Here is a 57,671-nt window from a genome sequence, read left to right as displayed (position 1 = left end):
TGGTGCTAGTATGTTGTTTTTATTCGCACTAAATATCGGTGGTATGATCGGTGCAATTGGTGGCGGTGTGCTGGCTGACAAATTCCATCTCAAACCAGTATTGACTGTGATGTTTGCTGCAGGAGCAATATCATTAATACTACTTGGCTACAACAGCCCCCAAATGGTGCTGTACACGCTTATCGGTGTAGCAGGCGCAACGACTATTGGCTCACAAATCCTACTCTACACTTTTGTTGCTCAATATTATCCTACTATCGTCCGTACTACTGCAATGGGTTGGGCATCTGGTATTGGCCGTATCGGTGCTATTGTAGGACCTATTCTAACGGGTGCTCTGCTCACACTTGAATTAAACCATCAGACTAACTTTCTATTTATTGCCATACCAGGTGTTATCGCAGCCATTGCTATTTTCCTGGTAAACCTCAACGCTGCGGTAGATAGCAAACAAGCTGAAACTAAACCTATTACTTTAGATGTCCCTGCATCAGCTTAAAGATTACTTAAAAGTCTTCTAGCATAGAACCGTGTTTCATTCAAAAATATAATTGAGTACTCAATTAGTTTTGGACACAAATATCGAAATAGGCTCAATAGTAATGTAATCAAAATATCAATGAAGGACCTAAATAACTTTTAAGGAATAATTATGTCAATATTAAAGAAGGACGTGTGGAATCGAAAGCTTTTTAATGGTACGTGGAAACCAACTGAATCTAGCTATCCTGTTATTGAAGTGGCAACAGGTCAGCCACTGGGTGAAATTGGCTATGCATCTACTAAGAACGTTGTGATTGCAGCTCAAGAAGCGAAAGCTGCACAGAAAAAATGGTGGGCTTTGAGTTATCAAGAGCGCCAAGCTGTATTTGAAAAAGCGGCTTTACTGTTAACTGAAAACCAAGCAGAAGTGATTGAGTGGTTAGTAAAAGAAAGCGGTTCTTTACCACTCAAAGCAGGTTTTGAAGTTAGCATTACGCTTCAAGTACTTAAGAGCTGTATTGGGTTACCGGCGGCCGATCAAGGAAACTTATTACCTACTCAGACGAATAAGTTGAGTATTGCTAGGCGTATACCTTTGGGTGTAGTGGGTGTTATTTCACCATTTAACTTTCCTTTGTATTTAGCACTACGTGCCGTCGCACCCGCATTAGCGCTTGGTAATGCTGTCGTTCTTAAACCTGATGAAAGAACAGCTGTATGCAGTGGCTATGTCATTGCACGTCTCTTTGAGTTGGCTGGTTTGCCTGAAGGTCTTTTACATGTACTACCAGGTGGATCAGAAGTTGGTGAGGCGCTAACTTTAGATAAAAATATTTCTAGCATTCAGTTCACAGGATCAACAGATGTTGGTCGTATCGTTGGAGCAAATGCAGCTAAAACATTAAAAAAAGTTTCATTGGAGCTCGGTGGTAAAAACTCACTAATAATCTTAGATGATGCTGACATCGAGTTAGCGGCAGAAAATATTGCATGGGGTGCATTTTTACATTCGGGACAAATTTGTATGACCTCAGGAAAAATACTGATTCATGAAAGTATTTATGACAAAGTCAAACAAAGAGTTATCGAAAAAGTCGAAAAATTCGTAGTTGGTAACCCTTGTGAAAGTAACGTGACGATTGGTCCTCTTATCGATACTAAGCAAGCTCAAAGAGTAGAAAGTTTAGTTGATAATGCGATTAAGCACGGTGCTAAGCTTGAGATTGGTGGCCAAGCCAATGGAGTGTTCTTTGAGCCGACTGTGCTCTCAGACATCACTGTTGATAACCCTATTTTTAGTCAAGAAATTTTTGGTCCAGTTGCTGTTCTAATTCCTTTTAGCAGTGATGATCAGGCTGTTGAGTTAGCTAACAACGGAAACTATGGATTATCTGCAGGCATTATTACCTCAAACGTTGGCCGAGGGATGCATATTGGACAACAATTAGATGTTGGTTTACTGCACATCAATGATCAAACCGTCAATGATGACACCGTGAATCCATTTGGTGGATTCGGGACTTCAGGAAATGGAACACGCATTGGTGGTCCTGCAAATGCAGATGAATTTACGCAATGGCAATGGATGACGGTTCAAGCACAAGCACCGCATTATCCTTTTTAATTAAACTTAATTACTAATTATAGGAAATAACATTATGAATGATATGAAAGATATCACAGCAGCGATAACTGCCTGTAAAGGTGCTGATTTCGAGTTACAACCATTAAAAATACGCTTACCTCAGGGTGATGAGGTATTGGTAAAAGTGGTTGCAACGGGAATGTGTCATACCGATTTAATTGTACGTGATCAATATTATCCAGTACCACTTCCAGCCGTACTCGGGCATGAAGGGTCAGGAATTATTGAGGCAGTAGGGCCAAATGTCACTGACTTACAAGTTGGAGATCATGTGGTTCTTACCTATGGTTATTGTGGGAAATGTGCACAATGTAATACTGGAAACCCTGCTTATTGTTCAGAGTTTTTTGGAAGAAATTTCAGTGGGGCAGATTTAGAAGGCAACAATGCAATTTGCACACATGACGGCCAATCTGTTCATGATCACTTTTTTGCTCAATCCTCTTTTGCAACTTATTCTCTAAGTCGTGAGAATAATACAGTTAAAGTCAGTAAAGATGTTGCGCTCGAATTATTAGGACCTTTGGGTTGTGGCATCCAAACAGGAGCTGGCGCGTGCATAAATGCTTTGAAAGTAACACCAGCGAGTAGCTTTGTAACATGGGGTGCCGGTGCAGTTGGTTTGAGTGCTCTACTTGCGGCAAAATTATGTGGAGCATCCATTATTATTGCAGTTGATATTGTTGAGTCCCGTTTAGAGCTTGCTAAACAATTGGGAGCGACCCATATCATTAACAGCAAAACACAAGACCCTGTAGCTACAATCAAAGAGATTACAGGCGGTGGTGCTAATTTTGCTTTGGAATCGACAGGACGCCCTGAAATTTTAAAAATGGGTGTGGATGCACTTGGTATCTTAGGTAAAATAGCCGTGGTTGGCGCACCTCAGTTAGGAACAAATGCCGAATTTGATGTCAACGACTTGCTACTAGGAGGCAAAACCATTATCGGGGTTGTCGAAGGAAGTAGCTCGCCGAAGAAGTTTATTCCTGAATTAGTCACACTATATCAGCAAGGTAAGTTTCCTTTTGATAAGTTAGTTAAGTTCTACGATTTTAAAGACATTAACCAAGCAGCGATAGACAGTCATAAAGGTATCACGTTAAAACCCATTATTAAAATCTCTGAAGGTGTATCAGAAAGCATACTAACAGATTAGAGGGGAAGGGGCAGTTAAATCAAAATACTGAAGAAAAACTGATATCAGCTGCCCTGACTATTACAGCTCTAGTTCAAAGAAAAGTATCACATAAGTCTTGGAAAGCAAAACTCCTAATATCTTTTTGAACGCTACTAGGGCGTGTTATCAAGGGTTGATCTTAGTTTACTAAATATAGAATTAGTATAGTGCCGACAGCAGCAATAACGTCAATATTTCTCTTCCTATTGATATAACGAATTCTCAGTTATTGAAGACCTATATCAATATTGTGAATCTCAAATCTGACTTATTCTTGTCAGCTATATAAAATATTAAAAACAATTTTAGTATACCTAAGAAGTATGAAAGATCAATAAATTAGGTCTTAGACAAGTCCGTTCATAATATATATTTAAAAAAAAGCATATATTATTTTTTGCTAAAAGATTTGTTAATAACCTCTCCTATATATTAGTTAAAGGTATAAAACACTTACAAGCTAATAATATTGTCAGGCTCTATGCACAATGAAGTACCGCCCCTAGGCGTTTTAAATGAAATTTTGAAGTTGCCATTTTATATAAATATTAACAAGGATGTTCTATGAAAGCCACTCAAGGTAAAATCATTTTAACGGCTATGGCTATTTCCTTACCATTAGCTGTTCACGCTTCTGACTCTCATTACGTTCCAGGTGTTGAAGGAATTAAAGGAAGCGTGGCACCGCCACCTGGGATTTATTACAAAGGCTATGTGATCAACTATAGTGCTGATAAAAACGAATCTTTACCATCTGATAGCGAAGTCAATGTTGCTGCACTAGCGAATAGAGTTGTCTGGGTAACCCAACAAAAAATACTGGGTGGCGATTTAATATTGGAAGGTATTATACCTTTAGTCAATACAGACCTCAAAATTGGTGGTCAAGATATTGATAGGCGCACAGGCCTAGGTGATTTATATGTAGGAAGTGTATTAGGCTGGCATGATAGTAGATGGGATGCAGTGGCAGGAATAGGATATTGGGCTGATACGGGTGATTTTGATAAAAGTCGACTTTCCAGTCCTGGTAAAGGTTATGATTCGGTCATGCTCACACTCGGCGGTAATGTCAAACTTACTAAACAAGGTGATATTAATTTCAGCGCATTAAGCCGTTATGAGATGCCTAACGGTAATAATCTTAACGATGAGCTAATCACTGAGTGGGGTCTGAGTAAAAGTTATGGATTACTCGATATTGGACTCGTGGGTTATAATACTTTTGAGACTAGTAATAGTGATGAGGAAAGAAACGCTTTAGGTTTATCTATAGGATACTTTTCACCGCCTAACTTACTAGGTGGAGATATAGCTTTATATAAAGAGTATTCAAATAAAGAAACCTTTGAGGGAGAAGTGATAAGAGCTTCGTTAACTAAAGCATTTTAAAGGATTCAAGCGTTTATATTCTATCGCCCACTACTCTAAACAGCGGTGGGTTGCATGCTTCACTTATACTAAAGTAATTAATATCTGAGCTTACCCTTCCTTTATCATTAATGCATTTGCCCGCGCTATCGTAGGTTGAGTTGGTTCAATAAGATATGGGCCATATGGTAAGCCTGAGCATATCAATTGGTCAGCGGTTATCATTGATGCAACCGAAGGCCACATTGAACGTCCAAAAAAACCAAAAACAGTACTATAGTAGAAAAAAGGAACAACACACCTTAAAAGCTCAGATCATAGTATATTGGCAAACAGGACTGATACTTGATGTGCAAACCTGTAGGGGCTGTGTACATGACTTTAGTCTTTATAAACAAACCTGCCCTTATTGGCTACCTAAGAATACCAGCTATCTAGTAGACAGTGGTTACCAGGGCATAGCCAAGCTACATAAGCTAGTATTTATCCCTTTTAAGAAACTAAAGGGTAGTGAGTTATTAGAACTCTGCAAACAGGCCAATCATTATCTATCAGAGTTGCGCATTCTAGTTGAGTATAAAATAGGTCTAATCAAACTGTGTAAAATCCTGGCTGTACGCTACCGTAATTGTCATCAACGTTATGACTTAAGAATAAAGCTGTTCGCAGGTGTATTAAATTTCGAGCTTAGCCTATGACTTTTGCAAAAGGTCTATTGTCGAGATAGTTCAATATGTATTACTTTAAATACTGGCTTATATACTTAGTAAATTTTTCAGGTTGTTCAATATTTGAGATATGCGAGGCATCAATAGTGGCGAGCTTAGCGTTAGGTGTATGATCGACCATATATTGGCCATCAGCAACGGTCGTCACCGGGTCTTCAACGCCTGCCAACACTGTAATTGGTACACGAATATCTTTTAACTGCTTGCGAGTATCAGCGATAGATAACGCCTCGCAGCAGCTTGCGTAGCCCTCTGCACTGCCAGCCGTAAGAGCGCTAGACAATGCCGCGACTACATCTGGGTAATGATCGATAAAATCTGCTGTAAACCAACGCGGAGCAGCTGTAGCTGCGATAGGCGCTAGACCTTTCTCACGTACCAACCTTGCACGCTCCGTCCATGCTGTTTCGTTACCAATTTTCGCGGCGGTATTACATAACATCAAGTGGTGGAAGCGATCGGGATGATTGATAGCTAACCATTGACCTGTTATGCCGCCCATAGAAATGCCACAAAAAAATGCCTTATCAAGATGCAGGTGATCTAACAAATCAATCACATCTTGCCCCAGCTGGTTTAAATTATAAGGGCCTCTGGGTGCTGATGATTTACCATGACCACGAGTGTCATAGCAGATAATAAAATAATCATCTTGCAAGGTATCGATTTGTGGTTGCCACATACGATAGCTAGTACCTAAAGAGTTGGAAAATATTAGGGCGGGGTTGCTGCTATCACCAAAGGTGGCATAATTTAGCGTTACGTCTTTATTTTCAAATACAGGCATGATGAATGTCCTTATTTTGACTATCGTGTGATTGAAGTATTACTTTTGACCTATTGAGGTGGGTATTTATTTTATTTTGAACGATTAATCAGCCTTCAACGCGCTCAATAATCATTGCGATGCCTTGTCCAACACCGATACACATTGAGCAGATTGCATAACGCTTACTCGTTTTTTCAAGTTGATTGAGGGCAGTTAAGATCAAACGGGCACCTGAGGCGCCGAGTGGATGACCAAGGGCAATCGCACCGCCATTAGGGTTGACGCGCTCGCTATCATCAGCTAACTCCAAGTCACGCGTACAAGCTAGAGCTTGCGCGGCAAAAGCTTCGTTTAATTCAATGACATCCATCTCATCAAGCGTTAGTCCCGTATGCTCAAGCAATTTTTTCATCGCTGGTGCTGGGGCGAAACCCATAATACGCGGTTCAACGCCTACCGTAGTTGAGGCCACAATACGTGCACGCGGCTTTAGATTAAATTCTCTAACCGCTTGCTCTGACGCTACTAGGAAGGCTGCTGCACCATCATTAATTCCAGAGGCATTACCAGCAGTCACCGTACCATCTGCGGTGACGATAGGACGCAATTTAGTCAACTTCTCAAGGGTGGTGTCAGCACGAGGATGCTCATCAGTATCGACGGTGACAGGCTCGCCTTTACGCTGCGGGATGACGACAGGGGTCATCTCGTCTTTAAAGAATCCTGACGCTTGCGCCGCTGCGGTACGTTGTTGGCTACGTAGCGCAAATGCATCTTGGTCGGCACGGTTGATATTGAATTGCTCTGCGACATTTTCGGCGGTTTGCGGCATGGTCTCTGTGCCATATAGCTCATCAAGCTTTGGATTGATAAAGCGCCAACCCATAGTGGTATCTTCCAGCTTTTGACTACGACCAAACGCCTGATCCGATTTGCCCATCACAAATGGCGCACGGCTCATGCTCTCAACACCACCTGCGATAATTAAATTGGCTTCACCAGCTTTAATCGCACGAGCAGCTATCGCTAACGCATCCATTGACGAGCCGCACAAGCGATTAACAGTGGTTGCAGGCACTTGATAAGGTAGGCCAGCTAGCAATGATGACATGCGACCGACGTTGCGATTGTCTTCGCCGCTTTGGTTGGCACAGCCGTAGATGACGTCATCTACTTTTACCCAATCGACATTAGCATTACGTTCCATTAACGCCTTGATAGGGATAGCACCTAAGTCGTCTGCACGTACTGGTGCTAGACTGCCGCCGTAGCGACCAAAAGGAGTGCGAATGGCATCAATAATATAAGCGTTATTTAAACGAGTGATTGAATCAGTCATGGCGATTATCCTGAGTTTTGATTATCTTAAATTCTGATTAAGAGGGTTTTTTATTTAGTAGCGTCAATTAACGTTGCGCCAGTCAATGCTTGCAAGTCCGCAAAGCTCATGCCATCGACCATTTCAGTGACGGCTAAGCCTTTATCAGTGACATCGATGACACATAGATCAGTATAAATTCGATCAATGCAGTTTTTGCCAGTCACAGGGTAGGTAAGCTCGCTGACGATTTTAGGGTCGCCAGTCTTAGTCGTGTGATTGGTCATCACAAAGACTTTTTTGGCACCAACGGCTAAGTCCATAGCACCTCCAACAGCGGGTATCGCATCCTCTGCACCAGTACTCCAATTGGCCAAATCACCATTAGCAGCTACTTGAAACGCACCCAACACGCAAATGTCGATATGGCCACCGCGCATCATGGCAAAAGAGTCACCATGATGAAAGTAGCTACCGCCATCGAGCATAGTAACGTATTCCTTTCCAGCATTAATCAGTTCGGGATCTTCTTCACCTTTGGCAGGTGATGGACCAAAAGCTAATAAGCCGTTTTCTGAATGCAAAAATACGTCTTTATCATTAGATAAGTATTGTGCGATTTTGGTCGGTAGTCCAATGCCTAAGTTGACATAGGCTCCATCTGGAATGTCTTGTGCAGCGCGTTCGGCTATTTGGTCACGGGTCGAAACGGTGTAAGAGGTATGGCTCATAATGACGCTCCTTATAATTGGCAGTATTTAGCGGTGGCTATGCTGCAGTGTCAGAAAGTTCAGTACTAGTGCTGGCAGATTGGACTTGCACCACATGCTGCACAAAAATGCCTGGTGTAATAACGTGCTCAGGATCAAGCTCACCAAGATCAACTGTTTGAGAGACTTGAGCGATAGTCACGTCAGCTGCCATTGCCATAATTGGACCAAAGTTACGTGCAGATTTTCGGTAAACTAAGTTACCCCAACGATCACCCTTGTTTGCTTTTATTAAGGCGAAATCAGCTTTAATTGGATATTCCAAGACATAGTCTTTGCCATCGATATGACGAGTTTCTTTGCCTTCTGCGAGTAGAGTACCGAACCCTGTTGGTGTATATACGGCTCCAAGCCCCATGCCTGCCGCTTGAATACGGCAAGCCAAATTACCTTGTGGTACTAATTCCAGATCAATTTTTCCTGCATGATAAAGCTCATCGAATACCCATGAGTCTGATTGACGAGGAAAAGAACAAATGATTTTACGTACCGCGCCCGTTTTTAATAATCTGGCAAGACCATGATCACCGTTTCCAGCATTATTATTAATAATGACAAGGTCTTTAACACCTAAATTGATAAGGCCATCAATGAGTTCAGCTGGTTGCCCTGCAGTTCCAAAACCACCAATCATAATAGTGGCGCCATCTTTAATTTGGCTAAGTACATCCGTGATATTTTTTTCAGCTTTATTAATCATGTTTATGTCCTATACAAAAGTAATATTAGGTATTGCGAGACTTAAGTTTGATGCATCTTCGAGACTGTCTTGTTGTTTTGGCTGTTCTATTAATAAAAATGACGTATATTTTTGCTTATGAAAACAAAGGTAATAAGCGTTTTTTGCTTAAAATATAGTAGGCAACCATGCCGATAAGAATGCCCCAAAAAACAGAGCTTAGTCCTAGAAAACTCATACCAGATGCTGTTGCTAAAAAAGTGATTAGCGCTGCATCTCTTTGAGAGTCATCTTTCATTGCTATAGTAATGTTGGTAGAAATAGCACCGATAAGTGCAAGACCGGCTAATGCTGCAACTAGCTCTTTGGGCAACAAGCTAAATACCATCACGATGCTACCGGCAAGTAGTCCCCCTAATAGATAAAAAATACCGTTTGCCACACCTGCTATGTAGCGTTTCTCTTTTAATTCATGGGCATCCTTACCAGTACAAAGTGCTGCGGTGATTGCTGCTAGGACAATCGTAATACCCCCTACACAGGCGACTACTAACGAAGCTAGGCTTGTAATACTGACGATAGGCTTGGCTGGTGTGTCATAACCACTAAGATTAAGAATCGCCATACCAGGTAAAAACTGTCCAGTTAAGCTCACAAGAATGAGTGGAATCGCAAGGTTGAATACGGCATTCCACGTCCACTCAGGCCATATTACAGTAGGTATGGTAATGGCTAAATCTATATTGACAGGGTTCATTTTTCCTAATAGAACACTTAAAATGACACCGCATAGCAGTACCCAAATCATGGTATAACGTGGTGAAAATCGCTTGGCTACTAAGTAACAGCCAAGCATGCTAAATACGATAAATGGCATCGTATTGGTTGCTACAAATAACTCTAAACCAAATTGAAACAGGATACCTGCCATCATACCGGCAGCGATACCATTAGGAATCCATCTTAAAATCTTGTCAAAAGATCCAGTTGCACCTACTAAAAAAATCACAATCGCTGATACGATATAAGCGGCTATCGCTTCATTAATACTCATATTCGGAAAGACGGTTACCAGTAGAGCCGTACCGGGTGCTGACCAAGCGGTAATAATAGGGGTTTTATATTTAATAGATAAATAGATACCTGAGACGGCGGCACCTATAGATACTCCCCAGATCCACGATGCCATCATCGTTTCTGATACCTGCGCTGCTTGTGCTGCCTGAAAAAAGATAATTAATGGGCCAGCATAAGAGATCAGTACGGCCAAAAATCCTGCCACAGTAGCAGAGAGTGACCAGTCGTCTTTCAAGGTTTGAATGACAGTTGCCATATTGCTTCCTTGCAAATTAGCAGTAATCAGAGAGTAGTAAGTTAGACGCTGTGTTGCCTAACTTAAAAGCTCAATTGATGTGGTTAGCCTTCGTCGCCACCACCCACAGGAATGGTACTCCCAGTGATATATGACGATTCATCTGATGCTAAAAATGCAATGGCATTGACTTGCTCATCTATCGTACCGTAGCGTTTCATAAAGGTGCGGTCAATGGTCTGGTCAACGACTGCATTCATCCATGATTTTTCATCATCAGTTAAAGGCTTTGCATTACGTGGAATCTTTCTAGGCGGAGCTTCAGTGCCACCAGTCGCTACTGCATTTACTCGGATACCATCGTTTGCGTACTCAAAAGCGAGCGATGCGGTCATGGCATTGACGCCGCCTTTCGCTGTCGAGTAGGGTATGCGGTTGATACCGCGTGTGGCGATAGAAGATACATTGACAATAGTACCAGACTGCTGCTCAATCATCGTTGGTAATACGGCGCGGCAACACCACAATGTCGGAAATAATGAGCGACTGACTTCTTTATTAATCTCTTCTTCTGAGAAATTGACGAAAGGCTTCATCCATATCGCACCGCCAACATTATTGACTAGCACATCGATACGTCCATAGGTATCAAGCGCTTTATTAATAGCCTCTTGCGCACCTTGATAAGTCTCAAGATCAGCTTGGATAGTCGTCGCGTGCCCGCCATTTGCAGTGATTTCTGCTAACACATCTTCTACCAAAGGTGAGAAATCTGCCATCACTATCTTGCCGCCTTCACTTGCTAAGCGTAATGCGACCCCGCGACCGATACCTTGTGCGGCACCAGTTACGATACATACTTTATTATCAAAGCGCTTACTCATTGCTGTCTCCTAGAGAAAAGTATTCTATCGCTGTATTGTTTGAGCTATATTACTGCTCACTAGGTGTGAACTTTTCATAATAAAAATTGCTAGGTTTGAGGCTACTTGTATCTAACCAATTACTAACGGCATCGACCATCGCCAGAGGACCACACAGATAAACATCAACATCGCCATCATTTAGCCAATCAGCTTCAACATGGCTGGTTACATAGCCTTTGCGCTCATGAGCGCTTTCCTCGCTTGCCACACAGGTATAATAGTCAAACCAATCGTGGTTTTTCTTCACTTCTTCCAGTTTTTCAATCTCTATCAAATCAGCATCATTAGTAACACCGTAGACCATCTTGATAGGATGATGAGCGCCCGATATTTCTAAGCTTTTTAGCATCGATAAAAAGGGTGCGATACCTGTACCACCAGCTAAAAATACAGTAGGGCGTACGATAGGACGTAAATAGAAACTACCGAATGGTCCTTCAAAGTCAATATCTTGACCTAGCTTGGCAACATCAGATAAAAAGGTACTCATTTTGCCGTTTGGAATGTTACGGACGACAAATTCAGCCTGATTGGTACTAGGCATTGAGCTAAAAGAGTAGGAACGTGTCTCATCAGAGTCAGGGATAGTAATATTGACATACTGCCCAGGTAAAAATACTAAGGCATCTGGGTTATCAACCTCAACGCCGAAGTGAATGGTGGATTCTGACAATACATTTAGCTGTTGTAGCTTACCTTTGAACACAGACTTACTAACTTTGCAGGCTTCTGATGAGGTTGGCACTTTAATGACGCAGTCGCTCTCGGGGATCATTTGACAGGTCAAGACGTAGCCATCATTAGCTTCGGTTTCGGTCAGCGCCTCTTCAATATACATATCAGGATGCATGTCATAGCTGCCTGACTCACAATGACAACGGCAAGTACCGCAGGCGCCATCTAGACAGTCCACAGGGATATTGTATTTTTGGCGATAAGCGGCTTCGGCAACGGTTTCATCATCTTCACATTTGATAAATCCCGTGACACCATCTTCAAACTGTAGAGCTATGTTGTATTCCATGAGAAACATCCTTTTTCAATATATGGCTACTGACTAACATCACTATACTTTTGGTTGGCTCGTTGATACTTCATAAATTACCAACAAGCTATTTTTAAATTTAATTATTTGTACTAGCTGGCAAGTATAAATAAAATCATGCGAACTCTAGACGTGATATACATCCATAATTTGATGTACGTAGTCATCTTTTAGTACAATGTATTTGTCCAAAATCTTTGGGCTAGCTTGATTCATATCTATTTTGTATTTAGAGAATCCCCAGTAAGTATTGGTCTCATGATAACGATAAGACTTATTGATCCAGTTAAATCGGACACTAACAATGCCATCATTATCTTCAAGTAATTCGATATTAGATAAGTTATGTGTGGTACGGGTATCAGGAATGGTTGCAGAAGAACGCTCAGTCTCGATACGGAAAATACGATCTTCAAGTCCACGACGATCAGGGTAATAAATAAGAGATATTTCACGTTGCGGATTGCTTATTAGTTCGCCATCATCATCCCAACTAGGCATCCAAAATGGACATTCTTCGTCATAACAAGCCAGCCATTCTTCCCATTTTTTTTCATCAAGCAATCGTGCTTCACGGTACAGAAACTGACGCACATCTTCGATATTAACCGTTGCATTTTTCATTAGCGATATCCTTTTATATTTGTTCGTCCTGCAATAACTAGCAAGTTACTGGTTTAAGTATTTAGGGGCAATATTTAAATTGAATAATTGCCCTAAATACTTAGCTAATATTAGCCTGCGCCATGTAGCTGCTGTTCTTGCTCTAGGGCTTTTTTCATCTCTTCATGCCAATATCGATGTTGCACGGTATACAATCCTTCATCTTCAGTCTTGACCCCACTTAATAACGGTTTAAGGTCAATGGCTTTTGCACCTTCGTCAGCGCCTTCTATCCAGTGCTCAGAGCCACGACACATGTCGTTCCATTCTAGCTTAATGCCGTTATAACCTTGCTGGCACGAGCGAAATTCTTCTAAGTCATCTGGCGTTGCCATGCCGGTCACGTTAAAGAAGTCTTCGTACTGACGGATACGACGAGTACGTGCTTCATCGCTTTCGCCTTTCGGTGCGATACACCAGATAGTGACTTCAGTTTTATCAACGGATATTGGACGTAGCATACGGATTTGCGAGCTAAATTGATCCATAATATAAACATTTGGATATAAGCATAAGTTACGTGAGCGTCCAATCATCCAGTCGGCCATTGCTTCACCATATTGGGCAACATAGTCATCGCGATACGCAAAATTAGGACGATCCTGCGGGTTTTCCCATTGAGTCCAAAGTAGTAAATGACCGTTCTCAAAAGAATAGAATCCGCCACCTTGACGACCCCATTTACCAGCATTCATGGCTTTAATATTGTCTTCTTTTTCTGCTTCTTGCTCTTTGCGACGTGCTGTTGTCGCAGCATAGTTCCAATGGACAGCTGAAACATGGTAGCCATCAGCACCATTTTCAGCTTGTAGCTTCCAGTTACCATCAAAAGTGTAGGTTGAGGTGCCACGTAATACTTCTAAGCCTTCTGGTGATTGATTGACAATCATGTCAAGGATTTTGGTTGAGCCGCCAAGCCAGTCTTCAATCGGTTCGACATCATCATTAAGACTTGCAAACAAGAAACCTTTATAATTGGCAAGTTTGACTTGCTTTAGGTCGTGAGAGCCGTCTTTATTAAAAGCGTCAGGATAACCTGCGCCGCGTGGATCTTTAACTTTAAGCAGCTTGCCCGAGTTGTTATAAGTCCAACCGTGAAAGGGGCACGTATAAGTTGCCTTATTGCCTTTTTTATGACGACATAATTGAGCGCCGCGGTGGGAGCAGGCATTGATCATACAATGCAGTTCACCTTCTTTATTACGCGCAACGATGACCGGCTGGCGGCCGATGTATGTTGTATAGTAGTCGTTGTTATCAGGGATTTGAGTCTCATGAGCCAGATAAACCCAGTTGCCTTCAAAGATATGTTTCATTTCAAGCTCAAACAGCTCTTCATTGGTAAAGGCACTGCGATGTAGGCGATAAATTCCTTTTTCTACATTTTCTTCTAAAAAATCATCGATAGCGATATCTGATCCTTCAGGTATTAGATTAATACACTCGCTCATGGCTTTCTTCCTTGTAAATAACGGTGTTAAACGATGTTAGGGTATGACGCTTGATACGACAACTGAGTGCATATCAAGCGAAAATCTATAAAATTTAGTGGTTGCTAACAGTAGCTAGCGATACTCAATAATTAAGCTTGAGCACGGCGACGTTCAACTTCACTGCCTTGTACTGGCTTATCAATGTCTTTCACTAAATGAAAGTCAAAATCGATACTGGCATACGGCGCGTCCAGCCCTTTTTCTTGTAGCTTGTCAGCATCTTCAACCATCGTCACTTCTGGTACCAAGCCTTCACGGCTAGCAAAGGCAAAGTCATCCCACAGATACTCATCACCATCGATGTTAATCTGCGTGGTCAATTTGCGATGACCGTCAGCACTCGCGAAGAAGTGAATGTGAGCTGGGCGATGACCATGACGTCCTAGCGGGCCCAATATTTTTTGGGTCATACCTTCTGGCGGCACTGAGTAACCTAATGGGACGATACTGCGAAAAGCATAATGGCCGTTTTCATCAGTGATAATGCTACGACGCAAGTTAAAGTGCGACTGCGACTCATCAAAGAAAGAGTAATTGCCTAAGCTATTGGCATGCCATACTTCAACCTTGGCATTTGGCAATGGCTTGTCATCTTCGCCATAAACGGTCCCTTGCATGAATAGCACGGTGCCATTGTCAAGATCAGTGCCATCATCTAGACGCGCAAAGCCTTTTTCTTCTGGCGCACCAGCGACATAGAGTGGACCTTCGATGGTACGTACAGTGCCACCGTCAAGACCCGCCGCTTTTAAGTCTTCTTCAATCATTAAGTCCATGAAGTGATCAAAACCAAGGCCAGGAGAGAGTAATCCTGCCTCTTTGCCTAAATCCCCAATGAACTCAACCCCAGACCAGTATTCATCGGCCGTGATTTTCAAATCATTGATGGTTTGCATGAGGTCGGTTACGATACGTAAGACAATGTCTTGTATACGTGGGTTAACTTGTTCAGGAAAGTCAATTTTACCTTTGATGAACTGAGTGGCTAATGCTTCAATTTGGCTGCGTTCCATGTCTCTCTCCTTGTTGAGGACTATTTAAAAGGTAGTTATAGCGAGCACTCTTACTCAAAATACATTCATTCATTGCTTATTTTTGGCAATAGGTGTCCGTTGGTCTGGTATAGACCAATAATTGTTAAAAAATAGATTAAGGCGATTTTGGGATGCTATTATTTGATTAACATCAACGGTATTAATGAAATCTAGTAATAGCGTTATAGGGCACTAACTATCATCATCGCGAATAGAAGAGGGATGACGAAGTAAAGGGGTGACCTCGACTTTCATATAAGGGTAAAGTGGTAGCGACATCATAATGTCATGTAGTTCTTCATTACTTTCGACATCGAAAATACTAAAGTTAGAATACTCTCCCGCTAAGCGCCAAATATGACGCCACTTACCTTGTTCTTGCAGTTTGTGTGATAGTGCTTTTTCAGCTTGCTTAAGTTCACTGACCTTATCAGCATTCATATCTGTCGGTAACAACACATCCATTCTGACGTGATATAACATAATTATGTCCTTATACTTTATGGGTAGTTATATAGCTGATATTTGGTCTTTATCAGCACTTATTGCGTGGAGCTTTTAGTAGAGGTCTATCAGACCCCAGCGTGAGAGTCGCTTACGTAAGTTCTTAACGACATCGGATTTGAGGATGATAAATTTGATTGTCTGGCATAGTGATATACTTTGTCACTATCTACTTCTATACCTATACCCGCGCCAGTTGGAATAGTTAAACCAAAATTTTGATAATCAAGCGGCTGAGCTAGGATATCCTCTGTTAATAGCAACGGGCCAAACAGCTCCGTGTCAAAGTTCAGACTAGGATAGGTAGAGAACACATGCGCTGATGCAGCAGTACCAATGGGTCCTTCTAGCATCGTCCCGCCATAAAGCTCGATACCCGCTAGATGTGCCATTTGTCCAATGAGACAGGCGGCCTTCAATCCGCCGGCTTGATTAATTTTTACAGCAAAGACATCGGCACAGTGATCCGCTGCCAATTGGAAAGCATTATATGGATCTTGCACAATTTCATCAGCCATAATAGCCACGTCGAAGTGTTCAGCTAAACGCTTTAGGGCTGATTTATTACGCATCGATACTGGTTGCTCGATTAAATCAACGCCGCCGTCCTGCAACAGACTAATCCCTTTCATAGCTTCAAGCTCTGTCCATGCTTGATTAACATCAACGGTGATGCGGCAATCGGGTAAAGCTTGTTTAATAGCTAATACATGGGCAATATCATCAAGAATAGGGTTGCTACCTATTTTTAATTTAAAAATTCGATGTTTTCTTTGTTCAATCATTTGATGAGCTTCAGCGATATCGGTATCAGTATTTCCGCTAGCAAGCGTCCATGCGACTTCGATACGATCACGGACGCGACCACCGATGAGCTCGCTGATAGGTAAGTTGAGTCTTTTGCCTTCGATGTCGAGTAGAGCAGTTTCAATCGCGCATTTTGCAAAACGATTACCGCTGATGTGGGTGTTCAAGAGCTGCATTGCTTTTGCTGTACTTGTAGGCTTCTCTTTCATCAAGAGAGGGGTAAAGTAAGTATCGATATTGGTTTTGATACTATGAGGACTTTCTTCAGCATAACTTAAACCGCCAATCGTCGTTGCTTCGCCCCAACCTTCGTAGCCATCTTCGGTTTGGATATGTACCAGAACCAATACTTGTTCATTCATCACGGTACAAGCAAGTTTATGCGCTCGAATAGTAGGTATTGGTACTAGTAAAGTATTAATTGAACGAATCATATCTGTCCTTAGTATAAAATTTTGGCTTCCTTATGCTTAATAAGAACTATAGGTGTTAAATATCGACATGTCTAAGACCTATTTAGTCTTATTTTAATACTTTTTAGGTATTTTGTTGAAAGGTAGGTATCATGTTATGTTCTTTAAGTATGGACATTCTGTATATGAAGTAGGTGATAGAAAAAAGGGAAGAGACTAGAACGACTTAGGATAGAAGCAATAGAAAGTCAATCAAGGAAGAATAATGGAACTTAGGCATTTACGCTATTTCATAGCCGTGGCAGAAGAAAAAAGCTTTAATAAAGCAGCTGCTCGTTTGTACATCTCGCAGCCACCACTTAGCCGGCAAATAAAACAATTAGAAGAAGAGATTGGCGTTACGCTTATTGATAGGGAGAACCGTCCCTTGAAACTCACTGAGGCTGGCGAGTTTTTTTATGATCATGCGATTCAAATTCTAAAAAAATCAGACGACCTGCGTACCATGACTATTCGTAAGGGAAATTTCGATAATTCGCTTTCGATAGGTTTTGTATCGTCTATATTGTATGGCATATTACCGAGAGTGATATCACGTTTTAGAGAAGTTCATCCGAATATCGAGGTTAAATTATATGAGCTAAACTCCTGGCAACAAACGCAAGCATTGACAGAAGGTAAGATAGATGTAGGTTTTGGCAGGTTGTTATTTGAAGATGCTTCTATCAGGCGAATGGTGCTTAGAGAGGAAGATTTAGTAGTGGCTGTTCCTATAGAACATCCCTTATCAAAAGAAAAATGCAACAGTTTGAGCCTTATTGATTTAACAAATGAAAATCTCTTACTCTATCCAACAGCACCGAGGCCCAGTTTCATTGATTATGTATTGGAATTATTTGAAACCCGTAATTTGAAAGCGAACTATTTTATTGAAGTACGTGAATTGCATATTGCCTTAGGGTTGGTAGCAGCAGGTGAAGGTCTGACTATCGTACCAAAGACACTTGAGCATTTACGTCATCAAGAGATAACCTATATACCATTTGAAGAGGGGATACTAACTTCGCCAATTGTGATGAGTGTCAGGCATTTCGATAAGTCTGAATTATTGGAAACGCTATTAGATGTTACTTATCAAATTTACGATGAAGAAGGCTTTGTTTATAAACGTGAGAAGATTTGAACATATATGAAATCCCGAGCCCATCTCAGATTCTGAGGAGCCCATTCCAGATTCTGTGTAACTACCATTTATATTAAATGCTTTCAGTTACCTTGACCCAAAGGTATCCTGTTAAGTAATCCACTACAGATATTATCAGCTAAATATTTCTCATGGCGATAGGTTGATATAGTAATTGCTAATACTCAAAATATGGTTAGAGTGCCATATTTATGTTTATCAATAAAGCCAACCACCACTCTTGCTTAAGATCTTCATTCACGTGATTAAGCTCCTCAATATGTTAACCTTAACTTTTTTACTGTTCTACTTAATATGCGAACATCGTACTATATAATCTCAAGGGCGTATTTCTGTGTGTTCATTATCGTATTCTCTCAAAGTGTTAAAACTTTGACAATATTGGGTCGGTTTAGTTTTCCCAAGGATCAAAGTTAGCCCAAGCGTAGACATAGCCGATAATCACTAAGCTATCTACTTCGTTTTTAGAAACTACCTCATTTGGGTAATTTATATTCTTACTCTGAAGAAGCAAGCTGCCATCTGATTGGCTAAATAATGTTCTCATACCATAGAAATCATATCTTCTAATTAAATAAATTTTGCCATCTCGAATTGTCCGTTTGCTTAAATCGACTGAGCACTGGGCACCTCGCATGATCACGGGCTCCATGCTGATATCTTCTTGACTATAATATAATGTCTTGTCAAGTTGAGTTTTTGATCGCTCTGCAATTTCAGAGGGTGATCTTAGTGATTTGTTCGAGTATTGAAAGTTAGAAATGAAATTAGTTGAATTGAAAAGCTTCTCTATCTCTTTCAACGTATCTCTGTTTTCAAGCATATTATCCACTGTTATATTTGATTCAAACCATCTCTCATATTTCTCTTCTTCATATGCTTCGATTTGCTTTTCTTGTTCGGCAGATAATTCAAATTGATGTTCATGTTCACAATACATACGATCTTCAAATTCGTCACGTAAATACCGGATGCTATATGGAAGCTTAGGATCTAATCCTAATTTTTTAATGTAGATTTGCCTATTATCTTCTTCTACTGAATTTAGATAGTCCATTGCATCATCAATGTCCGCATAAGAAGAGTAGGGATACTCACCATTTAAAATCCAGTATTCGGGTTTATCTAAAACTTGAGAAAGACGAAGCAAGTATTCTCCACTTGGGCAGGCTCTTCCTCCAAGCCATTTTGAGACACTTGATTTTGAGACACCTGTGGTCTTTACAATGTCTACTTGTCTAAGACCTTTATCATTCATGCATCTCTTAATTCTAGCTGCAACTTCCTTCAGGTATTCACTCATAAAGCATTCTCTAATTAAGATTTCATAAAAGTTTCCCTAATGTCATTTTAGCACAGGAAACTTTTATGTGAAATTTTATTTAAACGAGTTTTTACGGCACTTTTATATTAAATATCCTTTGTATAAAGCCTATATTTAATCAATTTTAGAATTTAGGAAACTTTAACTTGATTTAAAAGTTTCTTTGGTAGACTATAGCAGTAACTAATTAACTTCTTTAATCAATAATTATGAAGGAAGAGCTATGTTTCGTAGAAAAAATTGGTCTGACTACACTCAATCTGAGAAAGATATGATGAGACAGGTTGTCATAGAGTCGGATATTGATACCCCATTTACATCAGAATATGCAGCAGCGTATCTCGGGAAATCTACAAGTACACTTCAATACATGCGCTGTCATCAATCTGACGCAATCACTTATAGTAAAATAGGCCGGCACGTCTTGTATAGAAAGAGGCACCTCGATCAGTATATTGATGATTGTGAAAAGTCTTGTACGTCAAGCTAATAATCTCAAAGTTCTAGTCGATAGAGCTAACTAAAGATCGAATGCTTATACAGGGAGTGCCTCATGACACATAGCGAAAAGAACAAAGATAAAAGATCTTATACTGAGTTTGGTGTTATGCATATGATTATGCATAAATTCGGTGATTGGGAAATTGAAACTCGATATATGTCTCGTATCGAAAAAAGTTTATATCTCGATATGCGTACTATTTATTTAAAGACTGGTGAAAGTCTAATGTCTGATATTGATATGCTTTCACGTCGCTTGTCATGTCGAACCAAGAGTGAAAAAAAGGCCTTAGCATTCCTTCTAAAGGATAAATTTATATTTGATAAGCGTACTAAACGTTATAAGCACTCTGAATGGGAAGTTATTCTAAAGAACTATAAATTTAAAAACCCAAATAAAAATGTCACAAATTATATAAGTGAAAATAATAGTGTGACAGATGGTGTCACGTCAAATAAACCTTTGACAGCTGCAGAGAGACAAGCAAAATTACGTAAAGAAGTTAAGGTGATTCGTGGGTATTTGTCTTCTATAGGTATTAACTCTAAAGAGGTCAAAGGCATAACTAAATTACGAGAACTATTTTATGAACATAAAAGTATAATCGAGTTGAATTCAGAAAATAATAATGTCACAAGCGATGTCACGGACGGTCACAATGAATATCATTCGATTGTCACACAAGAAGACGCTATAACTAACAAACAAAAACTAGAAACTAATAACTATGAAAAAGAAATAAACCACGAAGAATGGCTTGAAGAAAAATTTGAGTTGTTTTACGCAGCATATCCAAACAAAAAATCCAAAGGCCTAGCTGAAGCAGTGTGGCACAGTGTGTTTACAGGAACTGGGAAAAGGGGGAAAGTTAAACACGAACGACCTGATGATCTTCAAGCCTTGTTCGATCAAATCATGAAAGCAGTGCAAGATCAAACCCCTATAATACAAGCCTCTAAATATCAAAAACACCCGAGCACTTGGTTAAATGCAAAATCTTGGGAGGATGAACCAACCATAGTTAAAGCGTCTCCTACAATGAACGGTAAATCTTATAATCGAGATAATGATCCACAAGCGGTAAATGATTACTGGGGCAATCCTGGGGCTGACATGACTGATGAAGAGAAAAAAGCTTGGATAGGCGATCTCGAATATTATGATGAGAATAAGCATCGTATATCGTAATAGCCTAGCTCTGTATTATTGGCTAGCATCAGCACAAACGCTACTTCACTCAGCTACAAAAAATTAATGGAGCTTTGATATGACATCATTAAACTATGCACAAAAACGAAATGATATAAAATGTATAAGCGATACAAATATTAATAATCATAAACAAGATGTGCTTAGTAGCCTAGCTAAGCAAGAAAACTCTACCTTTACTAAGCTTTCCTGTGAGATGGATGAAATCACTACTAACTGTGATGTACACGGCCGACAAACATGGAAAGTGCTAAAAACCGTGATAAAAGCGGGTGGAAATCCCTGTCAGAAATGTAAATGGGATGCTGACGCATATACCGAACGTTTAGCCCGCCTGCGTAATGAGCTTAGTAGAAATCTTAATATCCCAAAAGAACATTTGGGTATGGGTTTTAATGCATGGGCTATATTGGGCGATGAAGCAATTCGTGAACGTTTTTATAATATTATAAGTGTCATGCGTAGGTATGTATCAACCTACGGCGCTGGCAGTGAAAATATTATATTAACAGGTAACACTGGGACTGGCAAAACTAAGTTGGCCTGCCTAATTGCTAATGAGATTATCAGCCAAAAGTTCAAGACTAATATGACTGTAGTTTATAAGCGGGAGAGTCAGATTCATAAAGAGGTCAGGATGACGTGGGATAAGAATACCAAAGATACGGAAGCTGCATATATCGAGCAGATTAGTCGTGCTACGGTCTTTATTATTGACGAGGTGGGCGAAAACGGGACCCGATTGAATGAGCTAATGGCTCAAGAAGATAGAGAGCGCCTATCCGCTATCATCGACCGCCGCTATCAACTAGGTTTACCGACAATTATTACTACCAATCTATCGCCTGATAACTTTAATCGTTACATTGGCGACCGTGCAGTCGACCGCATCTGCCAACGTATAATTAATATCAAATGCACGTGGCCTAGTTATCGTATGCTTACGCAAAAGGTTACGAATTTGTGAGTACAAGTTAGAAAATGTAATAGCTTAAAATTTAATACATCACACATGTGAATGATGCTAAATATTTTCTGGTTATCCTTGATAAAAACGTACTGTAGTAGTCAAATCCTCATATTAATAAAGCAGTATATTGATGCTAGTCTATATAAGATTATCAAGAATGAGCTTCATGAGCTACTCCATGCCGAGATTCTCTCTGGGGTTGATGTGAAGCACAGCCCATCTTTATATTACACCAGCATTGAGACGATAAGCTTAAAGCAGACATACAGCAATGCTATACATCTATTGACCCAATATTGTACGGCGGACGTTCAGAGTGAAGCTAGACTATTTAGTCTATCTAGCACGAAAAGTAATCAGTATAAAAAATATGTCGATAGTGACATGACTTTAAATATTGGACGGTGTTCCAAAAAGTATGCTGTCATTAGATGAAGCCATAATTAATATAAAAGAACACCATATTGAACGTCCTAAAGCGATCATCGAACTTTTTAGAGAAGCAATACGTCTTTCTAACTGCTCGCCTCAACCGATGTTTTAAACGATAGTTATTACTCTCTATACCCGCAGTATGTTCTTTACCAATCTGCTTAGGATCTGCTTTAAAAGCTGTCTTAAAGCTACGCCAGTTGTCCATACTGATTGAACCATAGTGAACCTTAAGTTGCTTAAGCCTGGCTCGCAGCTTCTTAGCGGTCTTTAAGTCACGTTTACCCAAAGCATAAGCCATAATCTCACCAGTATCGCGGTCATAAGCATAGATGAGTTATACCTTATGTTTCTTACGCTTCACGTATGTCCAAAACTCATCCACTTCCGAATGCTCGTAATAGTGATGCTTTGGGAGTATCTTATAGATTGATGAGCCTATGGTGCTCAGTATCTTACCAATACTCACTGAGGTAATCGTAGCGACGTCTCTAACGCCACAACTATGAACCGCCATGAGGCGTATCTTATGCTCTATTTGAGAGTGGCAACCTTAGTAAGTAATCGCATGATCGCCAATGAATTGACGTTTGCAGACTTTGCATTGATAGTTTTGCCTGCCATCGCTTTTTACAACATTTTTTTAAACTGGAAGAGTGGCAGTTAGGGAAATTAATATCTATTTGTGTCTTCATAACCTCAAATATAATATCTTTGCTCCAGCTGTCACCTTTCCTTTAATTCTTCAGAATGATTTTTGATATACCACCAATACTTCTAATAAAAATTAAGATGAGTAGTCGACTAACTTATCAAAAAAATTTCATTGGGAGTTTGATAACTATGTTTCGTACATAGAGTTATTTACTTTTTAGATAGGATTGAACGCCACAAGAGGCTGGTTATATCAAAGTATACCTAATAACGATATAAATTCTGATAATAAAAAATTAAACATAAGAGATGTCTGTCTTTATTTTTATCATCATTCCAAAGATCGATAACCACCATCTACAATTGATCATATATGATGAAAATAAGGTGTATGCTCAAATATTACTTATAAAATTCGATAACAAATAGACCTCTTAAGCCTAAGATTTACATAACCTATAAATTACTTAAAGTGTCATTTAAAAAATTAATAAACCATTTTTGGGCTAGCACATGGCCTTTTTTCTCATGCCAATGTAGCGTTACATCAAATTCGGGCAATTCAAAGGGAACATCAAAAATACGTATTGATGGATTGTATTTGAAGTATGCATCAACACGTGAAGGAACTGTTACGATTAAATTATGCTTTTCAATGAGTTCATCAAGAATACTAAATTGAGGCACCCTCAATTTAATTTTGCGTCTTAAACCTTGTTTGCTAAGGTAACTTTCAATCAAGTTATGACCTGTTGACGCTGAAACAATCGCATGATTTTCTTGAAGAAAATTATCTAAAGTTAAAATATCTTTAACAGACTTTATATTTTTGCTTACTAAACAGACATATTTTTCACGGAAAAGAGTAAATGTATTTAAACTACTATCTTCTAAGTTTTTATTACAAATTGCGGCATCAATTTTTCCAGTAATAAGCCAATCTGAAAGCTTTTTCATATCAACAGTAATTACTTCCACAGCGATATTTGGAGCAATTTTCTCTAGGCTTGAGAGAATTAAAGGTAAAAAATACATACCTCCGATATCTGTCAAAGCGATTCTAAAGCAGCGATTACTGTTCCTAAAATCAAACTCCTTCACTTCATTGATAACATTTTCAATATCCAATAAAGGTTGATTTAGAGAATCGTATAGTTGAGTTGCATGAAAGGTTGGAATCATTCCCTCTCTAGTTCGGGTAAATAATTGATCTTTCATCAAATATCGCAACCGAGAAAGGCTATGACTGACCGAAGGTTGGGTAATATTCAAACGTTCAGCTGCTAAACTCACACTCTTCGTATCAAAAATTGTAATAAATACTTTTATCAACTTCAAATCGACAACCATGGTTTCATCCTACCAACACTACAAATATAGATAACAGTTATATTTAAACATATATTTTATTAATTTGCTCTATAAAAAAAATCTATCTAAGCTAAAAGATACAAATCAATATGCATGACTGATAAAGAACATCAGTCCAAGTGTATATCTGATAGTAAACAGGGATTGGGCAAAAACTAAATCGACATGTACGATTTTTATAGTTTTTAGCCTCAAAAGGATGAAGTAATGCAAAATATCAATGCTGCAACACTGATTGATAAGGCTCCATTAAATACTCAACATAAAATTTTAGTATTTTGGTGTGCCTTAATTATGTTATTTGATGGCTATGACCTAGTCATATATGGCTCTGTATTGCCCCGTTTAATGGCTGAATGGCACCTTACACCACAAACCGCGGGATTATTAGGCGCAGCCTCCTTAATGGGTATGATGATAGGTGCAGTTACTCTAGGAATGGCAGCCGACAAATTTGGTCGAAAGAATATTATCGTCGCCTGTACAATTTTATCAAGCCTAGCCGTTGCAATGAATGGCTTTGCCTATGATACAACAACTTTCTTTATTTGCCGCTTATTAACGGGTGTTGGATTAGGCGGGGCAGTACCTAATCTTGTTACTATTATTAAGGAAATGGCACCTAGTAGTCATCGTAATCGTTTAATTAATTTAATGCTATCGTTCTATGGAGTAGGTGCAATTATTTCAGCTTTATCTGGTTTGTTTTTAATTCCAACCTTTGGATGGGAAGTCACGTTTTGGATAGCAGGTAGCTGTATCTTAGTTGTTCCAATTATGTATAAAACTTTACCTGAATCAATTAGTTATCTCATTCAAAAAAACAAACAATCCGAAGTTATTAGAACTCTAGCGAAGTTTAATCCCGCTCATAAACATCAGCCAAATATGCATTATGTAGTTGATGTCACAGCTCATCAGCAAAAAATTCCATTAATTGGTTTGTTTACTGAAGGTAAAGCGACCAAAACCTTATTGATTTGGATTGGTTTTGCAATGGTAATGCTTATGGTTTATGGGTTAAGCACATGGTTACCAAAGCTAATGAATGTCGGAGGATATTCTCTAGGTTCGAGTATTACTTTCCTTGTTACCCTCAACTTAGGAGCAATTATTGGTGCATTAGTTTTTGGTGTGCTGGCCGATAAATGGGGAGCAAAAGCTACGCTAATCTTTGGCTATTTACTCGCGGCTGTATCCATCAGCTTTTTAGGCTTTCATCCACCGGCATTTATTCTAAGTTTTTTACTGATAATTGCAGGCGGTGCGACCGTAGGTTCAATGTCAGTCATACATACCTTAGCGGCAGATTTCTATCCTGCTAATATTCGTTCTACCGGCGTCAGTTTCTCTGCAGCAATGGGACGTTTCGGAGCAATTTCAGGTCCTTTATTTGGAGGGTACCTCTTAGCGATGGATCTACCATTTGAGCAAAATTTTATGTTCTTTGCGATTCCAGGCATTATTGGTGCAGTTGCAATCGGTTTATTTACACATCAAAAATCATCATTAGCCCATCAAGCTTTAAAAGGAGAAGTTTATGAATAATCAGATAAATAGTACGGGTCATATTTGGAAGGATCATATTTTCCAAGGCAAATGGGTTAAAACAAATCATAAATCCCGCAATATTGTGAATCCAGCTAATGGTAATATTCTATCATCGGTTCAATTGGCTTCTACAGACAATGTAAATACTTCTGCTGAGATTGCTACTCAAGCACAAATTTTATGGAAAAGCAGTACTTTTGAAGTACGTGCAAAAATTATAAGAAAAGCAGCTCAATGGTTCGAAAAAAACATTCAAACTTTCATTGACTGGAATGTTCAGGAATGCGGCTCGACTTTATTAAAAGCTGGTTGGGAGGCAAACGCCTGTATTGAGCAGCTTTATATGGCATCTTCTATGCCTATGGCAGCTTCGGGAGAAGTTTTCCCTTCTTCTATCCCAAACAGAACGAATGTATGGCAACGTGTACCTCTAGGGGTAGTTGGAGTAATTTCCCCATGGAACTTCCCATTGCTTCTGTCCATTCGCTCTATAGCTCCGGCTTTAGCCATGGGTAACAGTGTCATTTTGAAACCATCTGAATTTAGTAATATCACAGGTGGAGCCTTATTGGCATGGTTATTTGAAATGGCTGAATTACCTGAAGGTGTATTTCAGGTTTTAAACGGAGAAAGTCAAATTGGCGAAGCTCTAGTTAACCATCACCAAGTTAATATGATTTCATTTACAGGTTCAACTGGCGTAGGTAAAAAAATTGCTGAATCTTGTGCTAAACAATTAAAAAAATGTGCACTGGAATTGGGTGGAAATAATGCCATGATTATCTGTGAAGATGCCGACTTGGATATAGCTGTAAATAACGCAGTTTGGGGGACTTTCCTGCATCAAGGGCAAATTTGTATGCAAACTGGGCGCCATCTAGTTCATCGTAATGTTGCAGATTCTTATATTCAGAAGTTAAAGCAAAAAGCATTATCTCTTAAAGTTGGAGATCCATCTTCACCAGATACACATTTAGGTCCACTCATCAATGCAGCACAACACCAAAAAGTCTCTGATATGGTAGAGAATGCTGTAAGTCAAGGTGCCGTTCTAGAATGTGGCGGTAGAGGTGACAAATTATTCTATCATCCTACCATAGTTACCAATATCAATAAGGATGATCCAATTTTTACCGATGAAATCTTTGGCCCTGTGGCTCCTGTTTTAATATTTGATGATATTGACGAAGCAATTGATATTGTCAATTCATCTAAATATGGACTTGCTGTTGCAATCCATAGCCGTCGTACCGCAGCAGCATTTAATTTAGCCAAAGAAATCAAAAGTGGTATGATTCATATTAACGATCAGACCGTAAACAATGAATACCATGTACCTTTTGGCGGTATGGGTGAATCAGGCTATGGTGGTCGTTTTGGTGGACCAGCTAATTTTGATGAATTTAGTCAACGCCAATGGGTCAGTATTCTCGATCAAGGAATTCAGTATCCATTGTGAGATTCTCTTGTTAACTAGCAAAAATAAACCCAGCTAAAAAGCTGGGTTTATTGATTAACACATATAGGGCATATTGAATATTTAAAGTTTTAACCAGAGATACGCCCAATCGAGTGCTACCATATTCTCGTAACTTTACTTGAGACGATCAAAGCTAGTCGCAACTGTCCTGTAGTTTCTCAATGTAGCAAAAGCATTTTCTATTAAGTATCGCGCCTTGCACAAGTGCCAGTCTATATGATCATTAGTGGACTTAATGTTCTGTTTTCTGGGAGTATTATTGAAGAAAATCGCTTGTTTAATATACGCCCGCGATGGGTCAAAATTATAATGAGCTATGCTGAAGCAAGCGTAGAGACAAACTTGGTAACCTGGCGACTCGATAGGGAGCTTACCATTACTAAGAGAGACCTAACCTAAAGCACAGAGTTCAAAGCCGAAGCTATTAAGAAAATATCATACAACAGCGATAATATCTCAGCCGCCGAAAAACAGTTTGGCACAGCCATGCAGACCTTATCTAACTTTCACAATAAAGCCAACCAAGGTAAGCTTTTCGTTACAGAAAAATATGATCCTGAGCTTATGAGAGCTCTTGAAGAGAACAATCGCCTTAAACGACAGCTTAAAGTTGTGGAGGAGAAACGAGGGGTATCAAATGAGGAGGAATAAAGCAAAGCACTGCTTTATCCCGATGTACAAGCCACCGCGTACTTTGCGAAAAATAGTCAGTGAAGTATGCCTTTATCAAAGCCAACCAAAAGATATTTAGCATCGCCCGTATGTGCAATATGTTGGACATTAAACCATTAAGCGACTATGACTAGCTAAGTCGTGATATTAGCGACTATTGTGAGCTACTAGTTAAGGCCGCTCACAGTGAAACTAGTGAGTGTTAAGGTGTTAATCGATTGCATGTGAAGCTGACAGAGCAAGGCTATGATATTAACCCATATATGATCAGAAGCATCAAAGAAGTACACGGCATCACATGCTGTCGTCACAAACATTTTAAAGTCACTACTGACTCAAAGTACAACAAGCTGGTTGATCCAAGCGTGTTGAATTAGACGTTTGATGCCAACCGTCCTAATGAGTCTTGGGTCAGTGATATTACCTATATTTGGACGAATAAAGGTCGGTTATATTTAACAGGGATTAATGACTTGTACATCAAAGAGCTGTGTTAGCAGTGAGACAAGAATTCAAAAAGGTTTGGGCTACAGATCGTCAAGATAGATGTTGTTTGACTTTTATCGGCAGGCTGCGTAACTAAAACATCCCAAGTTTAACTGTACGGATTCGACAATATAGGTCTTAATGTTGCCCTTTGAGTATTGTGCGAGAACTTAAAGACTAACCATTTCCTATTATTTTCTTCTCAATTTTCAGTAAGCCCCAGCAATATTTTAAGTAATTAAAATATCTGACCCTAGTTTCTTATTTAGCTGAAGTCAGATATTTTGAATTTAACAAATTGGTAGACGGACATCCAATTTGCGCTAGCGTTCGATCGACATCTTGTTTTAAAAGCTGAATGACCCCATCGACCCCCGCTTCTCCTTGAGCTGCTAAACCGTAAAGCGTAGCTCGTCCTAGACAAACCATATCTGCGCCTAGACACAATGCTTTAACAATATCCGAACCTCGTCTAAAACCGCTGTCAATTAATACAGGTTTATCCATTACTTGTGCAACTTCCGCCAATGTTTCCATTGGTGAAATACTACAGTCTAATTGTCTTCCACCATGATTAGATAAGATCACACCATCAGCCCCGCATTGCACTGCAATATTTGCATCTTCATGACGGACGAGCCCTTTTAATAATAAGGTATGGGGCCAAATTTCCCGAATGCGTTTTAAACTCTCGGTATCAAAAGTGGCATCCATTTGACGACTCATCAGTGCTGCTTGAACTTCCAGACTAGTGCTTTGTGAAGTGACAAAATTCGCCAATTGAGGCATACCATTACGCATAAAACGCAATGCCCAAGCAGGATGCAATATCCCATCTAGCAATAAACTTGGAGTGAAACGGAGTGGTAAACCAAACTCATTACGAATATCACGTTCGCGATAACCATTCACACTAACATCTAAGGTAATAATTAAAGTAGTATAGCCTGCAGTCAATGCTCGCTGTACCATGTGTTCAGCTAGCTCCTGATGTACAACATAAAGTTGAAACCACTTTTCTCCATCACAAGCCTGTGCCACTTCTTCAATTGACATATTTGAAGCTGTAGATAATATAAACGGAATATTGGCTTTTGCGGCGCTTTTTGCCAATAAAGCGTCACCTTTAGGCCAAAAAGAACTATTTAGCCCTGTTGGTGCGATTGCAAATGGTGCAGACCATTTGTGGTTAAATAACTTACAAGAAATATCTCGTTGACTGACATCAACAAGACGTTGGGGTTTAAAGCGCCATTGATCAAAGATATTTCGGTTATGTTGTAGTCCCTTTTCATCTTCGGCACCACCATCTAAATAATCAAAGACTATACGCGGTAGTTTCGTTTTAGCTTGTTGTCGATAATCTTCAATATTAATATAAGACATAGCCTTTTCCTTATGACAAAATGACAAAAAAATCTGAAAATTCAAGATTTAATGCCAATGTTTACATTTACTAGTCTTGCCAATCCCAGGATTAAAGCTATTGGTCGGATCGAGAATTTTTAAATGTTCCTGATACTCTGTTGAAGCATGATATATATGTCCGACATTATGTTCTGCAGGGTATTTTGCTCCCCGCTGCTCTAGATAAGCTAAAACCTCATTTTTAAATTGATGAGCATCTATACCTTCTTTTAACAAATAATCCTGATGGCAAACAAAACAGAAAAAGTGACCACAACAGCTCTCCATCATTACTTGTTGTTGAAGATGCTCAGGCAGATCAATTAACCACTGTTGATCATTACGACGCAAGGCAACATCAAATGAGACCAGACGTTCGTTAGGGTCGATTCCCTCGCTTTCACAGTAGTAAATGAGACAGCCTCCAATTGCAAAACGAATCAGAAAGGCATTTTTTTCTTCTGCTGGGGTACATTGAAAAAACTGTTCTATTTTTCCTTTAAAGAATTTAGTTAATAGTTGCTGAAGTTCATCTTGCTGTGCTTGTTCAATTTTAATCACTAGATGATGTTGATATTTTTTCTGAAATTTCTGTAATCGAGGTTCAATCCATGTAGGTGTTAGATTATTAAATAATTGAATACAACGATCAAAACTATTGTTAGGCAATAATGGTACAGATTTAAAAAAACGATCTAGCTTGGCTTTTAGGGCAAATAAAGTAGGAATTTTTTCTGCCCCGAAAATATCAATTATTTTATACATATGTTTGGCATAACGCTGAGTCAGTTCAAATGCCTGATGATGAATATATTCGGCCTGACTTGGTAGAACTGTGAGATTTTCTAGTAAGTATTTACGCAGTTGAATCAGTTCAACTTCATCATTGCTACTAATAAAATAAGCAGTTGAGTCTGACCCAACTTCAAAGGTCGGCAAACGCACAGCAAAGACAGCAAGTTTACCTGAGCAACCTGAACTTTCATGTAAATATGCTGGATTTCCATTATAACGTGTCGGCGTCGGTGACGTAGTATCACGTAGGTTCTCAGCATACTGTTCAGCCCAGATTTGACCGTTCCAGTCTTCCGCTTGATTAATCACATAATTTTGTTGTTCTAAATTTTGAAAAACTTGTTCAGGTGTTTCACCAAGCTCAATACCCAGATGATTTACAAGTTGTAAGCTACCATGCTCATCAATTTGGGCAAATAGAGACTTTTCGGTATAGGCAGGACCACGACGAATTAAGGAACCCCCTGAGTTATTACAAATTCCGCCAATAACAGAAGCACCAATGCATGAAGAACCAATCACCGAGTGCGGCTCACGTTTATAAGGCTTTAAAGCATTTTCCAACTCAGTCAAAGTGGTGCCAGGAAAGGCTAAAACCTGCTGTGCATTATCTAATAATTGTAAATCTGTCAACCGACGAGTACTGACGACAATCACATCGCGGTCATAATCATTAGCATCAGGAGTCGACCCACCTGTTACACCTGTATTGGATGCCTGTAAAATCATGATTACATCATGTTTTACACAGATCTCCAGTGTTCGCCATAGTGCCAATAAGGTATCTGGAAGAGCAACCCCAATCGCGTCTCCCTTACCCACCCGAAATCCCTTCAGATAAGGTGCTTTATCATTTGCTTTATAAAGCACCTTATCCGAACCTAAGGTTCGCAACAATTCATTAATCAGTTGATGTTGTATGGCCATTAAAATTTTTCCCTTAGATGGGTTTATATTAAATCTGCAGTGGTAACTTCAATTAAAGTCGGCTGTTCAGAATCTAATGCCTGTTTAAAAGCAGCAACAAATGACTCATCATCTTGAACACTACATGCCACAACACCATAGCCTTTTGCAATCTGAGTAAAGTCAATGCCAGGCACATCCATACCCGGAATATTATTAACTTGTAATACCTCTGCAAACCAGCGTAAGGCGCCATAAGTTCCATTTTTTAAAATAATAAAAATTACTGGAATTTTATACTGTGCTGCAGTCCATAATGCAGTAATACTGTAGTTGGCTGAACCGTCCCCGATAATTGCAACAACTTGACGTTCTGACTTTGCTAATTGGATTCCTACGGCAGCGGGCATACCAAAACCTAAACCACCTGCTGCTGCAAAATAATAACTACCTTGTCCATTTAATCTGAGACGTTCCCACAAAATGTTGGTGGTTGATGTAGATTCATTGGTATAAATAGTTTGTTCAGGCGCCAATCTATTGATTAAATCAAATAAACGTTCTGGCTTGATATATCCTTGCTGATGACTAGGCTCAGATAAAGCAATAGGATGACGGGGTTTAACAGGGAAAGGTTTTGCCTCAACAACTTCACTTAAACGTGCCAGACTGTCATCTAAATCACAAATAAAACTCATTCCCATAGCAGCACGTGCAGCTTCCTGAAAATCGCATGTAAATGCTATTAATTCAGTATTTGGCCCTAAATATTGGCCCGGCTCATATTGGTGATAACGAAATATAGGTGCACCAAAAACTAATACCAAATCATACTCTTCAAAAATATGCGCAATGCCGGCAATACTTGCGGGCAATATTCCTTGAAAATGAGCATGTGTGGTTGGAAACGGACAGCGTGGTGATGAAGGCGCAACCCATACAGGCACATTAAGTTCTTCTGCAAATTTAATTGCATTTTCATTAGCGGATTGACGGTCAACATCGGTACCAAGCACCAAAGCCACATTTTTAGCCACTTTAATTTTTTCTTGTATTAAAATCAAATCATGAGCCGATAAACATTGTGAATTAAAAACCTGTTTATGCAATAAGTGTTCATTTTGCTCATCAACTTTTACATCCCAATCATTATAAGGAATTGAAACATACACAGGTCCCGAGGCTTCAGCTCTGGAAATATCAATAGCTCGACTAATCGCATGAGGAACCTCATGAGCACTAGCAGGTTCGTGACTCCATTTCACCAATGGTTTAGGTAATTGGGGTGCTTCAACATTGGTTAATAAGGCTTCTACTCCCATCATCGCACGGGTTTGTTGTCCGGAAGTAATAACTAAAGGAGTATGTGAATTCCACGCATTACTTAAAGCTCCCATCGCATTACCCGTACCAGCAGCTGAATGTAAATTTACAAAAGCTGGTTGTCCTGTTGCCTGTGCATACCCATCTGCAATCCCAACAACGGTGCCTTCATGTAGACCGAGAATATATTGGAAATCTTTAGGAAAGTTTTTTAGAAATGGCAATTCATTTGATCCAGGATTACCAAAAATTGTCTGGATATTGTTCTTTCTTAATATGTCATAGGTATATTGATGAACTGTTTTCACATCAGGTCCTTGTTTATGTGATGTCTTAACATAAATCATAGATACAAGGGAACTATAGCTCAAATGAATATTAGTAATTATGTATTATAGATAATACTTATAAGTCCAGACATGGAATAGGAGAGCATTTATTAGACCTCTTACATAAGTCATAGTTAGCCCTTAAATGTTCATTTATAGAAGTTTGAATTACACTAAAGAAACCGTAGAGATAAACTTGGTAAACTACTAACTCGAGGGGAAGGGTTTACCATGATTAGAAAAGTAGAGCTATAGCATGAAATTCAAAGCAGAAGATGTTAGAAAAATTCAGCCAACAATGGTAACTTGAATGTAATTGTCCAGCAGCTAGGAATAGCGAAGCAAATATTATCTAATTGACAAGGAGAAATTAATAAATGTCAGCTTAAAGTGATTGAATAATATGACCCGCAACTGTTAATCGTTCTTGAAAATGTAAAACAGCTCAAGCGACAACTCAAAGTAGCTGAAGAGGAATGAGAAATCCTAAAAAAGCCCACCGCGTACTTTATGAAAAATAGTCAGTGAAGATAACAATCTCTTTAGCATCACCACTATGTGCCATGTCTTAAGTGTTAAGCCATCAAGCTACTACGACTGACTAAGTCGTGATATTAGCGACTATTGCCAGCTACTAGTTAAGACCGCTCACAGTGAAACTGGTGAGTGCTACGATGTTGATCGATTGCATGCAAACCCCAATTCTAACCTTTTAACCTAACAAAATCATAAAATCTAAAAACCTCTTAAAGCTATATTTTATATAGCTTTAAGAGGTTTTTTATATCTAAAATAATACTAAATGTTTAATAAAATTAATTATTTTACGATTTTAAAACCCACAAAAATAAAGCGTTTGACACCTGAGTGGTTATTAGATAACATGAATTGTATTCACTAATATCGTATATAAGATGAAAAATAATAAACTTAAGGTTGGGCAAAAACTTGCTATTCCTAGTAAGGATTATTTGTATGTACATCCGTATGCTAGAGCTGCTTTATGTGTTTGGCAGAGACTGAGACCTAAAACTCCTTATATCGATATGAAGTTTTTGGATAACTTTTACCGTCCACCACTTCGCTTGGTTGAGGGAAGGAATAATACTTTTTATTTCTTTAACGATTTCGAGAGAGTCGATCAGGTCTTAAGATTCGAGAATGATAGTGATTACCCATGTTTAATCATCCCTGAAAGTATCAATGATATTCAGCAGCTAGCATGGCGAGAAGTAGTCAGTTTGATTTCCTTGAAAGGTGTCAATCATCCTGATTTATTTAAGACACTGAAAAATAACGCGCCTCAAAGTGTTATATGTCAGTTGATGCGTATTAAGTATTTGACCGTAAAGGAATACTGCCGCTTTGCACGTATTAGCCAGAGCAACTATGAGTATCAACAATGCAAGTTTGCATCAGAAGAGCGTGTCATAGGTATGCCTAAAAGCATGGACTGGCTGAGTGACGCACGCTAATGAATATGCATAAATTCGATACTACTGAATTACAGAGAGTCCTAGAACAGTTGGTACCCTCTAACTCACCGCACTATATAAAAGTACAAAATCTGGTTGTTAATCTGCTGGATATCAATCCAAACTTTTACCTGCACATTGGTGAACATGCCAGCCTAGATATACAGGTATTGACACCGTCTGAATGTGAAGCTATTGCTGGTACAGTTATCAAAGAGAAAAAGATTGAGGATTGGGCCGTCACTTATATGCTGGTTTTGTTTTACCAGAGATATGGTCAAGTACATATTAATAATGAAGCATGGCGGTTTATGAGTGCATACCTGCAAGTCATTATTATGATTGCTGCACGTAAAGATGAGCACTCTGCCAAAATCAATCAGCTAAGTGTGCGCTTTAGAATGGGATTAAAGAACAACAACCCACAATCTAAGATCGTCGACAAGTTAATCACTATTCATGCTCAACATGATTCAATGGCAAACGTACTATCAGCGTTACGTCAGTATGAAGCTCAGACAAAAAATAACGAAGCATCAGGCAAAGTCATTAATCAAAAATTGGCGGGTAAAATTGGGCAAATACGACTTGCTTATGAAGTGATTGCAGAGAACAAAGTCTTTGTAGGCAAAACTTATAGCAATTCAAAAGATAATGAGCCTAGCAAAGAACACTCTAATACGTTGTACCTTGATAGTACTGACGAACCACTAAGAGCGACAGTATTTGGCAATACCCATAGAGAGGATAACGTTGCTTACGATGAAAATATTGCTGACGACGAACCACCTAAACTTTTAGACAATGACTTCAAACCTTCCAAGACAACAGCCAAATCCTCAGAGTTACAACAATGGAGGCTAAAAAACAACTACCGACATGCCCGCCGCAATCAATTTAATTTTCCCACCAATATTCGTCAACTCAGCCTACTAAGTTATCAAATGCTATTTGCTCGAATGTGGCAGCTTTTTACCACTGTCAGCTATAAACAGCGTCAGGTTTATGCCGTTATATTACTATCAATGCTAAGTGGCCGTAAGATTCAAGAAGTGGTTCAGGAGCTGCAGTTGGATAAAAGTCAGCGCAAGTGGCTGAGTCATGAGAGCGGTTCGGCTGCTGATGGTTATGTTATGAGCATCACTATTAACGTGACCTCGAATCGTAGAAGTCACTTATTACCGTATCGTCAGAGTTACGATAATGAATTCAAACTACCTCTACCAATTAGATTACAAGCGGTTATTAAGAATAAGTTTTTGGTTAATAGCCATGATGTTTCTGAGGTGCTAGTAAGCTTAAAAAAACAGCTGGACTTGCCAGCATTATCAAACCAGCATATTGATGCTTGTTTATATACGATTATCAAGAATGAGCTTCATGAGCCACTCCATGCCGAGATTCTGACTGGGGTTGATGTGAAGCACAGCTCACCTTTGTACTACACCAGTATTGAGACGATAAGCTTAGAGCAGACATACAGCAATGCTATACATCTATTGACCCAATATTGTACAGCGGACATTCAGAATGAAGTTCGACCATTTATTCTATCTAGCACGAAAAGTAATCAGTACAAAAAATATATCGGTAGTGACATGACTTTAAATACTGATATCTGCCAAAGATTCTTTGATGAGCTTGCTGAGGCAGCTGAGAGCTATAACGGTCGATTAAAGCGGAACGTAAGCATAAGGCAGGACCGTTATATTGAGCAGTTTAATGCTTATGGTGTCTGGCTATGGCACATCATATTTATTCAGACTGGGATTAGACCTGTAAAGCATGCGCCGGGGCTTTTAAATCAATTTGACTTTAGGCAAAGGCTGTTATGGGTGTCCGATAAAGAAGAGCGTCAGGGACAAGGGCAGGGAAGACTCATTCCTCTAAGTGATTTCTTGATCACAGCCGTTCAAACCTATATTGAATATATCAATCAATTTGCAGTCCTCCATAATGCAATTTATCCAAATGACCAATTCCCACTAGACGACATATTGAAATCTAAACAGCCGCTCATCCAGCTTTTTAGTAAAAATCCTAAAGGGTTTTCTGGTATTACGCCTAGTAAAATTCGTTATCAGACAAGGCATTTTTTTAGCCATCAAGATAATTGGCTAAGGCATCAATTACGCTCAATCCTAACAAATAAGCCTCCTGAGCATCTGATCTGCGCCTTATATGGTCATGAACATCCAGATCAGGAGGCTATGAACCCCATGTCGTCACTATCCATTAATGAGCTAAAAGAACTATCTGCTGACTTAGATAAAGTTGCAGTTGAGCTTAACCTACGACAAGTTGAGGTGAATGTATATGGATAATGCCGTTGCTCATCAGTTAAGAGAAGAAAATAGAAGCAAAAGTTATGATGCTATCAAAAATGAGGCGAAAGTTTTGATAGCGTCTTATGTGGACGAGAATGCTATAACTACAGAAACAGACTTAACTGAATACTATCAAGCAATCGATAACGCGCTTAAGACGCGCTTTGATACCGCCCATACTTACTATTTAGCCAGACAAGGTTTTTTAGCATCCATTCGAAATTACAACAAAAAGAATGGTACTGATTTAGATGAACCTGTGGTGCCCGTCATCGCAGAGCGCGATAATTTAATCATCTCTTATGATTGGATGGTGAATGGCGCTCAAGTAAGCCTTGCTAGTCAGCAAATGATTGAAATATGGCAACGAAAAAGAAAGTTCTCAAACAATGATTTAATTGAGTCAGCGCTCTACTGTAGCATGATGTATGGTGGATTAAATGATATAGATGCACTAAAAGCTCTGTATCAATGGCTCCTAGGCGAACGCGATATCTACCGGCTGCAGTTGCCAGGAGCGGATCAGTCATCAATCTCGAATGCTAGCAGTGAACATTTAGCGCTAATTTTACTAAGTATTTATGATGACAATTATGGTTGTTCTCATAGGAAAGGTCATATTTTAGAGAATGTATCTACTACAAGCTTACAGCGCTATGTAGAGTACATACCTGACGATATGACACTTTGCTTTCTATATGCGCTGAAAGATAAAAACCTGAACAGAGAAGGTGTGAAATCGTTTGAAACCATTATTAGTGATACTTGTAAGAAGCTAAAACTACAAAATAAAGATAAAAGTAAACCGCATCTATCGCAATTAATAAAATATGCGAACTATCATTGGCGGCAGATGAAGGGTACCGATATAGATAGTGCGCTGTCTATTGTTAGACAAGGCAAAATCAAAACCACTGGCTTAAGTATAAATGAGCTCATTAATTATAACCAAGAGGCGATTGGCTCAAACCCGCCACCACTTAATTGGTCAGAGCTGTTTGTAGCAAGTTATTCAGGATTAAGTAAAAGAAGTGCTAATAAAAATAATTATCCAAGCTTTAGCAAAAATCTCATTAAAAAGGTGCAAGATGCTCTCAAAGGCAGCAGGGTATCAGCTATTTCGCATATAGAGTTATTACAACAGGATTTCGCTCAACCGAATGCCACGCGTCTTTTAGGGTGGGTCAAGAGCTTATTGAGTGATAGTAATAGCAGGCTAGATACCATCAGTAAATACGTGGGCTGTATTGGTCGTGATTGGCTGATGCTAACGATGGATGAGACTCTTGATGAATGGTCGGATGAAGACTTTGAAGCTGTCTATGAGGAGATTATTCAAAGTAAGATTAAGGATGGTCGTAAATTTTCGATACTTAAAAAAGATTCTGATTTCAACGATGAAGCTATAAGTAACATAAATGAAGATGCAGGCATTATCGAAAGTGAGGTACCTGATTCCCCAAGCGTATTAAATGAGCTGGCAAGTGACATTAAAGTATCTTACTTAGATCAGCTTAAAGATACTCAAAAATTTACCTATGGTCGCCTGAGAGCATTTCATGATTATCAAATAGAGTATTACGATGCTCCATATGTGTATTTTCCATGGGGTAATAAACGTCAGGTTATAAAGGCGAGTATGATATCGCCTCGTATATATCATGCGATGAAAGAGTATCTGGTCACCTCGGATTTAGACTATGAACAGAAAAACCTTTGCTTAGTAGTCTTAAATCTGGCATACCGAACAGGAATGCGAATAAAGGAACTCATCGGTATTAAAGTTGCTGATGTAGCAGATATCTATGCTGATGAGCATGGACAACGAATAGAACAACCACAAATATGGCTAAGACCGAATCGCTATCGAAGATTGAAAAGTAGCAGTGCAAGTAGGCTTATACTGGTTGATTGCTTACTTAAGCAAGACGAGCTGGAACAATTTGTTCAGCTATATCATCAGCAGAAAAGACTGAAGCGACGTTACTTGTTTTCTCAAGGATCAGGTGATCAGCCGTTACCCAGTGTATTTTTTAGTAATCTCATGAAGTTGATTTGGGATAGATTGCTAGGAGAGCATGACTTCACATTTCATAGCTTTAGACATACTGCTATTAGTCAACTGGCATTAGTACTACGTGAATCTTCATTGGTACAGGTGATGACGGATTATAATAACGACCAGTGCGAAAAAATAGTGAAAGGAATTCTTGGTTATCACAAAGAGCAGGGCGCTTGGTTTGGGCTGGCAAGTCTTGCAGGGCATTTAACGTGCGACACAACCTTCGAGCATTACATTCATACTGCTCACTTGCTAGCAGGGGAACAGCTCAGCAGAGCGTGCTTGCAGCTACCTATAACCGTTTTAGAGTTAATAACAGGGCTTGGTTATTCCGCTATATATAGACAAGATAAAACTGCTTATGATGCAACGACAAAGACGGTGCAGCTAAATAAGATAAGACCATATTTACTTAAAAAGATAGCTTCCAATAAAGTACCATTATTCAAGAATATAGATGAATCTGAAAACAATGCTAGCCAGCAACTGTTAAACGATAGTTTGAATGGATCGAAAGAGTCTATTCAAAAGTCAATTTTCATTCATCCTAAATATGCGGACGTCATAGGTTTTTTAGAGGACTTACAGAAGTTAAATATCAACTCTAGAAATGAGCTGTTACCTGAGATTGCTATTAGACATGGTATAAGTCTAAATGAATCTAAATGTTTATATCTGCGCGCTAGCGAGCTGTTTGATGATGACAGGCTATTACTAGGTAGGCCTAAAGGTAGTAAAAATCAGGAAGTAATAATTAGAGCATTAGATAGAGCTTATCAGATGTCTATAAAGGATCCTGAGAAGTTGGGAGTGTTTATTGAGATATTTGCACATAAACATAACTTAAATAACTCATCGATTCATTTTGGTATTAAGGAGACCCAGCTGGAGATGCTACAGAGTTTTATGCTAGTAGGCTGTCAGCTTATTGATGCCAGTCATTGGCAGGTTAGGGCATATAGCGAGCAAGTTGTAAGTGATGTTAAAAAAGACTTGAATCTGAACAGCTCAATACGTGTCGGTGCTCGTGAAAACTTCCACGGCTATGAGGTAAGGGTAGTGCAGAAAAAGCGTAAACGTTCTGGTAAGAATTTGGCTATTACTGATGATTACTACGCTTCGTCGGGGGTGCTGAAATATCTAGGGTATCTTTTGATTGTGCTAATTAAACATGACAATAAATAGTTAGTAATCATTATCGTTGCAAGTAGCAGCTATGAAACAATTAAGCCCGAGTAATTAAATTATTTAGGTTTATTATGTGAATCAACAGCTAAGCTAGCTAGCTCAGACCTATATTCTTCGAGTACAGACTCCGCTGTATCTATAAAGACAGTTAAGTTTTGAATGCGTTCTTCTATATTTTCAATTTTATCTGTCTCTGCTGTCTCATCACCATAAAACCTACTTAAAAAGGATTCTGGAGAGTTAAAAGCTTCAATAGACTCAATGAGTTTCACAATATCATTGTTTTTATCAGCAATATCGTTAAGGTATTTTAAGACACAGTGTGACATGACTACTTTTGATGATTTGTCGATAGCTAACAGTCTTTCTTGCCATCCTGCTTCGCTAACTTCAAGTGTGTCTTTACTATCATAGGGATTAAAAAACGAGCTAATGGGTATAACGGACTGAGGGCTTATCTTCTCTAACGTATCAATAAGAGCTTGGTTTTTCTTAAATAAACTATCTTCATCTGCTAAGCGATATCTTAATCGCCAAAACTCTAAAATTATTTCTTTAATCTCAAGTTGAATAGTTTTTGTCTCGTCTGCATTACCATATTCTCTTTCTTTATCAAAAAGTTCAGCTAAATAGTGAAGCATCCATCTCTCTAAAGTACTGGTAGAGCTTTCAAGCCCATATTCTTCTACAAGATTCTTTCCTAACTGCTCCAGTGATTTAGTATCCATATAACTCGCCGTCCTTAGTGATTAAATATACTTTTTTACTATTAGGAATATACCCAAACTCCTTATAATAATCCTCGTCCTTTCCATGTCTTGAATGAAGTCGATGTTCACCTGAAAATGATACTATTAAGTTCATATTTAAAGCTCTAAGCATACTGATGAGAAAATGCTTAGAAACGAGCATTTTAGTACCACGGGAGTACTCTTGATTACGAGAGCGCAAACGCCCCCAATAAGACGTTCTAATAACTTCACTACCATTTTTATCAAACCAAGTCTTACCAAGTGAGTCACAGCTTATGTTCATAAGTTCAATAACACTGTCAGTAGGTTTTAGACTTCTATACTCAATAGATGCTGACCAAGGGTCTTTCTCGAAAATGGTATTATCGAACCATTCAGATTCTGATATAAATGATTTTAAATTAAAGACACCGTTGTCAATATTAAAGTCGTCGCCTTGTTTTGGTAAACAATAATCGCTAGGGTCTGTGTAAGACTGCAACGAACGCAATAAAGCAAAAGATGTCTTAGGATCTACTAAGCTTGAACGCATGTTAAAACTTTTTTCTTTTCTATCAAATACTTCTGTCCAACTACCCCATATGGGCAACCAATCGTTATCAAAATTGAAATGTTCATCAAAGTCGCTTGATGACATACTGTACTCCCAACTTGGACTATTCTGCTCTATACCAATATGCCACTCGGTCGTTCGTTTAGGTGTAGGGTCTCTATAGTTCGATAGCCAAACGCCATTCAGCAATGTAAAATCATACTTCGATAGCCAATAAGAAAATGTATACCAGTCTTGTTGAACTAAGGGCCTTTTATTTAGCAATATATCTGCCGCAATCATCAGTGAATGATAGTTTCTATAAAATTCTAAATCTTCTACTTCTGGTGCTGAGCCATGACTATGATTTGTTGCTTGCCACTCATATATTGAAGATGAGTGTCTGCTATCTGTTAATTTATTCGGATTATTAAACAAGCTATCTTTGACAAGAGATACTTCATAGTAGGCATATTTGGCATGTAAACCAAAATATTCGCCAAGAGGCTCAATCCAATAAGGTCCAAAATCAATACCAAATGAATCTACTTCAGACTTATCGATATTCTGATATTCATCTAAATTAACAGCTTCTTTTTCTATAACCTCAAAATTTGAAGTTCCAATTGACTCGTAAGCTTCTACTTCAGTCAGTGTTAAACTAATAATATCTTGCTCATGTAGGTTCAGAAGAATTTTAGCAGAATAAAAACGGATTAAAATGTGAGGTTTATCTGGATTTATATTAGACTTGAAGAAGTCAATATAAGGTGCTATTGCGCTGGCATGTCCATTAGAAACCTTTAAAAAAGCTATGAGCAACCATTGAAGGGCAGTATAACTGTAATAACTAAAACGGTTGTCGATAAACGCTTTATTAGTCTGCATATCTATCTGATTTATTAAAGCATCTAATACGGGTTTTTGTTGGAGCTCTACCAGTACTTTGACAGCATGAGAATTAAGCCAACGTGTATAAAGAAAGGGTGATGCTAACCCTGAGACAACATAACCTGCATAGGCTTCCTCAATATTATCTGGAGGTATCAAATGAGCAAGCCACTCACCGTCAGATATATCATCAGATAAATCTTGTTCTAACAAGGTTAAACCATATTCTAATACGTCTTTTGAGTCTTCAGGATCGATGATTTTACTAATCATGCTTACCATGTTAAATAGTTGGTCACTATCTAGAAGTTCCGCGCTTTCTGAACGCCCTAATAATACCTGTCCAAGTAACTCACTCTCTGGAAGATTAGATATTAAACTCATTACAGTAATTAACTTCAAGTCACCATAGCGAAGACTGATGAATAGCTCTAATGTATGCCTGCGACAATATACTTTGAATTGTTCGCTAAAACATTCTCTTACGGCTTCACGTTGTTTCCATTTGTCAGGTATTGTTTTCAAAATAAAGTTTAATCTATATACCCCTATTTTAGGATCATTTAAGGTCGACTCTATATAATCGTAAACGTAGGTATTAGACAGCCTATTATGAAGCTCGCTATAGTAGCTATCATCTAATGAACTATATTCTTTAATACTTAGGTATCTATCTTGAGCTGATTGATAATCGTATTGGCTATCTAGTTGATCATCGATAAAAACGTTGGCCCAATCTATACTCTCAACTGTAGAGCTACAATCATAACTGGAGTCTCTTGATTTAAGTTTATCAGGCTCATAGGTATCGAAAAACCGTTGTATATCATCTATTTGTAGTGAGTAATTATCGTATAGCTTTTTAAGTATAGTTCTATTGTTTTCAGATGGATTAGGTATAACTTGATATTGATAGACTATAAGAATCACAGCTTTTTGAATTTCATTATCTAAACTATTAAATTGAATACCATCTAATATGTCTTTTAAATAAGAACCTGTTTCTAGGCAAAGCAAGGAAAGAAGTGCTAATGGTGAGATAAGCTTATGTTCTAAAAGCTTTTCTCCTATTGCACTGATTACTAAGTCATCTTCGCCAAACTGTCTATCACGCCACCTACTTGCAATAGCTAAAGCTGAATTTGGATGGATATCAACGAGTGCTTTAACGGTTGCATCCCAGTTAAAATGGTCTTCGTATATATATTTATATGTGAGCTCAGAACATCTAGCGAATCTGTAGGCTAGTTCAGGTTGTCCACTATACGTTAGCCCAGTGGTATTAGAAGCATGATAAATTAAAGCCTCCCATCGAGAAAAGTTTTCATCGCCAATCTTACTACTGACTTCTATAGCTTTATTAAAATATGACTCAGCCTGCTTGGTATCTAACGGTAGTATTGCTCTTGCAACTTCTACAATATCGTCCAGTATCTCATTTGCATTTATTTGAGCTTTAATTGCTCTCTCGAAGTTTTGTTGACTCAAATCGTAAGCAAAGTCTTTAAGTTCAGAACGCTGACAGCATATTCTTGTAAACTCATTTAGGGTTCTAGGAAGTAATGTAATTTCCCTAATACTAAGATAATCAAATAACTCCTGTACTAACTGTTTTATGTTTTGACTATTAGTAATGATAATTTTAAACCATGCCCATGCAATGTCTTCTACCATACTACGATTAAAGCGATATTCATCTGCTTTAGGGAGATAGGAGTCATTTAAAACAATACTAATCGACTCTTCAATACCTGAAATGGTTGACGTAGATAACAGGCTATCAGCTAACAAGTTATACCAAGGAATTAACTTTTCAATATTATTGGTAATTTCATTCAGTTCAAATGAACTGTTAGATTTTTCGATTTTTGCTTTACTGTTTGCGTCAATAATGTCTTCTATTGTTAATTCGCTAGCTTGCCACTTAGCTAATAATGCATAAGCAAGCATATATATTGATTTTTCATAGTGACCACGAGTATCTTCAAGCTCATAAGGAAATCTGATTGGCATATAACGGGATAATATATCTGAAGCAGTTATCCCATTACAGACTTCAGATCTATAACATGCTAACAGGTAGTTCGTCATAGTATGCAAACTTACAGGTCGAGTTCCATCTTGTAATTCAATTAAAACGCCTTTACGACTTATAATTTTGAAAGATCTTGATAAATATTGAGCGGGAATATCATAGTTATGTTGAACGGTTTCGTTTACTATACCCAATGTGAAATAAATGTTATTGCTGGCATGTTGTAGCATGGACTTTAAATCTGCCAACTTGTTATAAAGTAGAAATTCCTGTGCTACTTGAGTTGCTACCATATAGATTACTGATTTTGGTTTCCATTTATTCAGCCAAATTAAGCTTTGTTCAGCGCCATGTATGTTGAAATGAGCAATAAATAGCCGCACAATATCTTTATCATCAACTCCTGTATGATATCTTCCATCTTCAGGTTGCTTGAACAAGCTATGAAGCCAGTCTTCAGCTACTCGAAGTTTACTTCTTGCTTCACTCATTAAGTTTTCTTTATATGAAAGCAGTTGCGCTTCATAGGCGAATTTTGCACCTAGCCATTTATTTTCTAAAGTGAAAATATCATTAGCGATTAACTCTTGTAACTTGTTATCATCAAAAAAAACTGAAGCTAAGTCTAAATTTTCTGCTATTAAGGCATTTTGTCGGGTTTGAGCGGCACTTTCACCACCAGCCATTAATGCTAGCTTAGCAACATCAACTAACCTATTAAGCTTAATGCCTGCTTTGATTGCAAATTGAAGCCGTTGTACTTCAATGTGTCTTCTTTCTAGTGAGGAGGTTTCAGGTAGAAGTTTAGAGCTTAAGACTGCATCGAAAAGATCTTCATATTCCTCAGCCTCTAGCATTAGCTGTGGTAAAACTGAGGCAACATAATGTGAGTCGCTAACCAGAGGTTTGAGCGTAGTGATATAAGCTCCAAGTTGTTGACTGTCTTTGGGACGATACTTGTCTCTAAACCAAGTTTCTGTTGGTTCATCAATAAATTGGATATAATCATCTAGTAACCGAATGGGATGTCCACCAATATCTGCGATAAAGCTTCTGATTTGCTCTTCAGGAACCTGTGATATTTTCGCGAGTACCTCGATAGGTAGTAGAGGTCTAAGAATCGCAATAGACTCACACAGCTTGTCTATTTTGGCGCTCTCAATAAAGTTATCTTCTTTAATCTTATCGACGGCTGCTTCTAATAAATCACTTATAGTGTCTTCAATGCTTTTAGGGTTTGTACCGAAGAAGCGTAGGGTTTCTGGTAAGCTTTGCTCTTTTGCCAGTGCCATATATTGGATACGTGGATTTTGAGATGTTAGTCTGTGAAATTCCGACACATCTGCAGGCGATATTTGATCATAGTGTTTTTCTAAATTATGCTTAGTCTCTTCAAGAGTAAAGGGGTTTAAATTAAGTAACTTAACTGCTGAAGGTGCATCAAGTAACGTCAATCTGTAGGGTCTACAGAAACTAATTAATTTGACATTGTCAGGAAAAGATTCTTTGATTAAGTCTTTAATAAAAGATCTGACTTCTCCAAATTCTTCAGCTGCCATTTGAGCGTTATCAGCGGCATCAATCACAATCGAAAGGATTGCGTTAGGGTTAATGTAATTAAGCTTCTCTGCGGCTTGCTCAATTCTTGATAAAAATGCTTTAATATAATCGAAATCTGTAGCTGAGGAGCTTGGAATTAAAGGATGGGATAACCCTTTTGCTGCTAGTTCATTAGCTATTTGAACCAAAGCTGTTCTGTGAGTATGCCTTAAAGTTGAGGTGTTTCTATAATCCCCATCCCCAAAACAATCGTAAACAATAGAGATTGAATCTTCAGGTAGGTATTCATGAATGTGAGAAGCAAAGATAGTTTTGCCAACACCACCTTCTGCTTGAATTATAAAAACATTGAAATTATCATCAATAATCTGGCTAGTAAGTTGTTGCTCTTGCTCACGTTGAATAGGGTTCTCAACTATCTTAATTAGATTTTTCACTGGAAATAGAGCGTCTTCATTTGTATTAAGCGTTCTTAAAACGTCGATTTTATTAATAGAGTTGCTATTTTGACTTTCGCTTAACGCCTTTCTCGTGATTAGCTCTTTTAAACTAATAGGGGAGTGTGCGTCAGAGCCAGCGAGATAAGTTGCGGTTTCTGAGGCAAGAATATTACGTTGTTCCCAGTAATCGTCAGCAGTGATATCAAAAGTTATTAATTTACAAAAGTCAGAGAGGTTTTGACCGTTTAAGCCTGTATATAGCTCAAGCTTTCTTTGATTAGTCAGCTTAGTAGAGTACCCTAAAGCTACTTGTTTGATACTCTCATGAAAGCCTTCATTAATAGATCTGTTCGATACGAATATAAACTTGAGCTTAGCTTGGGCTGATTCTTTACCAATAACCTCAATAAGAGCTTTGTAGCGGTCGCTGAAACCTTCTATCGTATTTCTTAGTTTACTTGGGTCAAAAGGAGTTTCCTTACTCTTCGTCGTATGCTTTAGCTGATAATATTTGATGCTATCAGCTGTCTCAAAACTTTCTCCGCCATAATATTCAGCGACGTCAACCACATATTCCCCATCAGAAACATGCTGGTCACCTAACTCAACAGAAGAGACTCCTTCTATCGTTATTAGCTTTAATTTGGAATCCGACTGTAGCAGTAATAAAGCTCTTCTTGATGCCCATAAATAGTGAAACTGGTCACCATCACGGCTTGTTCTGACTAAATCAGTTGACGACATTTTAAAGAACTCTTCTTGGAATTTTAGTAGGTTAGTAATATTTACTGATTATTTCAGCTTGTGTCAAGCTAGCATGCTGACAATAAAAGGACTCTATTGAGTTTAAAGCGTCTCTTAGTTGCCGCTGTGACACTTGAACATACTGTAGGGTAACATCATCGCTTGATTTAGCTTCACGATGATTGAGCAAGCGTTTAAGGACTGGATAGCTGATATTTAAGCTATTGGCTACCGTTCCGAAAGTACGACGCAGATCATGTGGAGTAATATATAGGTTTGCTTGATTACCTATGGCCTTGTAACTACCACTTAAGTCTTTTATATGATCATCGCTGGCTTGCAAGTCACTTGGAAATACCCATTGCTTACCAGAACTCATTCTCCACCTTTCTTCGAGTAGGGCCTGTAAAATATTACTAGTAGGCATATGATAATCAGAACCGTTTTTTGTATCTTTGAATATTATCCTGCCAGCTTTAAGGTCGATGTCAGACCACTTTAAAGACTGCGCTTCGTTTAAACGCACACCAGTAAACATAAAAAATAGCATGATATCTCGTGCATTATTGCTATGGGGCGCTTGCATGTGTGAGCTTCTATCAACATAATTTAAAAGCGTTTTAAGATACATACCTATATATTCTTCTTCAATATGTTTGGTACGTGGTTTAATTCTATTCCAGTCTTTTTTAGCATTGAGTATACGTATAGGTTGCTCTTTTATTAAAAAGTCTTCGTCATCATCTAAAAAGCTATCACGGCAATAATTCCAAACTGATCGCAGAGCTCTCATCGTTGCATTAGCCTGAGCTTCGCTATGCTTGCTTATCTCCTTATGTTTATCACTTATCATTGACTTAGTAATATCATTTAGAGAGATATTTAGCCAGACTTTTAGCTTATGTAGTATTTGACGGTCATAAGTGGTAATAGTGCCTTCAGCTAAGCCAGTCTTCGTTGATTTAAAGTAGTCATAAGCTTCTTGCAGTGTTGGCACATTATTGGTCTTATCTTTCGGATCTTCTAGGTTCTCATGAAGCCCGTCATAAACATGCATGCCTTTTTTGATGTTAGCCATCATTATGCTTGCTTTTTCACGTGCTTCGGTTAGTGTAATTAAATGCGTTTCTTCTACTTCGTCTCTATACAGCTTTCCATTGATGCGCTTATGCAATGTATAGCGTTTAGACTGCTTACCGACACGTAGCGCAAATCCAGTTAATACATCATCCATATAGATATCAGTACCTTTAGCGGTATAGTCTATTGAATCAATAAATTTTTTGGTAAGTTTAACTTTCATATATCACCCATGCAGCAGTATATAACCATAGTATTAGTAGTCATCATACTTTAATTACTACAAGGGTCAAAGTATCAAGATAGTATCAAAAAATTAATTATATCAGTGCACTTGCATGAAATTTAGACAATAAAAAACCCTTACAAGTCAATGACTGTAAGGGTTTGAATTTGGTGGGCCCAGTAGGACTTGAACCTACGACCAAAGGATTATGAGTCCTCTGCTCTAACCAACTGAGCTATGGGCCCTAACGTTAGACGCACAATGATACCTGATTTTTTTAATTTTTCAAGTAAAAGATAGGCAGTAATCAAGATATTTTTTATTGAACCATATTTTTGTATTACAGGTAACCACCAGCTATGGTTAGACTACGGCCTCCATCCACGGTGATGATCTCTCCTGTGACATAATTTGCCTGCACAAGATACAGTACGCTATGAGCAATCTCATCAGGTTGGCCTATGCGCCTCATAGGGATAGCGTCGATGATACTTTGTTGTTGCTCGTTATCAATAGCTTGGTCGCTAGTAGGGTCAGGTAAAATGTTGACCCCAGGAGCAACCCCGTTGACCCGTACTTCTGGCGCCATCTCTAGCGCTAGCGACTGTACCATCATTCGATGCGCAGCCTTTGCCATGTTATAGACAGTATAGTGGTTAAACGGTCTATCATGTGCGTGTATGTCCAATAAACTGATAATACAGCCTTGTTGTTGCTTTAGATAAGGTAATAGGGCTTGGCTTAATAGTAAAGGGGCTTTCGCATTGGTCAAAAGCAACTCATCCCACTGTGCATCATTGATACTACCGAGCGGGCTAGGATAAAACCGTGAGGCATTATGCACCAGTACATCAAGCTGTCCAAACGCCTCTATAATACTTCCAACAAAGCTGTCTAAAGCCGCTCCATCGTTGACTATCGTTAAATCAGCAACGATAACTTTTGCACTATTAGCACGGATGTTGTTCAGATCATCAGCTAAGTCATTAGCGTCTTGTTCACTACGGTGACAATGAATGATAACGCGGTAACCTTGCCTATGAGCCGCTTTAATAATAGCTGCCCCAATGCGCCTAGCACTACCTGTGACAAGCATCACTGGCGTTTGGTTATTTATATTTTCTGCTTGGTAGGCATTAAGTTCTTGGTTCATAGCAATATTACTTTTTTCTCTAAGGTGCTTGTCTATATCATTGTTGCGCTTGCAAGTGTTCAATCCTGCTTTGGCGTAAGGCTGCACCAATAGCCGGGCCTTTAAGGTCTGGCGCAATGTCAGTCATACCGATGGCGTGAAAGCTGTTTAGTGCTAACATCATTTGGCGATGCTGTGTTGCTAGCTGTAACACATGACTGCACACTAGCAGTTGAGAGAGCTTGTCAGGCTCCTTATGCGCACCGCAGGCTTGGATTAGATCGATTTTTTCAGCCGCATTTAGACTGTTTATTGTGCTTAGTTTTTCAGCTTGCTGAGCGAATAAAATTGCGAACTGAGTATGTGCTTTTGGGACTTTGGCTTTATTACCGATAGCGTTAATATTTTTTATAGCGGTTGATACGTTAGACGTAGAATCAGAGTTTTCGCTAGTAAATAGTGATGAAGACAGGCTAGTCATTAGTAGTGCCCAACGCTGCGATAAATTTAAATGCATCTGTCCTGCAAAGTATAACGCTGTCTGCACTGTTTCTCTTATTTGAATATTGTCCCAAGCGTGATGCAAAGGCGCGAAATACTCTGCGAGTGCACCAATTTCAAACAGTTTTTGCCAGTAGACTTGCGGTGATAGTTGCATAGTTGCACGGCTTGACTCTTGCCAGATACGCTCGGCGCTTAAATGAGTCAGCTCTCCTGTATCGACCAATTGACGCATCAGCGTTAAAGTGTCATCCGCGATGGTAAAGCCCAAATCGTAGTAACGGCTATAGAAGCGTACTGTTCGAAGTACACGTAATGGGTCTTCATTAAAAGCACTGGACACATGACGCAATGTCTTACTTTTTAAGTCTTGTAGTCCGCCATAGTAGTCGATGACTTGTCCATTAATCGGGGTATCATCGGTTAAGCTGGTAACTTCGATTGCCATCGCGTTGATGGTTAAATCACGACGGCGCAAATCATCCTCTAGACTGACATCGGGACTGGCATGTACGCTAAAACCTTTGTAGCCTGAGCCTTGCTTGCGCTCTGTGCGTGCCAATGCATACTCTTCATGACTGGTCGGATGCAAAAACACAGGAAAGTCAGCGCCCACTTGTTGAAACCCTGCATCAATCATCTCTGCCACAGTAGCGCCAACGACGACGAAGTCCTTGTCCTTGATAGGACGTTTAAGCAGTCGATCGCGTACAGCACCGCCTACGAGATAAATTTGCATAGAAGCCTCTTGTTATTATCGAGCTTTATATCACTAGCTCAATTTTTATGAATCAAAAAACCAGCCAATGCTCTATAAGTTGCATTGACTGGTTTTAGTATAGCAGAAGGGCTCTGTCAATGGATGACAGAGCCCTTCTTAATATAATCAATCCTCTACAAATTTGGTAGGGTGTCAGCCTCGCTCAGTCTACTATTTGTAGTACTTTCACTCGGCTTCCTTGTATCCAAATTATATTGAACCGATACAGTGCATTCATACTGGGTATGGTATATGACTATTTTTCGTTTTCTAGGTCTTGAGCTTCAGTAACGGTCAGTGCAGTCATATTGACAATACCACGTGCTGTCGCTGATGGCGTCAAAATGTGTACCGGCTTATTAGTTCCTAATAGGATAGGGCCAATAGAAGCACTGCCAGTTGCTGTTTTGAGCAGGTTAAAAGCAATATTTGAGGCATCAAGGGTTGGCAAGATAAGCAGGTTCGCTGCACCTTTTAACGGGCTTGATGGCATATCGTTTAGACGAATATTTTCGTTAAGCGCGGCATCACCTTGCATTTCGCCTTCAAATTCAAAGTCGACATTCATATTGGTTAGTAGCTCATGAACCTTACGCATTTTGACAGCGCTGGCACGATCTGAAGCACCAAAGTTAGAATGAGACACTAGCGCAACGCGTGGCGTGATACCAAAGCGACGTAATTGATCTGTTGCCAAGACAGTCATTTCAGCCAATTGTTCAGCCGTTGGGTCTTCATGGACATAGGTATCAGCAATAAAGATATTACGATCTTGCATGAGTACCGCATTCATCGCATAGAAATCATTCATACCTTGTTTTTTGCCAATGACGCTTTCAACGTATTTTAGATGCAATTGGTAATGGCCAAAGGTACCACATACCATGCCATCTGCCGCACCGTTTTCGACCAGCAAAGAACCAATCAAAGTCGTCTTACGGCGAACATCACGACGCGCAAGCTCAATGCTTACACCGCGGCGTTTGTTCTTCTCGTAGTAGCCCTGCCAGTAGTCTTTGTAGCGAGGATCGTCATCAACGTTGACGATGGTAATATTCTCGCCAGCTTTTAGACGTAGGCCCAGTTTTTTGATATTGGCTTCGATAACTGAAGGGCGACCAACCAAAATAGGTTGTGCTAGCTTCTCATCAACGACCACTTGTACAGCAAGCAAGATGTTGTTGTCTTCACCTTCACAGTACACAATACGTTTTGGATCGGCTTTAGCACGAGCAAAGATTGGCTTCATCACAAACGCTGAGTTATAAACAAACTCAGATAGACGCTGACGATAGGCTTGCATGTCATCGATCGGTAGCGTGGCAACGCCCGAATCCATCGCTGCTTTGGCCACAGCAGATGCGATCTCAATGATTAGATTTGGTTCTAGAGGGCCTGGGATTAAGTAGTCACGACCAAAGCTCTGCATCTTTTCGATGTTTCTAGCGCTGGTAGTTGGAGTGGCTTCGACGTGTGCCATCGCAGCGATTGCTTTTACGCAGGCGACTTTCATCTCTTCGTTAACAGTGGTTGCACCAACATCTAATGCACCGCGGAAGATATACGGGAAGCATAGCGCGTTGTTTACTTGGTTTGGATAGTCTGAACGACCCGTTGCCATGATGACGTCTGGACGTACCGCATGGGCCAATTCTGGCATGATTTCAGGTGTTGGATTGGCAAGTGCAAAGACGATAGGGTCTTTTGCCATACGGCGAACCATATCTTCTGATAGTGTACCTGGCATTGATAGGCCTAGGAACATATCGACATCGTCCATGACTTCTTCGATAGAAGTAGCCGTAACATCACGAGCATAGCGTTGTTTGGTTTCATCAAGGTTTTCACGGCTAGTACTGATGATACCGCGTGAGTCTGAAACAATAATGTTGTTCTTATTAACGCCAAGCGCGCAAATAATATCTAGGCAAGAAATGGCTGCTGCGCCTGCGCCTGAACAAACAATTTTAATCTCTTCGATTTTTTTGCCAGTGATCAACAAAGCATTTAGCATGGCTGCGGCAACAATGATTGACGTACCATGTTGATCATCATGGAACACAGGAATGTTCATACGCTCACGTAGTACGCGCTCAATTTTGAAACATTCTGGTGCTTTGATGTCTTCTAGGTTGATACCACCAAAAGTAGGCTCAAGGGAGGCAACCGCTTCGATGAATTTGTCTGGATCATTTTGAGCAATTTCAATATCAAAAACGTCGATACCTGCGAACTTCTTAAATAGAACGCCTTTACCTTCCATGACTGGCTTCGATGCCAATGGACCGATATTACCCAGACCCAATACAGCAGTACCGTTAGTGATAACACCAACGAGGTTATTACGTGCCGTGTATTTAGACGCAAGTTTTGGATCTCTTTGGATCTCAAGACAAGGTACAGCAACACCTGGAGAGTAGGCGAGTGCTAAATCACGTTGGTTGGCTAGCTGCTTAGTAGGGGTTACCGAAATTTTACCTGGGCGTGGAAACTCATGGTAATGTAAGGCAGCTTGTTCAAACTGCTCTTTTTCTGTACTGAGGTTATCCGTATTCGAAGTGGTATCGTCATTCATAATAATTGCCATGGTTGGAATAAATTGGAATAAATTAAATGGTGATAAAAAACAACGTCTAACCCTCCAAAGATCATTGAATGATAATAATTGAAAGGGATAAAGACGTTAAACGACTCACGACCATCAGAATCATGGTCGACGATCAAAGATCAGGTCAAAAAAGCAAACCAGCTAAAATATTCATTCTAGCATTATTGCCAATTCACTGCCTAGTCAACAACGGTGAATTGTGCGAATAATATAATAAAATGATATTCGTTATTTATCTCGTTGATAATGCCAAAAAATGCAGTTGGATATCAACCTTAATTTCATAATATTTCAAAATATTACAGAATTGAAAGGTGTTAAGACGGGCAACTACTAAGATGAGCAACTAATAGGCATCTGCGGTGTATCAGGCGCAGGCGCACTGCTATCTAAATCATTAGCGATATCTTGCACGCTGTAAGGATTGGCTAATAAACGAAAAACTCGATCAACTTCTTCAAACTGGCCTTGCTCTGCGGCAGTAATTGCACGCTGCGCCATGCTATTACGAAGGACATAGACAGGATTGGTGGTTGTCATGTCGTTAACTACCTGTTCAAGTGGCAGCTGCTCGATCTGCGCCAGATAACGTGCTGACCAGTCTTGCCATACTTGCTGCGCATCATCGCTTAATTCAGTGGTCATGGTAGTCAGTAGCTTTTGCTCATAAGGATAATCTGCTGGTGCGACCAAACCGAGTAGGGCGCGGAAGCTATTGGTATAGTCGAGCAAGTTGTCTTCTAATAGTGTCAACCATTCAAAGGCTAAGCTGAGACTTTCTCTTTGATGCGGTAAGCCAAGCTTGCGGCACAGACCTTGCTGATAATGCTGCATAAAGGTTGCTTCGTAAGGCGCTAGGCAGTCAGCAAGAGTCTCACGAGTAACGCCTTCTAGGCGCATAAAGTGTGGCAGCCAAACGTTTAGATTCCAATGCCCAATAGCAGGCTGATTCTGATAAGCGTAACGACCCGTATGGTCAGAATGATTATTAATCCATGCAGGATTGAAGCGCTCCATAAAGCCAAACGGCCCGAAGTCCAAAGTACTGCCCGTGATAGATAAGTTATCTGTATTCATCACACCATGAGCAAAGCCAATCAATTGCCAATCAGCAATCATACGGGCCGTACGCTCGACCACTGCGGTCAAAAAAGCTAAGACAGGCGCTTCGCTATCACGGCACTCTGGATAATAAGTGTCAATCATATAGTCGGTGAACTCACCCAGTACATCAGGGGCGAAGCTGGCAATCCACTCGACATGACCGAGACGAATATGACTATCAGCCACACGCATCAACGCTGCACCTGCTTCGATACGCTCACGGCGCACTCTCGTATCAGATACCACAAACCCCAATGCGTTAGATGAGGGGATGCCAAGCTGGGTCAATGCATGACCGCACAGGTATTCGCGAATAGTACTACGTAAGACTGCTCGTCCATCACCCATGCGTGAGTAGGGCGTCAAGCCAGCGCCTTTGAGGTGCAAGTCTTGTGGCTGTCCATCATTATCGAGTACCTGTGCCATGAGCAAACCGCGTCCGTCGCCCAATTGCCCAGCCCACTGTCCAAACTGGTGACCAGCATAGGCCATCGATAATGGTTTGAAATCAGCTGGCACGTATTGACCGCCCAATATCTCAACCCAATTGGTCATCAGATCCTCATCGTCGGCCCAGCCCAACTGCTGTGCAACTTGACTATTGAAGTGACCGGCACGAGGATTGTCTAGTGGTGTCGGTGGCTGCTCATGATAAAGGCGCGTGTCTAGGTTGACGTAAGTGTTTTGATAACGCATACAGGCCGTTTCCATTAAATTATAAAAGTGAGAATGTCACTATAGCATAGCTCTCATATGGCATCGTTGCACTCTGTCCGTCTCTTGTAATATCTGACCAAAAAATAAAATTATCTGTCTTTAAGTAATTGAATGTGATGAATGTGATTGTTATTGCTTTTAGGTTGGAGCTGGCAATGGTTCAGCCAATGTACTTGACCATCTATTATGATAATAAGGTCATTAGAAGTAGCTGTAGTGACATAAGCGACAAATTATAAGCAAAAAAATCCCCCTATCTAGGACGGATAGGGGGATGGAGAAGCTTCAAAATTATAAAACAAATCAGAGGTTAATTAAGCAGCTTTTTCATTCGCGCCAATAGAGCGGAAGGCAGTTTTTAGATTGCTGTTATGCTCAAGGATTTTCTGTTCAATTTTCGCATAATCATGCTTTAGCTTATCATCAACTTCACGTAAGCGATCAGCACATTCTATTTTTTTCATTTCAATAGTTTGAGCTTTCAGTGATTGCCATTCTTCGACAGTTTGTTTAAATGCATCGTATTCAAACTTAATGCGGTCTTGGAAGCTCTTCATCGCATGAGGAAGATCGATGCCGCTTACTGCTGCTGTATCGATTTGCTGCTGAGCTTTCTTAAACTGCATTTGCACTTCGGCATGCTTAATAGTCGTATCATCAACAGTACGCAAATCCGTCGTTAAACCGATTTTTGATAAACCAGCAATCAACCATTTTGTTGGATCATATTGCCACCATTTCACGCCATTACGATAATCATACTGGAAGAAATGATGATAGTTATGATAACCCTCGCCCCACGTAAAGATAGCTAAGAAAAAGTTATCACGAGCACTATTAGTATCCGTATAAGGACGTGTACCAAACATATGACATAGCGAATTGATGAAGAACGTAAAGTGATGCGTCAATACCAAACGTAGTAGGCCTGCGATAACCAACGTACCCCAAACATCACCAAGCAACCAACCGATAGCGGCAACCATACCAACGTTCATGGCAACTACCCATAGACCGTAGTATTTATGCTGAATTTGTAAGACTCTATCTTTAGTCAAATCAGGAATGTTTTTGTAGTCGAACTTGCCGCTAGGGTAGTTGCGTAGCATCCAACCAATATGGCTGAACCAAAAACCACGCTGTGCTGAATACGGATCGTCCAAACGATCATCTACATGACGATGGTGAGTACGATGTCCAGAAACCCAATCAAACGCTGAGCCTTGTACGGCTAAGGTTGAACCTAACAATAAAAAGTTTTTGACAATAGGGTGCGCTTTGTAAGCACGGTGCGATAGCAGACGATGGTAACCCGCCGTGATACTGATACCTGTCCATACCATAAAGGCACCAAACACACCCCAAACAGGAGCGCTAACTTCATGAGTCCATAGATACCATGGCGTAATCACAGCAGCAGCAATTGGCGTCGCTACTAAAATAGCCGCTGGAATCCAGTTAATTGGTGCTTTGGTAAATTCAAACTCACGCATATCAATGCTTTGCTCTTGCGCAGAAAGATCCGCTTGCTCAGAAGCTTTCGCATAATTGCGTTTTGCAACAGGCTGCTCATCAAGCGCCATTTGCGCTTTTTTCTCATCGAAACGAGTTTTAAAACGCGTTACTTGAGTGCTGGCGGTCTTTACAAGCGTATCACCAGATTTGATAGCGAAACGTAAGCCTTTAAGCGGTAAGCCAAGTGCTTTTTTTGCAATCATATAATATCCCTAACGGTATTAATTTAAGCCACCATAGTACCTTAAAAAGCGTGTAAAGTGAACA

At 39.5% G+C, this 57,671-nt stretch carries 39 protein-coding genes, 1 tRNA gene and 3 pseudogenes (1 of these 43 running past the window's edge); 15 read left to right on the top strand and 28 right to left on the bottom strand.

What is annotated here, in order from left to right; all coding sequences use genetic code 11:
- From CXF69_RS00870 to CXF69_RS14610, 5 genes are all read left to right on the top strand, one after another.
- Positions 1 to 499: the end of an MFS transporter gene (locus CXF69_RS00870; RefSeq protein WP_102077911.1), read on the top strand. Its footprint begins 866 nt before the window's first position; the window shows 499 of its 1,365 coding nt (coding positions 867–1,365); the start codon falls outside the window, past its left edge; its stop codon occupies positions 497 to 499.
- Between the two features lie 153 nt (positions 500 to 652).
- Positions 653 to 2,107, top strand: a complete 1,455-nt coding sequence (locus CXF69_RS00865; protein WP_102077912.1) for a benzaldehyde dehydrogenase — start codon at positions 653 to 655, stop codon at positions 2,105 to 2,107.
- Positions 2,108 to 2,141: 34 nt separating this feature from the next.
- A complete protein-coding gene (locus tag CXF69_RS00860; protein ID WP_102077913.1) occupies positions 2,142 to 3,287 on the top strand; it encodes an NAD(P)-dependent alcohol dehydrogenase in 1,146 nt (381 codons plus the stop codon).
- A 585-nt stretch (positions 3,288 to 3,872) separates the two neighbouring features.
- The gene (locus tag CXF69_RS00855) at positions 3,873 to 4,700 is read left to right on the top strand and encodes a SphA family protein (RefSeq protein ID WP_102077914.1); all 828 of its coding nucleotides are present in this window, start codon (positions 3,873 to 3,875) and stop codon (positions 4,698 to 4,700) included.
- Positions 4,701 to 4,855: 155 nt separating this feature from the next.
- Complete coding sequence (locus tag CXF69_RS14610) at positions 4,856 to 5,377, top strand: transposase family protein (protein WP_102077915.1); 522 nt, start codon at positions 4,856 to 4,858, stop codon at positions 5,375 to 5,377.
- A gap of 40 nt (positions 5,378 to 5,417) precedes the next feature.
- On the opposite strand, the gene pcaD is transcribed toward CXF69_RS14610, so the two are convergent.
- The 12 genes from pcaD to CXF69_RS00790 form a co-directional block, all read right to left on the bottom strand.
- The gene (gene pcaD / locus CXF69_RS00845; RefSeq protein ID WP_102077916.1) at positions 5,418 to 6,194 is read right to left on the bottom strand and encodes a 3-oxoadipate enol-lactonase; all 777 of its coding nucleotides are present in this window, start codon (positions 6,192 to 6,194) and stop codon (positions 5,418 to 5,420) included.
- Between the two features lie 88 nt (positions 6,195 to 6,282).
- Complete coding sequence (gene pcaF / locus CXF69_RS00840) at positions 6,283 to 7,515, bottom strand: 3-oxoadipyl-CoA thiolase (protein WP_102077917.1); 1,233 nt, start codon at positions 7,513 to 7,515, stop codon at positions 6,283 to 6,285.
- 50 nt (positions 7,516 to 7,565) lie between these two features.
- Positions 7,566 to 8,225: a 3-oxoacid CoA-transferase subunit B gene (locus CXF69_RS00835; RefSeq protein ID WP_102077918.1), complete on the bottom strand. Its 660-nt coding sequence runs from the start codon at positions 8,223 to 8,225 to the stop codon at positions 7,566 to 7,568.
- Positions 8,226 to 8,262: 37 nt separating this feature from the next.
- The gene (locus CXF69_RS00830; protein ID WP_102077919.1) at positions 8,263 to 8,964 is read right to left on the bottom strand and encodes a 3-oxoacid CoA-transferase subunit A; all 702 of its coding nucleotides are present in this window, start codon (positions 8,962 to 8,964) and stop codon (positions 8,263 to 8,265) included.
- Positions 8,965 to 9,079: 115 nt separating this feature from the next.
- Positions 9,080 to 10,276, bottom strand: a complete 1,197-nt coding sequence (gene benE, locus CXF69_RS00825; RefSeq protein ID WP_102077920.1) for a benzoate/H(+) symporter BenE — start codon at positions 10,274 to 10,276, stop codon at positions 9,080 to 9,082.
- An 83-nt stretch (positions 10,277 to 10,359) separates the two neighbouring features.
- Entirely contained in the window at positions 10,360 to 11,139 is a 780-nt protein-coding gene (locus CXF69_RS00820; RefSeq protein WP_102077921.1) for a 1,6-dihydroxycyclohexa-2,4-diene-1-carboxylate dehydrogenase, read from the bottom strand.
- Between the two features lie 49 nt (positions 11,140 to 11,188).
- A complete protein-coding gene (gene benC, locus CXF69_RS00815; RefSeq protein ID WP_228706726.1) occupies positions 11,189 to 12,214 on the bottom strand; it encodes a benzoate 1,2-dioxygenase electron transfer component BenC in 1,026 nt (341 codons plus the stop codon).
- Positions 12,215 to 12,352: 138 nt separating this feature from the next.
- Positions 12,353 to 12,859 carry a benzoate 1,2-dioxygenase small subunit gene (gene benB / locus CXF69_RS00810; protein ID WP_413775317.1) on the bottom strand — a complete coding sequence of 169 codons (507 nt, stop codon included), beginning with the start codon at positions 12,857 to 12,859 and terminating at the stop codon, positions 12,353 to 12,355.
- A gap of 101 nt (positions 12,860 to 12,960) precedes the next feature.
- Entirely contained in the window at positions 12,961 to 14,340 is a 1,380-nt protein-coding gene (gene benA / locus CXF69_RS00805) for a benzoate 1,2-dioxygenase large subunit (RefSeq protein ID WP_102077924.1), read from the bottom strand.
- A gap of 131 nt (positions 14,341 to 14,471) precedes the next feature.
- Positions 14,472 to 15,395 (bottom strand): catechol 1,2-dioxygenase, encoded by a 924-nt coding sequence (catA, locus tag CXF69_RS00800; protein WP_102077925.1) that lies wholly within the window; start codon positions 15,393 to 15,395, stop codon positions 14,472 to 14,474.
- 213 nt (positions 15,396 to 15,608) lie between these two features.
- Positions 15,609 to 15,899, bottom strand: a complete 291-nt coding sequence (catC, locus tag CXF69_RS00795) for a muconolactone Delta-isomerase (protein ID WP_102077926.1) — start codon at positions 15,897 to 15,899, stop codon at positions 15,609 to 15,611.
- Between the two features lie 89 nt (positions 15,900 to 15,988).
- Entirely contained in the window at positions 15,989 to 17,161 is a 1,173-nt protein-coding gene (locus tag CXF69_RS00790; protein ID WP_102077927.1) for a muconate/chloromuconate family cycloisomerase, read from the bottom strand.
- 244 nt (positions 17,162 to 17,405) lie between these two features.
- Between CXF69_RS00790 and CXF69_RS00785 the strand changes: the two genes are divergently transcribed.
- Positions 17,406 to 18,323 (top strand): LysR family transcriptional regulator, encoded by a 918-nt coding sequence (locus CXF69_RS00785; RefSeq protein WP_102077928.1) that lies wholly within the window; start codon positions 17,406 to 17,408, stop codon positions 18,321 to 18,323.
- Between the two features lie 412 nt (positions 18,324 to 18,735).
- Here CXF69_RS00785 and CXF69_RS00780 read toward each other — a convergent pair whose 3' ends face one another.
- On the bottom strand, positions 18,736 to 19,647 hold the full coding sequence (locus CXF69_RS00780) for an XRE family transcriptional regulator (protein ID WP_102077929.1): 912 nt from the start codon (positions 19,645 to 19,647) through the stop codon (positions 18,736 to 18,738).
- A gap of 244 nt (positions 19,648 to 19,891) precedes the next feature.
- On the opposite strand from CXF69_RS00780, the gene CXF69_RS14605 reads away from it, so the two are divergent.
- From CXF69_RS14605 to CXF69_RS00765, 3 genes are all read left to right on the top strand, one after another.
- Positions 19,892 to 20,158, top strand: a complete 267-nt coding sequence (locus CXF69_RS14605) for a helix-turn-helix domain-containing protein (RefSeq protein WP_102078925.1) — start codon at positions 19,892 to 19,894, stop codon at positions 20,156 to 20,158.
- A 63-nt stretch (positions 20,159 to 20,221) separates the two neighbouring features.
- A complete protein-coding gene (locus CXF69_RS00770; RefSeq protein WP_102078924.1) occupies positions 20,222 to 21,358 on the top strand; it encodes a DUF1376 domain-containing protein in 1,137 nt (378 codons plus the stop codon).
- Positions 21,359 to 21,437: 79 nt separating this feature from the next.
- Complete coding sequence (locus tag CXF69_RS00765; RefSeq protein ID WP_102078923.1) at positions 21,438 to 22,346, top strand: ATP-binding protein; 909 nt, start codon at positions 21,438 to 21,440, stop codon at positions 22,344 to 22,346.
- Between the two features lie 430 nt (positions 22,347 to 22,776).
- On the opposite strand, the pseudogene CXF69_RS00755 reads toward CXF69_RS00765, so the two are convergent.
- Together CXF69_RS00755 and CXF69_RS00750 are read right to left on the bottom strand one after the other, a co-directional pair.
- A pseudogene (locus CXF69_RS00755) lies at positions 22,777 to 23,476 on the bottom strand (IS1 family transposase).
- A 415-nt stretch (positions 23,477 to 23,891) separates the two neighbouring features.
- Positions 23,892 to 24,785, bottom strand: coding sequence for a LysR family transcriptional regulator (locus CXF69_RS00750; RefSeq protein ID WP_102083147.1), 894 nt, complete (start codon positions 24,783 to 24,785; stop codon positions 23,892 to 23,894).
- A gap of 228 nt (positions 24,786 to 25,013) precedes the next feature.
- On the opposite strand from CXF69_RS00750, the gene CXF69_RS00745 reads away from it, so the two are divergent.
- Positions 25,014 to 26,354, top strand: a complete 1,341-nt coding sequence (locus CXF69_RS00745; RefSeq protein ID WP_102078019.1) for an MFS transporter — start codon at positions 25,014 to 25,016, stop codon at positions 26,352 to 26,354.
- Complete coding sequence (locus CXF69_RS00740; protein WP_102078018.1) at positions 26,347 to 27,816, top strand: aldehyde dehydrogenase family protein; 1,470 nt, start codon at positions 26,347 to 26,349, stop codon at positions 27,814 to 27,816. The genes CXF69_RS00745 and CXF69_RS00740 overlap by 8 nt, the downstream gene beginning before the upstream one ends.
- A 135-nt stretch (positions 27,817 to 27,951) precedes the next feature.
- Here the strand turns inward: CXF69_RS00740 and CXF69_RS14450 are convergent.
- Positions 27,952 to 28,128: pseudogene (locus tag CXF69_RS14450) on the bottom strand (IS5/IS1182 family transposase); the annotation flags it as partial.
- 132 nt (positions 28,129 to 28,260) lie between these two features.
- Here CXF69_RS14450 and CXF69_RS14445 point away from each other — a divergent pair.
- A pseudogene (locus CXF69_RS14445) lies at positions 28,261 to 29,000 on the top strand (IS3 family transposase); the annotation flags it as partial.
- A gap of 256 nt (positions 29,001 to 29,256) precedes the next feature.
- On the opposite strand, the gene CXF69_RS00735 reads toward CXF69_RS14445, so the two are convergent.
- The 3 genes from CXF69_RS00735 to mdlC are packed head-to-tail and all read right to left on the bottom strand — an operon-like array spanning position 29,257 to position 33,734.
- A complete protein-coding gene (locus CXF69_RS00735; RefSeq protein ID WP_102078017.1) occupies positions 29,257 to 30,381 on the bottom strand; it encodes an alpha-hydroxy-acid oxidizing protein in 1,125 nt (374 codons plus the stop codon).
- A gap of 48 nt (positions 30,382 to 30,429) precedes the next feature.
- On the bottom strand, positions 30,430 to 32,124 hold the full coding sequence (gene dld, locus CXF69_RS00730) for a D-lactate dehydrogenase (RefSeq protein WP_102078016.1): 1,695 nt from the start codon (positions 32,122 to 32,124) through the stop codon (positions 30,430 to 30,432).
- A 23-nt stretch (positions 32,125 to 32,147) separates the two neighbouring features.
- Positions 32,148 to 33,734, bottom strand: a complete 1,587-nt coding sequence (gene mdlC, locus CXF69_RS00725) for a benzoylformate decarboxylase (RefSeq protein WP_219621249.1) — start codon at positions 33,732 to 33,734, stop codon at positions 32,148 to 32,150.
- A gap of 935 nt (positions 33,735 to 34,669) precedes the next feature.
- Here mdlC and CXF69_RS00720 point away from each other — a divergent pair.
- Genes CXF69_RS00720 through CXF69_RS00710 form a run of 3 tightly spaced genes read left to right on the top strand, consistent with a single transcriptional unit; the run spans position 34,670 to position 40,804 of the window.
- A complete protein-coding gene (locus CXF69_RS00720; protein WP_102078014.1) occupies positions 34,670 to 35,230 on the top strand; it encodes a hypothetical protein in 561 nt (186 codons plus the stop codon).
- Positions 35,230 to 37,554, top strand: a complete 2,325-nt coding sequence (locus CXF69_RS00715; protein WP_102078013.1) for a hypothetical protein — start codon at positions 35,230 to 35,232, stop codon at positions 37,552 to 37,554. The genes CXF69_RS00720 and CXF69_RS00715 overlap by 1 nt, the downstream gene beginning before the upstream one ends.
- Positions 37,547 to 40,804: a site-specific integrase gene (locus CXF69_RS00710; protein WP_180952614.1), complete on the top strand. Its 3,258-nt coding sequence runs from the start codon at positions 37,547 to 37,549 to the stop codon at positions 40,802 to 40,804. The genes CXF69_RS00715 and CXF69_RS00710 overlap by 8 nt, the downstream gene beginning before the upstream one ends.
- Positions 40,805 to 40,863: 59 nt before the next feature.
- Here CXF69_RS00710 and CXF69_RS00705 read toward each other — a convergent pair whose 3' ends face one another.
- The 9 genes from CXF69_RS00705 to CXF69_RS00665 form a co-directional block, all read right to left on the bottom strand.
- A complete protein-coding gene (locus CXF69_RS00705) occupies positions 40,864 to 41,535 on the bottom strand; it encodes a hypothetical protein (RefSeq protein WP_102078011.1) in 672 nt (223 codons plus the stop codon).
- Entirely contained in the window at positions 41,525 to 47,761 is a 6,237-nt protein-coding gene (locus tag CXF69_RS00700) for a P-loop domain-containing protein (RefSeq protein ID WP_102078010.1), read from the bottom strand. Before CXF69_RS00700 ends, CXF69_RS00705 begins: the two co-directional genes overlap by 11 nt.
- A 31-nt stretch (positions 47,762 to 47,792) precedes the next feature.
- Complete coding sequence (locus CXF69_RS00695; protein WP_228706725.1) at positions 47,793 to 48,995, bottom strand: tyrosine-type recombinase/integrase; 1,203 nt, start codon at positions 48,993 to 48,995, stop codon at positions 47,793 to 47,795.
- A 240-nt stretch (positions 48,996 to 49,235) separates the two neighbouring features.
- Positions 49,236 to 49,312 (bottom strand) — tRNA-Ile (locus CXF69_RS00690).
- A gap of 95 nt (positions 49,313 to 49,407) precedes the next feature.
- A complete protein-coding gene (locus tag CXF69_RS00685; protein WP_102078008.1) occupies positions 49,408 to 50,220 on the bottom strand; it encodes a pteridine reductase in 813 nt (270 codons plus the stop codon).
- Positions 50,221 to 50,257: 37 nt separating this feature from the next.
- The gene (locus CXF69_RS00680) at positions 50,258 to 51,439 is read right to left on the bottom strand and encodes a tRNA nucleotidyltransferase/poly(A) polymerase-related protein (protein ID WP_102078007.1); all 1,182 of its coding nucleotides are present in this window, start codon (positions 51,437 to 51,439) and stop codon (positions 50,258 to 50,260) included.
- A gap of 277 nt (positions 51,440 to 51,716) precedes the next feature.
- Positions 51,717 to 54,035, bottom strand: coding sequence for an NADP-dependent malic enzyme (locus CXF69_RS00675; protein WP_102078006.1), 2,319 nt, complete (start codon positions 54,033 to 54,035; stop codon positions 51,717 to 51,719).
- Positions 54,036 to 54,401: 366 nt separating this feature from the next.
- Positions 54,402 to 55,868, bottom strand: a complete 1,467-nt coding sequence (locus tag CXF69_RS00670; RefSeq protein WP_102078005.1) for a protein adenylyltransferase SelO — start codon at positions 55,866 to 55,868, stop codon at positions 54,402 to 54,404.
- 335 nt (positions 55,869 to 56,203) lie between these two features.
- Positions 56,204 to 57,382 (bottom strand): acyl-CoA desaturase, encoded by a 1,179-nt coding sequence (locus CXF69_RS00665; protein ID WP_180952617.1) that lies wholly within the window; start codon positions 57,380 to 57,382, stop codon positions 56,204 to 56,206.
- Positions 57,383 to 57,671 lie beyond the last annotated feature (289 nt).

It is taken from the genome of Psychrobacter sp. Choline-02u-9, assembly GCF_002836505.1.
In the GTDB taxonomy this organism is placed as follows: Bacteria; Pseudomonadota; Gammaproteobacteria; order Pseudomonadales; family Moraxellaceae; genus Psychrobacter.
The sequence above is the reverse complement of the archived record's forward strand: the minus strand, read 5'-3'. Positions and strand labels throughout refer to the sequence as shown.

What these genes read in the sequence shown, in the direction of transcription:
- CXF69_RS00720 (WP_102078014.1), top strand. Translation starts at nt 34,670, where the DNA reads ATGAAAAATAATAAACTTAAGGTTGGGCAAAAACTTGCTATTCCTAGT.
- CXF69_RS00860 (WP_102077913.1), top strand. Translation starts at nt 2,142, where the DNA reads ATGAATGATATGAAAGATATCACAGCAGCGATAACTGCCTGTAAAGGT.
- CXF69_RS00715 (WP_102078013.1), top strand. Translation starts at nt 35,230, where the DNA reads ATGAATATGCATAAATTCGATACTACTGAATTACAGAGAGTCCTAGAA.
- CXF69_RS00695 (WP_228706725.1), bottom strand. Translation starts at nt 48,995, where the DNA reads ATGGATGATGTATTAACTGGATTTGCGCTACGTGTCGGTAAGCAGTCT.
- CXF69_RS00665 (WP_180952617.1), bottom strand. Translation starts at nt 57,382, where the DNA reads ATGCGTGAGTTTGAATTTACCAAAGCACCAATTAACTGGATTCCAGCG.
- CXF69_RS00865 (WP_102077912.1), top strand. Translation starts at nt 653, where the DNA reads ATGTCAATATTAAAGAAGGACGTGTGGAATCGAAAGCTTTTTAATGGT.
- CXF69_RS00740 (WP_102078018.1), top strand. Translation starts at nt 26,347, where the DNA reads ATGAATAATCAGATAAATAGTACGGGTCATATTTGGAAGGATCATATT.
- CXF69_RS00770 (WP_102078924.1), top strand. Translation starts at nt 20,222, where the DNA reads ATGACACATAGCGAAAAGAACAAAGATAAAAGATCTTATACTGAGTTT.
- pcaF (WP_102077917.1), bottom strand. Translation starts at nt 7,515, where the DNA reads ATGACTGATTCAATCACTCGTTTAAATAACGCTTATATTATTGATGCC.
- catC (WP_102077926.1), bottom strand. Translation starts at nt 15,899, where the DNA reads ATGTTATATCACGTCAGAATGGATGTGTTGTTACCGACAGATATGAAT.
- pcaD (WP_102077916.1), bottom strand. Translation starts at nt 6,194, where the DNA reads ATGCCTGTATTTGAAAATAAAGACGTAACGCTAAATTATGCCACCTTT.
- CXF69_RS00785 (WP_102077928.1), top strand. Translation starts at nt 17,406, where the DNA reads ATGGAACTTAGGCATTTACGCTATTTCATAGCCGTGGCAGAAGAAAAA.
- CXF69_RS00835 (WP_102077918.1), bottom strand. Translation starts at nt 8,225, where the DNA reads ATGAGCCATACCTCTTACACCGTTTCGACCCGTGACCAAATAGCCGAA.
- benC (WP_228706726.1), bottom strand. Translation starts at nt 12,214, where the DNA reads ATGTTTCTCATGGAATACAACATAGCTCTACAGTTTGAAGATGGTGTC.
- CXF69_RS00765 (WP_102078923.1), top strand. Translation starts at nt 21,438, where the DNA reads ATGACATCATTAAACTATGCACAAAAACGAAATGATATAAAATGTATA.
- dld (WP_102078016.1), bottom strand. Translation starts at nt 32,124, where the DNA reads ATGGCCATACAACATCAACTGATTAATGAATTGTTGCGAACCTTAGGT.
- CXF69_RS00790 (WP_102077927.1), bottom strand. Translation starts at nt 17,161, where the DNA reads ATGATTCGTTCAATTAATACTTTACTAGTACCAATACCTACTATTCGA.
- CXF69_RS00710 (WP_180952614.1), top strand. Translation starts at nt 37,547, where the DNA reads ATGGATAATGCCGTTGCTCATCAGTTAAGAGAAGAAAATAGAAGCAAA.
- CXF69_RS14605 (WP_102078925.1), top strand. Translation starts at nt 19,892, where the DNA reads ATGTTTCGTAGAAAAAATTGGTCTGACTACACTCAATCTGAGAAAGAT.
- CXF69_RS00830 (WP_102077919.1), bottom strand. Translation starts at nt 8,964, where the DNA reads ATGATTAATAAAGCTGAAAAAAATATCACGGATGTACTTAGCCAAATT.
- catA (WP_102077925.1), bottom strand. Translation starts at nt 15,395, where the DNA reads ATGGAACGCAGCCAAATTGAAGCATTAGCCACTCAGTTCATCAAAGGT.
- CXF69_RS00750 (WP_102083147.1), bottom strand. Translation starts at nt 24,785, where the DNA reads ATGGTTGTCGATTTGAAGTTGATAAAAGTATTTATTACAATTTTTGAT.
- CXF69_RS00820 (WP_102077921.1), bottom strand. Translation starts at nt 11,139, where the DNA reads ATGAGTAAGCGCTTTGATAATAAAGTATGTATCGTAACTGGTGCCGCA.
- CXF69_RS00680 (WP_102078007.1), bottom strand. Translation starts at nt 51,439, where the DNA reads ATGCAAATTTATCTCGTAGGCGGTGCTGTACGCGATCGACTGCTTAAA.
- CXF69_RS00675 (WP_102078006.1), bottom strand. Translation starts at nt 54,035, where the DNA reads ATGAATGACGATACCACTTCGAATACGGATAACCTCAGTACAGAAAAA.
- CXF69_RS14610 (WP_102077915.1), top strand. Translation starts at nt 4,856, where the DNA reads ATGGGCCATATGGTAAGCCTGAGCATATCAATTGGTCAGCGGTTATCA.
- CXF69_RS00745 (WP_102078019.1), top strand. Translation starts at nt 25,014, where the DNA reads ATGCAAAATATCAATGCTGCAACACTGATTGATAAGGCTCCATTAAAT.
- CXF69_RS00685 (WP_102078008.1), bottom strand. Translation starts at nt 50,220, where the DNA reads ATGAACCAAGAACTTAATGCCTACCAAGCAGAAAATATAAATAACCAA.
- CXF69_RS00670 (WP_102078005.1), bottom strand. Translation starts at nt 55,868, where the DNA reads ATGCGTTATCAAAACACTTACGTCAACCTAGACACGCGCCTTTATCAT.
- CXF69_RS00780 (WP_102077929.1), bottom strand. Translation starts at nt 19,647, where the DNA reads ATGAGTGAATACCTGAAGGAAGTTGCAGCTAGAATTAAGAGATGCATG.
- CXF69_RS00855 (WP_102077914.1), top strand. Translation starts at nt 3,873, where the DNA reads ATGAAAGCCACTCAAGGTAAAATCATTTTAACGGCTATGGCTATTTCC.
- CXF69_RS00705 (WP_102078011.1), bottom strand. Translation starts at nt 41,535, where the DNA reads ATGGATACTAAATCACTGGAGCAGTTAGGAAAGAATCTTGTAGAAGAA.
- CXF69_RS00700 (WP_102078010.1), bottom strand. Translation starts at nt 47,761, where the DNA reads ATGTCGTCAACTGATTTAGTCAGAACAAGCCGTGATGGTGACCAGTTT.
- CXF69_RS00735 (WP_102078017.1), bottom strand. Translation starts at nt 30,381, where the DNA reads ATGTCTTATATTAATATTGAAGATTATCGACAACAAGCTAAAACGAAA.
- benA (WP_102077924.1), bottom strand. Translation starts at nt 14,340, where the DNA reads ATGAGCGAGTGTATTAATCTAATACCTGAAGGATCAGATATCGCTATC.
- benE (WP_102077920.1), bottom strand. Translation starts at nt 10,276, where the DNA reads ATGGCAACTGTCATTCAAACCTTGAAAGACGACTGGTCACTCTCTGCT.